Source organism: Colwellia sp. F1 (assembly GCF_056238625.1).
Map to the genome: position 1 here is coordinate 230,686 of NZ_JBWDLI010000004.1, position 57,671 is coordinate 288,356.

Annotated in this window: 45 protein-coding genes (2 of these 45 only partly in view); 17 read left to right on the forward strand and 28 right to left on the reverse strand. The window is 40.1% G+C overall.

Features of this window, described 5'->3' with window-relative positions; all coding sequences use genetic code 11:
• From AC0UA9_RS05450 to tsaE, 13 genes are all read right to left on the reverse strand, one after another.
• Positions 1-166 carry the start of a hypothetical protein gene (locus AC0UA9_RS05450; protein WP_475658046.1) on the reverse strand. Its footprint begins 1,058 nt before the window's first position, so 166 of the gene's 1,224 nt are visible here — the first part of the coding sequence; it begins with the start codon at positions 164-166; the stop codon falls past the left edge of the window.
• On the reverse strand, positions 156-2,114 hold the full coding sequence (locus AC0UA9_RS05455) for a tetratricopeptide repeat-containing diguanylate cyclase (protein WP_475658048.1): 1,959 nt from the start codon (positions 2,112-2,114) through the stop codon (positions 156-158). Before AC0UA9_RS05455 ends, AC0UA9_RS05450 begins: the two co-directional genes overlap by 11 nt.
• Positions 2,115-2,253: 139 nt before the next feature.
• Positions 2,254-2,484 carry a glutaredoxin family protein gene (locus AC0UA9_RS05460; protein ID WP_475658050.1) on the reverse strand — a complete coding sequence of 77 codons (231 nt, stop codon included), beginning with the start codon at positions 2,482-2,484 and terminating at the stop codon, positions 2,254-2,256.
• A 145-nt stretch (positions 2,485-2,629) separates the two neighbouring features.
• Positions 2,630-3,925: an adenylosuccinate synthase gene (locus AC0UA9_RS05465; RefSeq protein ID WP_475658052.1), complete on the reverse strand. Its 1,296-nt coding sequence runs from the start codon at positions 3,923-3,925 to the stop codon at positions 2,630-2,632.
• A 147-nt stretch (positions 3,926-4,072) separates the two neighbouring features.
• Positions 4,073-4,258, reverse strand: a complete 186-nt coding sequence (locus tag AC0UA9_RS05470; RefSeq protein WP_475658053.1) for a DUF2065 domain-containing protein — start codon at positions 4,256-4,258, stop codon at positions 4,073-4,075.
• Between the two features lie 104 nt (positions 4,259-4,362).
• Entirely contained in the window at positions 4,363-5,250 is an 888-nt protein-coding gene (hflC, locus tag AC0UA9_RS05475) for a protease modulator HflC (protein WP_475658056.1), read from the reverse strand.
• Between the two features lie 3 nt (positions 5,251-5,253).
• Entirely contained in the window at positions 5,254-6,414 is a 1,161-nt protein-coding gene (hflK, locus tag AC0UA9_RS05480) for an FtsH protease activity modulator HflK (protein WP_475658058.1), read from the reverse strand.
• Between the two features lie 131 nt (positions 6,415-6,545).
• Positions 6,546-7,835, reverse strand: a complete 1,290-nt coding sequence (gene hflX, locus AC0UA9_RS05485) for a ribosome rescue GTPase HflX (RefSeq protein WP_475658060.1) — start codon at positions 7,833-7,835, stop codon at positions 6,546-6,548.
• Between the two features lie 144 nt (positions 7,836-7,979).
• Entirely contained in the window at positions 7,980-8,225 is a 246-nt protein-coding gene (hfq, locus tag AC0UA9_RS05490) for an RNA chaperone Hfq (protein WP_475658062.1), read from the reverse strand.
• 212 nt (positions 8,226-8,437) lie between these two features.
• Positions 8,438-9,337 (reverse strand): tRNA (adenosine(37)-N6)-dimethylallyltransferase MiaA, encoded by a 900-nt coding sequence (gene miaA / locus AC0UA9_RS05495; RefSeq protein ID WP_475658191.1) that lies wholly within the window; start codon positions 9,335-9,337, stop codon positions 8,438-8,440.
• Positions 9,338-9,420: 83 nt separating this feature from the next.
• Positions 9,421-11,469, reverse strand: coding sequence for a DNA mismatch repair endonuclease MutL (mutL, locus tag AC0UA9_RS05500; RefSeq protein ID WP_475658066.1), 2,049 nt, complete (start codon positions 11,467-11,469; stop codon positions 9,421-9,423).
• Positions 11,470-11,588: 119 nt separating this feature from the next.
• Positions 11,589-12,920 (reverse strand): N-acetylmuramoyl-L-alanine amidase, encoded by a 1,332-nt coding sequence (locus AC0UA9_RS05505; protein ID WP_475658069.1) that lies wholly within the window; start codon positions 12,918-12,920, stop codon positions 11,589-11,591.
• A gap of 190 nt (positions 12,921-13,110) precedes the next feature.
• Positions 13,111-13,608 (reverse strand): tRNA (adenosine(37)-N6)-threonylcarbamoyltransferase complex ATPase subunit type 1 TsaE, encoded by a 498-nt coding sequence (gene tsaE, locus AC0UA9_RS05510; protein WP_475658070.1) that lies wholly within the window; start codon positions 13,606-13,608, stop codon positions 13,111-13,113.
• Between the two features lie 328 nt (positions 13,609-13,936).
• Between tsaE and queG the strand changes: the two genes are divergently transcribed.
• Positions 13,937-15,133 (forward strand): tRNA epoxyqueuosine(34) reductase QueG, encoded by a 1,197-nt coding sequence (gene queG, locus AC0UA9_RS05515; RefSeq protein WP_475658071.1) that lies wholly within the window; start codon positions 13,937-13,939, stop codon positions 15,131-15,133.
• Between the two features lie 116 nt (positions 15,134-15,249).
• On the opposite strand, the gene AC0UA9_RS05520 is transcribed toward queG, so the two are convergent.
• Positions 15,250-18,582, reverse strand: a complete 3,333-nt coding sequence (locus tag AC0UA9_RS05520) for a hypothetical protein (protein WP_475658073.1) — start codon at positions 18,580-18,582, stop codon at positions 15,250-15,252.
• A gap of 223 nt (positions 18,583-18,805) precedes the next feature.
• Between AC0UA9_RS05520 and AC0UA9_RS05525 the strand changes: the two genes are divergently transcribed.
• The gene (locus AC0UA9_RS05525) at positions 18,806-20,434 is read left to right on the forward strand and encodes a methyl-accepting chemotaxis protein (protein WP_475658075.1); all 1,629 of its coding nucleotides are present in this window, start codon (positions 18,806-18,808) and stop codon (positions 20,432-20,434) included.
• Between the two features lie 150 nt (positions 20,435-20,584).
• Here the strand turns inward: AC0UA9_RS05525 and orn are convergent, their stop codons facing one another.
• Positions 20,585-21,130 (reverse strand): oligoribonuclease, encoded by a 546-nt coding sequence (gene orn, locus AC0UA9_RS05530; RefSeq protein ID WP_475658193.1) that lies wholly within the window; start codon positions 21,128-21,130, stop codon positions 20,585-20,587.
• A 98-nt stretch (positions 21,131-21,228) separates the two neighbouring features.
• Between orn and rsgA the strand changes: the two genes are divergently transcribed.
• From rsgA to AC0UA9_RS05550, 4 genes are all read left to right on the forward strand, one after another.
• Positions 21,229-22,281, forward strand: a complete 1,053-nt coding sequence (gene rsgA, locus AC0UA9_RS05535) for a small ribosomal subunit biogenesis GTPase RsgA (protein WP_475658077.1) — start codon at positions 21,229-21,231, stop codon at positions 22,279-22,281.
• Between the two features lie 158 nt (positions 22,282-22,439).
• The gene (gene asd, locus AC0UA9_RS05540; RefSeq protein WP_475658196.1) at positions 22,440-23,276 is read left to right on the forward strand and encodes an archaetidylserine decarboxylase; all 837 of its coding nucleotides are present in this window, start codon (positions 22,440-22,442) and stop codon (positions 23,274-23,276) included.
• A gap of 160 nt (positions 23,277-23,436) precedes the next feature.
• Positions 23,437-23,823 (forward strand): BlaI/MecI/CopY family transcriptional regulator, encoded by a 387-nt coding sequence (locus AC0UA9_RS05545; RefSeq protein WP_475658078.1) that lies wholly within the window; start codon positions 23,437-23,439, stop codon positions 23,821-23,823.
• A 19-nt stretch (positions 23,824-23,842) separates the two neighbouring features.
• Positions 23,843-25,870 (forward strand): M56 family metallopeptidase, encoded by a 2,028-nt coding sequence (locus AC0UA9_RS05550; protein WP_475658080.1) that lies wholly within the window; start codon positions 23,843-23,845, stop codon positions 25,868-25,870.
• A gap of 3 nt (positions 25,871-25,873) precedes the next feature.
• Here the strand turns inward: AC0UA9_RS05550 and AC0UA9_RS05555 are convergent, their stop codons facing one another.
• Positions 25,874-26,401, reverse strand: coding sequence for a Spy/CpxP family protein refolding chaperone (locus AC0UA9_RS05555; protein ID WP_475658081.1), 528 nt, complete (start codon positions 26,399-26,401; stop codon positions 25,874-25,876).
• Positions 26,402-26,662: 261 nt separating this feature from the next.
• On the opposite strand from AC0UA9_RS05555, the gene AC0UA9_RS05560 reads away from it, so the two are divergent.
• The 4 genes from AC0UA9_RS05560 (at position 26,663) to AC0UA9_RS05575 (ending at position 34,482) form a co-directional block, all read left to right on the forward strand.
• Positions 26,663-27,379, forward strand: coding sequence for a response regulator transcription factor (locus tag AC0UA9_RS05560; RefSeq protein ID WP_475658084.1), 717 nt, complete (start codon positions 26,663-26,665; stop codon positions 27,377-27,379).
• Positions 27,380-27,389: 10 nt separating this feature from the next.
• Positions 27,390-28,814 carry an ATP-binding protein gene (locus tag AC0UA9_RS05565; RefSeq protein WP_475658199.1) on the forward strand — a complete coding sequence of 475 codons (1,425 nt, stop codon included), beginning with the start codon at positions 27,390-27,392 and terminating at the stop codon, positions 28,812-28,814.
• 33 nt (positions 28,815-28,847) lie between these two features.
• The gene (locus tag AC0UA9_RS05570) at positions 28,848-31,277 is read left to right on the forward strand and encodes a DUF748 domain-containing protein (protein ID WP_475658086.1); all 2,430 of its coding nucleotides are present in this window, start codon (positions 28,848-28,850) and stop codon (positions 31,275-31,277) included.
• Positions 31,278-31,395: 118 nt separating this feature from the next.
• The gene (locus AC0UA9_RS05575) at positions 31,396-34,482 is read left to right on the forward strand and encodes a diguanylate cyclase (protein WP_475658090.1); all 3,087 of its coding nucleotides are present in this window, start codon (positions 31,396-31,398) and stop codon (positions 34,480-34,482) included.
• Here AC0UA9_RS05575 and AC0UA9_RS05580 read toward each other — a convergent pair.
• From AC0UA9_RS05580 to AC0UA9_RS05590, 3 genes are all read right to left on the reverse strand, one after another.
• Positions 34,479-37,844 carry a DEAD/DEAH box helicase gene (locus AC0UA9_RS05580; protein ID WP_475658093.1) on the reverse strand — a complete coding sequence of 1,122 codons (3,366 nt, stop codon included), beginning with the start codon at positions 37,842-37,844 and terminating at the stop codon, positions 34,479-34,481. The genes AC0UA9_RS05575 and AC0UA9_RS05580 overlap by 4 nt on opposite strands.
• Before the next feature lie 210 nt (positions 37,845-38,054).
• A complete protein-coding gene (locus AC0UA9_RS05585) occupies positions 38,055-38,918 on the reverse strand; it encodes a YicC/YloC family endoribonuclease (protein ID WP_475658095.1) in 864 nt (287 codons plus the stop codon).
• 152 nt (positions 38,919-39,070) lie between these two features.
• The gene (locus AC0UA9_RS05590; RefSeq protein WP_475658098.1) at positions 39,071-40,000 is read right to left on the reverse strand and encodes a LysR family transcriptional regulator; all 930 of its coding nucleotides are present in this window, start codon (positions 39,998-40,000) and stop codon (positions 39,071-39,073) included.
• Positions 40,001-40,139: 139 nt separating this feature from the next.
• On the opposite strand from AC0UA9_RS05590, the gene ppc reads away from it, so the two are divergent.
• Positions 40,140-42,701, forward strand: coding sequence for a phosphoenolpyruvate carboxylase (gene ppc / locus AC0UA9_RS05595; protein ID WP_475658100.1), 2,562 nt, complete (start codon positions 40,140-40,142; stop codon positions 42,699-42,701).
• Positions 42,702-42,849: 148 nt separating this feature from the next.
• Here the strand turns inward: ppc and AC0UA9_RS05600 are convergent, their stop codons facing one another.
• Entirely contained in the window at positions 42,850-43,380 is a 531-nt protein-coding gene (locus AC0UA9_RS05600; protein ID WP_475658105.1) for a DUF6436 domain-containing protein, read from the reverse strand.
• 45 nt (positions 43,381-43,425) lie between these two features.
• On the reverse strand, positions 43,426-44,892 hold the full coding sequence (locus AC0UA9_RS05605) for a methyl-accepting chemotaxis protein (protein WP_475658108.1): 1,467 nt from the start codon (positions 44,890-44,892) through the stop codon (positions 43,426-43,428).
• 225 nt (positions 44,893-45,117) lie between these two features.
• Here AC0UA9_RS05605 and AC0UA9_RS05610 point away from each other — a divergent pair, with 225 nt between their 5' ends.
• A complete protein-coding gene (locus AC0UA9_RS05610; RefSeq protein ID WP_475658111.1) occupies positions 45,118-46,260 on the forward strand; it encodes a cytochrome P450 in 1,143 nt (380 codons plus the stop codon).
• Positions 46,261-46,357: 97 nt separating this feature from the next.
• Here AC0UA9_RS05610 and AC0UA9_RS05615 read toward each other — a convergent pair whose 3' ends face one another.
• From AC0UA9_RS05615 to AC0UA9_RS05625, 3 genes are read right to left on the reverse strand one after another with little or no spacing between them, the layout of a single operon-like run.
• Positions 46,358-48,121, reverse strand: coding sequence for a GMC family oxidoreductase (locus tag AC0UA9_RS05615; RefSeq protein WP_475658113.1), 1,764 nt, complete (start codon positions 48,119-48,121; stop codon positions 46,358-46,360).
• Entirely contained in the window at positions 48,121-48,783 is a 663-nt protein-coding gene (locus AC0UA9_RS05620) for a gluconate 2-dehydrogenase subunit 3 family protein (RefSeq protein WP_475658114.1), read from the reverse strand. Before AC0UA9_RS05620 ends, AC0UA9_RS05615 begins: the two co-directional genes overlap by 1 nt.
• A complete protein-coding gene (locus AC0UA9_RS05625) occupies positions 48,783-49,334 on the reverse strand; it encodes a thioredoxin family protein (RefSeq protein WP_475658117.1) in 552 nt (183 codons plus the stop codon). Before AC0UA9_RS05625 ends, AC0UA9_RS05620 begins: the two co-directional genes overlap by 1 nt.
• Positions 49,335-49,506: 172 nt before the next feature.
• Between AC0UA9_RS05625 and rph the strand changes: the two genes are divergently transcribed.
• Together rph and pyrE are read left to right on the forward strand one after the other, a co-directional pair.
• A complete protein-coding gene (rph, locus tag AC0UA9_RS05630) occupies positions 49,507-50,220 on the forward strand; it encodes a ribonuclease PH (RefSeq protein WP_475658118.1) in 714 nt (237 codons plus the stop codon).
• A gap of 37 nt (positions 50,221-50,257) precedes the next feature.
• Entirely contained in the window at positions 50,258-50,923 is a 666-nt protein-coding gene (gene pyrE, locus AC0UA9_RS05635) for an orotate phosphoribosyltransferase (RefSeq protein WP_475658120.1), read from the forward strand.
• Between the two features lie 27 nt (positions 50,924-50,950).
• Here the strand turns inward: pyrE and AC0UA9_RS05640 are convergent, their stop codons facing one another.
• From AC0UA9_RS05640 to bioH, 3 genes are all read right to left on the reverse strand, one after another.
• Complete coding sequence (locus AC0UA9_RS05640; RefSeq protein ID WP_475658122.1) at positions 50,951-51,886, reverse strand: putative metalloprotease CJM1_0395 family protein; 936 nt, start codon at positions 51,884-51,886, stop codon at positions 50,951-50,953.
• 84 nt (positions 51,887-51,970) lie between these two features.
• The gene (locus AC0UA9_RS05645) at positions 51,971-52,261 is read right to left on the reverse strand and encodes a hypothetical protein (RefSeq protein ID WP_475658124.1); all 291 of its coding nucleotides are present in this window, start codon (positions 52,259-52,261) and stop codon (positions 51,971-51,973) included.
• A gap of 62 nt (positions 52,262-52,323) precedes the next feature.
• Positions 52,324-53,181 (reverse strand): pimeloyl-ACP methyl ester esterase BioH, encoded by an 858-nt coding sequence (bioH, locus tag AC0UA9_RS05650; RefSeq protein WP_475658126.1) that lies wholly within the window; start codon positions 53,179-53,181, stop codon positions 52,324-52,326.
• 56 nt (positions 53,182-53,237) lie between these two features.
• On the opposite strand from bioH, the gene AC0UA9_RS05655 reads away from it, so the two are divergent.
• Positions 53,238-53,993 (forward strand): ComF family protein, encoded by a 756-nt coding sequence (locus tag AC0UA9_RS05655; protein ID WP_475658127.1) that lies wholly within the window; start codon positions 53,238-53,240, stop codon positions 53,991-53,993.
• A 98-nt stretch (positions 53,994-54,091) separates the two neighbouring features.
• Here the strand turns inward: AC0UA9_RS05655 and AC0UA9_RS05660 are convergent, their stop codons facing one another.
• The gene (locus AC0UA9_RS05660; RefSeq protein ID WP_475658129.1) at positions 54,092-56,662 is read right to left on the reverse strand and encodes a M14 family zinc carboxypeptidase; all 2,571 of its coding nucleotides are present in this window, start codon (positions 56,660-56,662) and stop codon (positions 54,092-54,094) included.
• Between the two features lie 184 nt (positions 56,663-56,846).
• Between AC0UA9_RS05660 and nfuA the strand changes: the two genes are divergently transcribed.
• Together nfuA and AC0UA9_RS05670 are read left to right on the forward strand one after the other, a co-directional pair.
• A complete protein-coding gene (nfuA, locus tag AC0UA9_RS05665; RefSeq protein ID WP_475658131.1) occupies positions 56,847-57,425 on the forward strand; it encodes a Fe-S biogenesis protein NfuA in 579 nt (192 codons plus the stop codon).
• Positions 57,426-57,452: 27 nt separating this feature from the next.
• Positions 57,453-57,671: the 5' portion of a hypothetical protein gene (locus AC0UA9_RS05670; RefSeq protein ID WP_475658132.1), read on the forward strand. It continues 30 nt past the right edge of the window; 219 of the gene's 249 nt are visible here — the first part of the coding sequence; it begins with the start codon at positions 57,453-57,455; the stop codon falls past the right edge of the window.

Consider the following 57,671-nt stretch of genomic DNA (forward strand, 5'->3'; position numbering starts at 1 on the left):
TGATGTGATAACACCCTTCTAGCTCAAAGTGAATTTGCGCTTGGTAGCCTAGCTGTTTTAAGTAACACTGCAGCAAGCTAACGGCTTGTTTGTATATACGTAAAGGCGATTGTGAAGAGGGTAAAACTGCAGATGACATGAGTGGAGAAAAGTGACTATGCTTCATTTAGCGTTGACGTTTCATTGCGGTCACTCACTTTATCATGCGGTAAGTACTTCATCGAATTATGGTATTGTATCGCCCGATTCTTACCACTGTATTTTGCCTGATACAGTGCTTTGTCTGCTTGTAGATATAACGCTGCGCTTGTTTGTACCGCTTTGGAAGTGGTTGCTAAACCGATACTAACGGTAACTTTTACTTGTTGTCTGGTTTTATCTACGCTCCCAGCCTCAGTAACAAAGGTAAATTGATTCACGGTATTTACAAAACGCTGTGCAATTTGTAAACTCTGCGCTGCATTTATTCTGGGTAACACGCAAAGAAACTCTTCTCCGCCAACACGGCCGATAACATCTTCTGTTCTTAAGACGTCAGCACCAATACTTGCGACTTTTTTAATCACCTCATCCCCAAACGGATGTCCGTATAAATCATTAACCTGCTTAAAATCATCAATGTCTATCACCATGATCGAAATAGTATTTTTTTCTGCTTGATTAGCGTGCACTAGTTTGTCAAGAAAGTTGAAGACATAGCGCCGATTAAAAGAATTAGACAGTGGGTCACGCACTGCCAGTTGGGTCAACTTTTTGTTATTGTGTCGCTGCAACAAAGTAATGAACAACATAAAAAACACCAGTAATATCACAACAGCAATAATGTATGCTTGAAGCGCGTTCGCTTGTTTTTGTTGTGCAACTTGTAATTGCTGCACTTTGGCACGTTGTTGCAGTAATGATATTTCTACTTTTTGCCGCTCAGCCTCTAAGGCGCCTCTCACGCTTAACAGACGCTCAGACATGTTATGCTTTAGCAAGGCAACTTTCTGCTGATTATAGCGCGCTAGTGCTTTATATGCTGCATTACTATTGCCTTTTGCTTGTAGTATTTCAGCATTAATTTTTATCGTGTCTATTTGCCAACTTGTGCCTTGTAATTCTGGCATGCGTGCAAAGATTTCATTGGCTTTTGCTAAAGCCGTTGTCGCTGCTGCTAATTTATTAGCTTTGATTAAGCACTGGGCTTTGTGTTTGTATAACTCAGCTTTGTAGTCAATTAACCCTGCTAAATTCACTGCCTTATTTATCGATATTAATGCTTGTTCGCAACGACCTTGAGCCGCTTCACTCATGGCTACACCATAGGCAGCAAAAAACTTACCATTAACATTATTAGGGCTAAACTCAATGGTTGCTCGATAACGTTGATAATACTCAATTGCGCGATCATACTTCTGCCAATAACGGTACGTAACAGCTAAACCATACACTGCCTCCGCTATATAATAGGGATAGCCTAATTGCTGGTAAGTAGCGAGCGCTTTCTTGTAGTGTTCAACCGATTGGGCATAATCATCCATGTAACCATATATCGCACCGTAAACTTCATTAATTTTGGCAATTAAAAACTTATCATCCAGTGCAAATGCTTCTTTAAAAGCGGTTTGCAGCTCTATTAATGACAACTCATAAATACCGGTTAAACTTTGCGTGTAAGCTAGCTCTTGGCTAGCTTGTATAGCCAAAAAAGCATAGTTTTCTTTTGCGGCGAGCTTTTTAGCCTTATTTAGCATCGCTTTTGCTGCTTGATACTGCCCTTGACGTTGTAAAATCAGCCCCTGAAAGATATCGAAATTAATGGTGATTTTAGCGGGTGTATTAACAGCGATTATTGCTGTTGCTTGTGTAACCGTGTTTTCAAAACGGTCAAAATAATACAATAGATTTTCTACTTCTGCTTTGCGTAATAGCCACCAAAGCTTGTAGTGTGCTGACATATTATCAAGCTGTTCAGCTTGACCTAGTAATAATTGGTATGTTTGCCATGGATTCTTATGAAGACTGTGATCCATCTTCTGTAATATAGCACTGTCTGTTAAGTGTGCTGCATTAGCAACAAAAAAGTAGCTAAAAATAAAAAACAAAAAACCATGTCGACAAGCTCGCTGCAAGGTAATGTATCCTTAGTCGTATTTCGTATGCTCATCAAAACTGTATACTTTTATCACGAATAAAGCATTAATATTTTAAAAAAGCTGCATGTGAACTAAAGATAGCCTACCTTATGTATTAGCGAATAACTACTGCTGCTTATTCATTTTTAAATAATTGATTAAAACCTTTAATAGAAAAACCATTTAGTAATTGGTCGCCTATCTTTATAACAGGTACAGCTCGCATACCGGTTGAGGCAAATTCTTTTTGGCCTTTAGGCGTTTTTACATTACATAAACGATACGGAATTTTTTGCGCTTCTAAGTAACGCTTTGCCGTTTGGCAATGAGGACATTTGTCCATGGTATAAAGTACAACACGTTTCATTTTTTTCCTTGCAACTGCTCTGGCACAACATCAACTACGCTATATTATTACTCGTCTAGACTTAACATAAAAAGTTGCTAGATTGCGCCCAATAAAAAACCAACCCTGAGGTTGGTTTTTTAGCGACAAAGCGTAAAGTTAACACTTATACGAAAGGGTTCACTTTAATAATTGTTTCATTACGCTCAGGGCCTGTTGAAATAATATCAACGGGGATTCCTGTAATTTCTTCAATACGCTTTATGTAAGCAAGCGCATTTTCTGGTAAGGCGTCAATTGATGTTGCCCCTACTGTGTTTTCTGTCCAACCTGGTAGCTCTTCATAGACAGGAGTCACTTTATCATAACCTTCTGCAGCCGTTGGCGGCACAGTAATGATATCACCTGACTCTGTTTTATAACCAGTGCAGATTTTTAAGGTTGTTAAACCATCAAGAACATCAAGTTTAGTTAAACAAAAACCTGTAATGCTGTTTACTTGAATAGCACGGTGTATTGCTACCGCATCAAACCAACCACAACGGCGTTCACGCCCTGTTGTAGCGCCAAATTCATGGCCAACAGTGCCTAGATGATGACCTACTTCATCGTCTAATTCTGTTGGGAAAGGGCCTGAGCCAACACGTGTTGTATAAGCCTTTGTGATACCTAAAATATAATCTAAGTGTCTTGGCCCTACACCACAACCCGTTGCAACACCACCGGCTGTAGTATTAGAGGAGGTAACATAAGGGTATGTACCATGGTCAATATCAAGCAGTGTACCTTGTGCTCCCTCAAACATGATTGAGTCACCCGCAATACGGGCTTGATCTAAGATTTCAGCCACGTCTGCCGTCATCTTTTTAATGATGTCGGCAACGGCTAATGCATCAGCAAGTATTTCGTCATAATTCACTGGTTCCACTTTGTAGTAGTTAACCAATGAGAAGTTGTGGTATTCAACCACTTCTTTTAATTTTGCTGCAAAGGTTTCTGTGCAGAGTAAATCTCCCACACGTAAACCACGTCGTGCAACCTTATCTTCGTATGCTGGACCAATACCACGACCTGTGGTGCCAATTGGCTTATTGCCACGTGCCGTTTCACGAGCAGCATCTAAGGCATTATGGTAGGGAAGAATAAGTGGACATGCATCACTAATTAGCAAACGCTCTCGTACCGGAACGCCCTTTGCTTCTAACATGGCTATTTCTGTCATTAACGCTTTAGGACATAAAACAACACCGTTACCAATGAGGCATTTTACGTTATCACGCAATACACCAGATGGAATTAAATGAAGTACGGTTTTTTCACCGTCGATCACTAAAGTGTGACCTGCATTGTGCCCGCCTTGATAGCGAACAACATACTTTGCCTTATCAGTTAGTAAGTCAACGATCTTACCTTTACCTTCGTCACCCCATTGGGTGCCGAGAACAACTACATTTTTGCCCATTATCACTATTTCGTAAGAAAATTAGGCGAAGATTCTACCAAATAACAAATTGTAGTCCAAGAGCAAAAGGCTTATTTTTTATCAATATAAAAAATACACTTAGGTGTCAATAGGTTAGTTTTATTTTCTTTTTGCCTACAGGGAGGGTTATTGTGATATCCATACAATAAAAACACCGAGTGCTAACAAAAACAAGCCAATATTTCGAATATCGGCTGTTGTTTGTTCCGTTAACTTAAGCAAATAGCGCTGCCATTTATTTGGAAATAAAGCCGGTGCTAACCCTTCTATTATAAGCACTAGGCCAAAAGCTAAAATGAATGTATCTACCATACTTGTCTCCATTGACTAACGTCATACGCAATATAAATATTAATATAGATATAAAAAAACCAGCAACAATGCTGGCTTTTTAAAGGGCGATCAAAGTACTGATCTTATTTGTTGGTATTTGAGCCGTCTTTTAAATAATGAAAAAAGTCGCTGTCTGGTTTAACAACCATAATATCGCTTTTACTGTTAAAGCTATTTTTATAAGCTTCAAGGCTACGATAAAAACGATAGAACTCTGCATCTTTACCATAAGCATCCGCGTATATTTTCGATGCCAGTGCATCGCCTTCACCGCGCAAAGTAAGTGCATTTTTTTCTGCTTCAGCCAACATAACCGTTACTTTTGAATCAATAGTCGCCCGAATTATTTCCGCTTGCTCTTGACCTTGTGACCTATGCTCTTTAGCTACAGCAGTACGCTCAGCGCGCATACGGTCATAAATCGAGTTACTGACCTCGGTAGGTAAGTTAATGGCTTTAATTCGCACATCAACAACTTCTATACCAAGATCTTCACGGCTGCTTTTCGCACTTTGCAAGGCCTTTTCCATAATGCCGTCGCGATCACCAGAGACGATTTCTTTAATTGTTCTATTACCAAACTCAGTACGTAAGCCGTTATTGACTTTTTGCTTAAGTAAAGCACGCGCGTTATTAACCGAGCCTGAAGTACGTAAATAGTAAGTAGAGAAATCAACAATACGCCATTTAACAAAAGAGTCGACCATTAAGTCCTTTTTCTCAGAGGTTACAAAGCGATCTGCTGCTTCATCAAGGGTTTGTATACGTGCATCTAGTTTGCGTACTGTCTCAATAAATGGAATTTTAAAATGTAAGCCTGGCTCAAATACCATCATAACATCTGTGGCTGAGTCACGTTTAATTTTAGAAAATTGGAAGACAATACCGCGCTGCCCTTCATAAATAACAAAAACAGAAGAGACAACTAAGATAAATAATGCTGCTATAAGCGCAATAATAAAGTTTTTCATAGTCTAGTTACTCCCGTTATCAAATCTATCACTTCGACCTGAAGTCGATGGTGCCGAATTAACACTTTGTTGCTGCGGCTGTGAGTATGACTGAACGGTGCTGCGAGGTGTTGTTGTAGATTGCTGTTGCATTATTTTATCTAGCGGTAAGTAGATCATATTATTACCTCCGTCAACATCAACCATAACCTTACTGGTATTACTATACACTTGTTCCATCGCTGCAATATATAAGCGCTGACGAGTGACTTCAGGCGCTGCTTGGTATTCAGGGAGAATTTTTTCAAAACGAGCAACTTCACCTTGCGCGTCCAAAACAATTTGTCCTTTATAAGCAATGGCTTCTTGTTCCATACGCTTTACACGACCACGGGCACGCGGTTCAATACCACGCGCATACGCTTCGGCTTCACGTAAAAAGCGTACTTCATCTTCTTGCGCGGCAATAGCATCATCAAAGGCGTCTTTCACTTCATTGGGTGGGCGCGCGTCTTTAAAGTTCACATCAACAATGATTAACCCTAAGCTGTAAGGCTCAATAACTTTATCTAGCTCTTCCCATACCGACTGACGTATTTGTTCTCGGCCTCGGGTCAGAATATCATCCATTTTTGCATGCCCCACAACATAGCGCAGTGCACTATCAAGCGCTTGTTTCAAGCTGTCGTCAGCATTGGTAACACTAAAAACATAATCACGGGCATCAATAACACGGTATTGCACTTGCATCTCAACCTGAACCACATTTTCATCTTGCGTTAGCATAAAGCCAGATGATTGCATTTCACGCGTGCTTTGCATGTCAATAGGAATAATACGGTCAATAAAGGTCCACTTCCAGTTGATACCTGGGTTTACCATGCCAGAGAACTGGCCAAAGCGTAAAACTATCCCTTTTTCGGCTTCTTTAATCGTATAAAAACCACTAAACGCATAGACAACTGTCGCAATGATTAACACTAAGATTATGCCAATACTAGACATACTCTTACCTGAAGGAGCAGAGCCCCCAGAAGCGCTTCTTCCGCCTTTACCGCCAAAAATGCCACTCACTTTTTTGCCTAAATCATTGAGCAATTCATCTAGATCTGGTGGTCCTTGGTTTTTACCGCCTTTGTTTTTCCAGGGGTCTTTATCGTTATTCCCCGGTTCATTCCAAGCCATGTTTCTCTCCGCTAGGTTAGTAATTATTAAATACTGTTGAGCATTTAATCAAGTTTATGATAATACGCTCACTTTTATAAGACTTAATCTGAGTATTAACACATTAATCGGCAATATATTAAGCATTAATGCTATAGTTGAACGTATTTTTCAATGTCATTCGTTTCTTCTTGTTTTAGTAATCGGTTCCATTCTCGTTTAGGCAGTTTAATAGCAAGGTGACAATATCCTTGATCGTCATAGTGTTCGCTTTGAATACCATTTAATTGATACAAAGTGCCACGAAGCTTGCCAGCCTTAGGTGGGATAACCAATGTTGATTCAAATACTTGATTACCCAAGCGCTCTGTCAGTGCGCTAAAAAACAACTCAATGCCAATGTTAGCCTGTGCTGATAACCAAACACGTATAGGACGCCCTTGGTCATCTCTGTCTATTCGAGGCTCTACGTCATCTAACATATCAATTTTATTACAAATCATAAGCTGAGGCACGTCATCGGCTTCTATTTCAGATAAGACATAGTCTACTTGTTCAATATTTTCGCTGCGTCTATCATCGTAAATATCAACCACATGTAATAATAACTCTGCTTCACGTGTTTCGGTTAATGTTGCTTTAAAGGCAGCGACTAAATCATGTGGTAGATGACGAATAAACCCTACCGTATCAGCTAAAATAACACCGCCAACTCCCTCAATTTCAATACGTCTTAACGTTGGGTCAAGTGTAGCAAAGAGTTGATCTGCTGCATAAACGCTAGACTGCGTTAACCGATTAAATAAAGTTGATTTTCCTGCGTTGGTATAACCAACTAATGAGAGTGTTGGTAGCTCCGCCCTCGTTCGCGAACGTCGTCCTTGCTGCCTTTGTCGCTCAACTTTTGCTAAACGTTTACGAATATTAACCATACGTTCATGTAATAAACGTCTATCGGTTTCTAGCTGTGTTTCCCCAGGACCACGTAAACCAACCCCACCTTTTTGTCGTTCTAAGTGTGTCCAACCTCGAATAAGGCGGCTACTCATGTGGCGTAGTTGGGCTAACTCTACCTGTAATTTACCTTCATGTGTACGGGCACGTTGCGCGAAAATATCAAGAATGAGTGTGGTACGGTCAACAACGCGGCATTGACATAAAGTTTCAAGGTTTTTTTCTTGAGAGGGTGAAAGGCTATGATTAAATAATACAACGTTAGCGCCAAAAAAACGCACTGCTTCCGCAACTTCTTCTGCTTTACCCGAACCCACAAAAAATTTAGGGTGTGGTGTACCACGTTTACCCGTAATAACAGTTAGCTCATTTACTCCCGCCGAAGAAACTAACATTTTAAATTCAGTTAAGTCTTCTCGGGTGCTTTCATCTGGAAAGTCTAAGTGAACAAGCACCGCTTGCTCACCTGCTTGATAACGATCAAACAACGGCATTAAACCTTAGAAAAAATGACGGTTAAGCTAAGAGAATATACTCTTTCAAAAAAGCCATATTTATGTGACACGAATACCAACTTATCAGTCACGTATAAGTCGCTATACATAAGATTGAGTAAAACATTAACGCAGATTTTATTCTGCTGACTCTGGTTCGTTAGCTACAGGTGCTGTGTTTACCGCACGTGCTGGCACTACCGTTGAGATAGCATGCTTATAAACCATTTGACTCACTGTGTTTTTTAACAAAATCACAAATTGATCGAACGATTCTACTTGCCCTTGTAATTTAATACCATTGACTAAATAAATTGCAACTGGGATGCGATCACGACGTAAAGCATTCAAAAATGGGTCTTGTAAAGATTGACCTTTTGCCATTTTATGGCTCCTTTTTCTTATTATTGAAGAAAGTTATTAATCTAAATTATTTTTTTAGAGTAATGATAGTTTGTTCTTAACTCAACCATATAACTAATTAATTATACATCAATATTTCAATATTGCTTAATCATTCATACGATATTTTATCTTTAGTGAGATATTATTGTAACTATTTATTTGCTAATTATTTATATTAAATACGCATATACTTACTCACTATTACCTACTGCGGCTAAGACGTATGATAAATTATCGCTATCATCTGTTGTTAGCCATTGTAAGTCTGGCCAACTTCTTAGCCAGGTTAGTTGGCGTTTAGCCAACTGCCTTGTTGCACACACACCTCTAAAAATCATTTCTTTGTGGTTATAATCACCATTAAGGTATTGCCACATTTGACGATAGCCAACACAACGAATTGACGGTAAGTTTTCATGCAAGTCTTTGCGCTTTTTTAACGCTTGCACTTCTTGTTCAAACCCTTGGGCTATCATTTGTTGATAACGTAATTCAATGCGTTCGTGTAAAGTACTACGCTCTTTAGGTGTAATAGCAAACTGCAATATATCGCCATCAAGCTTAGCTCCTTTCGTTTGCGTTAGCTCTGTCATACTTTGCCCTGTTAAGCGGTAAACCTCTAACGCGCGTATTAACCGTTGTGGATCATTCGGGTGAATACGTTGTGCTGATATAGGGTCGATAAGTGCTAATTGTTGATGAATTTTTTCCCAACCCTGCTCAGTAGCTTCTTGTTCAATTTGCTTGCGCACTTCGCTATTCGCGGCTGGCAGTGGCGAAATACCTTCAATAAGACTTTTAAAGTACATCATAGTTCCCCCGACAAGTAAGGGAATTCGGTTATTTGCCCTAATTTTTGCTATTTCAGCCAAGGCATCTTGACAAAAATCGGCTGCGGAATAGCTTTGTGCTGCATCTTTAAGGTTTATTAAACGGTGCGGGTATTGGGCCAATTCATCTGCTGTGGGTTTAGCGGTACCGATATCCATATCTCGGTAAATTAAAGCCGAGTCAACACTAATAATATCACAGGGTAAAGCGTCAGACAGTGCCATAGCTAAGGCGGTTTTACCCGAAGCTGTTGGTCCCATTAAACAAATAACAGGGGGTTGTTTGGTTAAACTGTTTATTGACACTAAAGTATAATCTCGTGTTGGTTAACTGGCAGCAAAGCTTAGTGTTTAGCCCCAGTCAGTGCTAGTAATTGCTTAATACTAGATGTGAGGTCTACTGGTACTGATTTCAAGAGTATAGTTGCTATTTCTTGTGCTGATAAAAATTTTTGCGCTTCACACCATAACGTTTCTGCCTGTCCTTCATCATAGTTTTTAGCAACCATAGCCTGGGCAATAGCCGAAATAATAAAGTTTTCATCCTCTTTTTTCGCAGTATTCTTTAATTGCTGACCGGCTAACTGGTCGCTGCGCTCTGGACAGGGTAATGCCTCCACAGTCGCCATAAAGCTTGCATTGACATCTTGCTCGCGTAGCAAGGCAGGAAACTGCCTTATTTGTACACGCCCTTTAGCGCTTTTATGGTCAACATTAACCAAAATACCCGCTAGTGCTAGTGAGTCTTGATAATGTTGCACGCGAATCATTTGTTGCTCTGTTAGCTGTAACATAACAGGCAGCAATAAAGGTTGGCTAATTAACCCTTTATTGGCCTTGGTTTCATTAGGTTGCCAGTGTAACAACAATTTATTTTTGTTTACCGCGTATGCCACTGATAACAAGGACAAGAGCCGTAGACTGCCCTGTTGTTTAAAGACACCATACTTTCCTTGCTCAAGCCCAATAAAGAATGCGCTACTTTCATTCAAGGCTGCGTCATCAGCGCTGGAGTGAACTTTACTTACAACAGCTGTGCCTTCACTGTAATTACTTTGCCTATTAGTGCTTTGCTCTGTGTTAACACTTGTATTTGGGGTCATCAACTGTTGATAGTTTTCCGCAGCAGTTTGGGTAATAGCGGGGTTGGTATAGTCATTATTCGTAGTACCGCTAGACCTATATGCCTGCTCGCTAACCTGAGAGGCAGGTGTTTGTTGCTGCTCTTGAACATTAGCCGTGTGAAATTGGCTTGCTTGGTGCTGGCTTGGCGACAAAGATGTTAAAGGTGTGACATAGTCAGGGCGTTGATATTGTACCGCTTCTTGTACCTTGTCTGTTGCTACTCCCGCTTGCAAAGTTGCTGTGGCTTGTTCGTCTAATGCCAGTGTTTGGTTACTTTCCATGAGTGCTTTGTGACAAACAGAGTAAATAAAGTCATGCACATAGCGACTTTGATGAAAACGCACTTCATGTTTGGCTGGATGCACGTTAACATCAACTTCGCGGTGGTCCAGCGTTAAAAATAACACAAAGGCTGGGTAAGTATCGGTGGGCAGCAAATTAGCATAAGCTTGACGAATAGCATGGTTAATTAATTTATCACGCATCATTCTCCCGTTCACATAGCTATAGCAAAGATCATTTTGATTACGAACAAAACTAGGCTTAGCTAACCACCCGGTAAATAACATATCGTCATGCTGGCAGTGAACTTCTATCGCGTTATCAATAAATTTTTGCCCACAAACCATAGCAACACGTTTCGCGCTTTGTGTGTGTGTGTTTGCAGCGCGATATTGACGAATAGTTTTGCCATTATGGGTTAACAAAAAGCTAACATCAAAACGAGCAAGTGCAATACGTCGTATAACTTCGTCTATATGGTTAAATTCTGTTTTTTCAGTGCGTAAAAATTTACGCCTTGCTGGGGTGTTAAAAAACAAATCTAACACTTCTATTGTTGTACCATCAGGGTGCGCTGCGGGTTTTATGGTAACCGCCATGTCGCGTCCTTCAGCACTTGCATGCCATGCTGTTTCTTGGCTTTGTGGTTTAGAGGTTATAGTTAATCTTGCTACCGAGCTAATACTGGCCAGTGCTTCGCCACGAAAACCTAAACTGCTGATTGCTTCTAAATCGCTTAAGTCCTTTATTTTACTGGTGGCGTGACGACTTAGCGCTAAGGTTAATTCATCTTTGGCAATGCCAATACCATTGTCGCTAATACGAATACGCTTAACCCCTCCCTTATCTACATCAATAGTGATATTAGTTGCACCAGCATCTAAGCTATTTTCAACTAGCTCTTTAATTACCGATGCTGGCCTTTCTACTACTTCACCGGCGGCAATTTGGTTGGCTAATCGCGCTGGCAGTATTGCTATTGTCATAGATATTCTAATTTCTCAAGGTGAGCGTTTAAGGAGCTTGTTTTTAGGTGGTTAGTCACGTATTTGTCCATAGATAGTGTTTCCACTTGGTAACTGACACAAGGTTTCATTAAAAAGTGCTAACCGTTACGAGGGATCTTTAACGTTTGGCCAATTTTCAATACGTTAGATGTTAAGTTATTAGCCGACTTTATGGTCGCTACTGATATTTTATAACGTTGTGCTATCACAGATAATGATTCACCACTGCGCACTTTATGCTTTTGCATACCTGTAGATGCTAACAGTGTACCTGGTAATGTATTGGCTTGAAAATAACTATCAACGGCATTATATATCGCATTTGCCAATTTTTGCTGATGGCGCTTACTATTAAGGTTTTTTTCTTCAACTGGGTTAGAAATAAAACCCGTTTCAATTAAAACAGACGGAATATCAGATGACTTTAAAACCGCTAAGCTTAGGCCTTCTGGTTTTTTTTTGTGAAGCTTGGTCACTTGTTTTAGTTCATCGATGACATGCAAAGCAAATTCATAACTGCTAGCCATAGTGTATTCTTTTTTCATGTCAGCAAGAGTAAAAGCTAAGTTCTTATCTTTGGTTAGCTTAATAGTGTCGCCTGCCCCACCCAATAATTCAGACTCTTCCTGCCGATTAGCAATCCAGCGGGTAAATTCCGAGTTTGCTCGCCTAGAGGACTGTACTAAAACTGAGGCACCATGTGGCCCTGGTGAGACAAACGCATCGGCATGAATAGATATCAGTAAATCCGCCTTATTTTTTCTCGCTAATTCTGTTTTTCGATTATGGGTAACATAATAGTCACCCGTTCTAATCATTACCGCTTTAAAGCCCTTACGCTGATCAATTAACGCGGCCAACTTTTTAGCAATGGCCAACGTAACATGTTTCTCGTAAGTTCCTTTTGCACCAATAGAGCCAGGATCATCACCACCATGCCCTGCAACAATCGCAATAATAATATCACGCTGACCATCTGGGTTAGTTTGTTTAGCAGGGGTTGGCTTATCACTCTTATCATATAAGTCTATCACTAGCCTATCACCGTATTGCCCTGCCGGTGCAAGCGGAAAAACAGACAGAGGGTAATTTTTCGCTAACTCTAGAACTAAACGAGTACTCCCTGTTGACTTTGCAGTGCTGGTGCGAAAAAGCTTAATGCGGGGATCATTATTTGCAAGCGTTGCTAAACTTATATTATTTTGCGTGTTTTGAAAGTCAATCACTAAGCGATTTGGTTTGCTTAAAGAAAAATATTTATAATCGGGTTTAGCCTTAAGGTCAAAAACAATGCGCGTACTTTCAGGAGCAGGCCAAACACGAATGCCATCAATACTATTTGTGCTAGCTGAAACACCACACACAGCAAATACTGCCATTGCTAATGAAAGCCAAAGTACTGTAGCGGCAATGTAAGATAACAGACGCATATAAAACCCTAAAGTTAAACCGAACGAATTAATGTAGGTAGTTAGCTCAAGTAACAAAGGTAAATAATATAAACTTCAAGCACATTTAACAACCGTTAATATCCCCAGCTACCACAACTTCGTTAGGCTATAAAAATACAATTTGCACTAACTCGCTTTATCTCGCTCGGCTAATGAACTTAATACAATGTTAATTCATGGCGCCTGCTAGTTGTAGCAAAACATCTTCGCCACGTGCCGTACAGGCCTGAAGTGCAACTACTCGCTGCTCACCTTGATAGGCCATATTAATATTTATATCGGCATCAGCCAAGAGGCCTATCCCCTTGTCTGGCCATTCAATAAAACAACAGCAATTATCAGAAAAATAATCACGAATACCCATATATTCTAATTCTTCTGGGTCACTTAGGCGGTAAAGGTCAAAGTGATACACTTGCCAAGGTGGCAGTTCATACGGTTCTACTAACGTATATGTTGGGCTTTTTACATTACCTTGATGCCCCATTTCGCGAACAAAGCCTCGTGTTAGAGTCGTTTTTCCTGCGCCTAAATCACCATGTAAATACACAACTAAAGATTGTTGCGTAAGATGTTGCTCACTTTGCTGGTGCAATACTTTTGCTAGACTGGCGCCAAGTGCGACAGTTGCTGCTTCATCGGGTAAGCGGTATTCTTGTTTTTTCATTGATTCTCAAACTGTTAGTTTAGTGCTTAATTGATTGGTTAACTTACCTAGTGAGCCTAGAAATTATCACTACAGTGTAAATTCATCATGGTATAGCATGCCACAAAATCGTTATTACTGGCAATAATATCACCTACTGGCTGGTGAATATATGATATACAAAAGGAGTCATGTTTTTTTGATATTAACCGGTTAATAACACCATTATACCTGCCCATTATATTTTGCTCTAAGCAATTGTGCTAAACTGACGCCTAAATTAACGCTATTTACTGATATCAACTATCTCTGGCAATCTAGGCTGTGCGATAGCAGGTATGCTCTTACAATGACTGACACAACGACGAACAAACATGCTATAGACTATGCCCTTTTGGTGGAAAAAATCAAAGACTGGGGCAATGAGCTGGGGTTTTCTCAACTCGGTATTACCGACATTGATTTGTCGATGCATGAACAAGCACTTGAAAAGTGGTTAGCCAATAATTATCACGGCAGTATGGATTACATGGCTAGGCATGGTTTAATGCGCGCTCGCCCTGCAGAATTAGAACCTGGCACTGTTAGGGCGATTAGTGTTCGGTTAGATTATTTACCTACCGATGCTAAATGTGCTCGTATTCTTAAAGCAAAAGATCACGCTTATATTAGCCGTTACGCGCTAGGCAGAGATTACCATAAACTTATGCGTAAACGCCTACAGCAACTAGGCAAGAAAATTTCTGCCTATTGTGAAGGGTTTAATTTCCGCCCTTTTGTTGACTCTGCCCCTATATTAGAGCGACCGCTTGCTGCAAAAGCGGGGTTAGGCTGGGTTGGTAAACACAGTTTATTGCTTAATAAAGAGGCTGGCTCATGGTTTTTCATTGGTGAATTACTGGTAGACATTCCCTTACCTGTCACCCTAGCGGCGTCTGAAAAGATCGCAAATGACTGTGGTACCTGTGTCGCTTGTATCAAAATATGCCCAACAAAAGCCATAGTAGAGCCTTATGTGGTTGATGCTAGGCGTTGTATTTCTTATTTTACCATTGAATCTCCTGATCCAATCCCTTTAGAATTAAGACCTTTAATGGGGAATAGAATTTATGGCTGTGACGACTGCCAGCTGATTTGCCCTTGGAATAAATACGCCAAGCTAAGTTTAGAGGATGATTTTCAAGCCAGACATCAACTCGACGAAATAACACTCGAAACACTTTTTTCTTGGGATGAAGCCTATTTTTTAGCAACATTTGCAGGCTCACCTATCCGTAGAATAGGCTTTGAAAGCTGGCAACGCAATATTGCTGTTGCACTAGGGAATGCCCCATGGAATGAAGACATTATTCGTTTATTAGAAGATAAACTACCCTTTGCCTCTGATATGGTTGCAGAGCATATTCGCTGGGCAATAGAACAACAAAAACTCAAAAACCCAAAACAAATGACACCGACAAACAAAAGCCCAAATGACACTGCAGTACAAAGGTTAAATGCCCGCTTAATTCGTTCCATTGAAAAAGGCCTTCCTAGGGACGCATAAATTATAATAATGTTTGATTATTCACTCTTGTCCGCATGCTGTAGTTAGAATAGTAAAACCTGCATTTTTAATGATAAAAACGAATAGCACAACAAAAATAGCGCGCCTGACGATATTCATTCAAGTTGAGCAGCAGAGTGTTCAACGGCTAATAACGCCGCTCGGGTGTCCTTTACTAGTGTATTAATGGTGTTGACACTTTGAGGAATTTCAGTACCACTTAATAGTGCTAACCATTGACCACACAGTGATTGTAAATGTTTTGCTGATAGTATTTTAGCATTTAAAGCCAGTGCTTCAATAGCAGCCTTTGCTTGAATAATATCTTTATCTTTTATCGACTCAATTAATGTATCAAGTTGCTGGTGGTTATTTTTAGTGTAATCATCAAGCATATATAGGGCCAGCTCTGCCGTTCCTTGATGCACTACATACTGCGAAAAATCAAAAGCAGCTTCATTATTAGTTGTGGGCTGTGGCTCAGTTTCAATCGTGTTACCCTCAGCCCTCCCCTTTAATAATTGTCTTGGTGTATCACAAAATATTGGTTCATTTAGCAACGAGAGCTTGCCTATTTTGCTCTTGCTATCGCTGTGTAATTCTATAGCCTCTTTTTGCCCTAACCAAGGTGATAAAGTTTCTGATAATATTGCGATGGTATTTTCTTTTGCTAAAACTAGTTTGCCAATATGCCAATGGCTAAAGCCAGCTTTATTACTGGATGGCATAACTTCTGTTAAGCTTAAGACACCAATATTAACTTGGGGCGCACTTGCCATTTCAATGAAAGCAAACTCAGGAAATTCAGTAATAAGTAAACTGTATAACCCTGTAGACCAGCGTGCTTTCTGCATTGCCGCATTCGCGATGACATCTACCTGAAAACCAAACCACTGTAATAGCCGCAGTAAGTTTTGATGTGTTTGCGGCGCGTGAACCGCAAGCAGTATAGGTAAATGACTTGCCACTAGGTTTGTACCAACAAAGGACTCTTTCGGTATTAGCTCATTAGTAGAACCTTTACTCGCTATTAGTTTTTGTATATTTTGCAAGAAGGTATCCTGACAAAACACCTGTTCACTTTGCCCATAAAAACCAAATTCTTCATAGGTAAGGTCACTAGACTGCAGTACCATTAATTTGGGACGCATTGGTTGTGGCAAGCTATTAATGGCTTGTGTCACCCAATGCAGGTGTGTTCTAGCAATATCACTGGTCAGCACCAAAACATCCAACTTACGGTGCGATAAGTATTGTTCTGTCAACTGGTTTTGACAGTTTTTAACGTCGCCTACTTGGGTGACTTGGCCGCCAGCTGACAGCAACACATTGGTTATAACACCCGTTAATACACTAGTATTAGACAACAATAAGATATGGATGCTTTTCAAGATAGTTTGATGCGTGCTACTGGTTGTAGCCGTTATCGCCACGGGTAATTCAAAGCTAAGCTGGTAACCGCTATCAACCAGTTGGGTAGCAATGTTAATCCCGTGAAGTTTACTAAATACCCCCTTGAATGTATCTATTAATGGCGACGTTGACAACAGTGTTTGGCTCTCATTTAGTTGCACCATTAAATGCTGTAAGTTAGCGGATGGTTCGGCATTGACGATACATGTAAACTGAACCAATTGGTGGCCTGGGTTTTTATCTAACAGCGCCATTTTTAATAATACTTGGCTTGAGCGACAATCCACTAACACTATATCTATAAATACATTAAGCAAGTGATGAAATAACGAACTGTCAATTTTAGCATTAGGTAGCAGTTGGTTATCCACGCTTATCAATAACTGGTTACCATAATGCTGTTGTTCAAACTGCTTGTTAAAGACAGTGGCATATACTTCATTAACAAGGTCAATATCGCTAAGGTTAAGGACGAAGCTATCTTGCTTCACTGTTAACGCGATAGAAAGCTGTGCTAATTGTTGGTATAAAAACATGAGCTGCCCAGTTAAGCCAATATCACCCTCTCTGTTTTCTTTATAATCAAGGCAAACCTTTTGATATTGTTGCACTACCATGGTAAGTAGCTTTTCTAGTCGTTGATAGCCTTGCTGTTGCTCAGCCAATTGCGTTATCATTTTTGCTTTAGCGCGCAATGCTAGCTGGTCATTATATTGTTTTAAACCGGCTATTTTTTTGTCTTGCTGCAGCAATATGTGCTGGCTAGCCTGGTGATTATCGTTATCTGGATTTTTACTACTTTGCAGCTGCGTTATTATTTTTTGAATTTCAAGAGACTTAGCTGCAACACTGGCTTCTGGTGTTTCTATTGCCTTGTGTATTAATTCAATATTATGCTGTATCGACACTCTAAGCTTTGCGCGTAATCGCCATAATAAATAAAATAATAACAAGGCCAACATCGCAAGGCCAACAAGTAAAAACAAGACAATATTTTGCGCTGACCACTGACTACTGTATTGCGTTAAAAATGTAAGCTTGTATCGCACTAAAAATTGATTAATCAAGCGGTTAGTGTCTATTTTATATGAGTTAGGTAAGGCTAATAACGCTTTAATTTGTTGTTGCTGACTCTTTAAGACAACTTGGTACTCTTGCGCTAACGCCAGATGTTTTTGCCATTTTTCTATGGCTTCCTGCTCCGTTAACACGATTCGCCTAAAGGCATCAAATTGCTGGTTTAACTGTGCCAATATTTGATTCGGCGTTTTTTCAACCAACTGCGCATGCAAAGCAAACATTTGCACTATTTGACGTTGTAATTGGCCTAGCTTTATTGGCGGTGTTTGCCTCGACAAAGCTTTAAAGGCAGTTAATATATCGGCTAATAAAGCATTTAACTGTTGTAAATCATTTGATATTTGTAGCGCACTCACATAAGCATTGGCGCGGCTAATAATTATTTTGCTTTGCGTTTTTGAAAGTTGCTGATAAAGTTTTTCATGCCTAGCCCGCTGGTCTGCGATAATAGCTTCCAGCGAAAGCTGTAATAATTGTAACTGAATAATACTGCTTTGCTTTAACTGCTGGTGGCGAATTTGGTTGTTTTGCAGCCGTAAAGCAATGTCGGCTGCGAGCTTATTCTCAATCAACCATTGTTTAAAAAGCGCCGTGTTAACAGTGTCTTGCTGCAGTAGTTGACGATTGATAGCAATCAACTCATTATGTAACGTGGCAAGGTTTTGCCTTTGACTTTGCTCTAATAACTCAGCAACTAAGGTATTTGCCTTTTGTAAGTCTTCAACTTGTTTTAACGCCTGTGTTGCTGACAACAGCTGTGCGTTACTTTGCATATAAGCTTGGTAAAATAAAGCTGAAACCACACCAAAAGCAATAATAACAACAAACAACAAAGCTAAAAAAATCGCGTTGAATTGCTGGTACCATGGCACTAATTGGTTTCGTTTTTTTAGTTGTTCTTGTGGTTGCACTTTTGCTATTTCAGCCACATCGTCAACACGGTTTATTTCACTCATTATAATGTTTTTCTTTGCTTTAATTGCCTTAGTTTATAGTACAATATAAAGAAAATAATAGCTTACGCGGTAATAAGCTAAGTTACTAACTACTTGCGACTGTTTATGGAAAAAATATAAAACTATTCTACAATTAATTATAAATTATTAGCTGTGGCGCCAAAAATTATGATTTGCCTCAGTATTCGGCTGTAAATAACCCACGCAAACATGAGCCCACTGTATGTTTAATAATGTAAGTATAAAAATAAAATACTCAATTGCATTAGTGATCGCATTAATTTCATTAATTGTGATTACCGCTGCAAATATCTCACTGACTGACAAGCTAGAAAATAACGCCAACGTTTTTCCAAATAACTTTATGCCTGCTATTAATGCGGTATTAAATGCTGACCGTGATTTATACCAAGCAAGAGTTGCCGAAATTCAAATGATACACGCAACCAACTCAAGCACAGTGTATATTGATGCAATTAACGAAAATGCGCAACAAGCCAAAGACAGGTTTAATCACTACCGGGATTTAATGCAGCAATACCCAGATGTGATCTCTTCATTAAATGCCTTCGACACTCAATATCAAGCATGGTTTGACGAGGTAAAAAAGGTTATTGCACATAAAAGCCAGGGCGATGCCCAAGGCGCAATCGCCATATCTCAAAGCAGTTCAAAAACTGCTTTTGCCAATTTAAGAGCTTTATACAACAAAGCTGGAGAAAGCGCTTTTTTAAAAGCTGAATTATTGCAACAAGCAATTGAAGAGTCGAATAACAATGCTAAGTTAACGACGGCCACTATCGCCATTCTCGTGATAATTTTTACTACCGCAGTTGCAATTTATAGCCAAAGGCTATTACTAAAGCGCTTAGCTGAAGTGAAAACTGGGATTGACGATATCACCTCTGGCGGTGGGGATTTAACCAACAAAATACAAGTAACAAAAAATGATGAAATTGGTGAGCTTGGTATTGCTTTTAACAACTTCATCGATAGCCTTAGAGAGTTAATATTAGACGTAAGAAATGAAGTTAAACAGTTATCAACCAGTAGTGTTGCTTTAAAAGGCTCCGCAGAAAAAGGCCGTGAGGTAGCTGAAAATCAAAACACTGCTTCCGACATGATTGTTAGTGCCGTACATGAAATGAGCATGGCAACCAAAGAATTGTCTAATATCGCGTTAAAAACCGCCGACGAAACAAAGGATACTATGGGTTTTACCCAAGATGGTGTTGTGAAAATTGGCGAGTCTGTTGTACAAGTGGAGCAACTTTATACAACAATACAAGGGGCTTCTGAGGGAACCAAACGACTGTCAGAAAACTCACAAAATATTTCTGGGGTACTTGATGTTATAAGAGGCATTGCTGAACAAACTAATTTATTAGCACTTAATGCGGCAATAGAAGCTGCGCGCGCCGGTGAGCAAGGTAGAGGTTTTGCCGTAGTAGCTGACGAAGTACGAACACTGGCCCAAAAAACTCAAGAGTCGACAAACAGCATACAAACAATGATCGAATCTCTTCAGGCAGGTGTAAATCAAGTAGTATCTCAAATAGATGATGGTTTTGAAAAAGTGTCTAATACTGTAGAGTTTGCTAAAGAAACCGAGGCTTCATTAACAAACATTCTTACCAGTATTACCACCGTAAGTGATATGTCTATTCAAACCGCAACTGCTACAGAAGAGCAAACCGCCGTAACCGATGATATTAACCGCAATTTACATGAGCTAAATGAGCTAATTATTATGTCAAAAACAATTTCAACCGACACTAACCAAGCTTCACACCAGGTACAACTATTAGCACAAAACATTGACAATGGCGTGAGTCGGTTTAAGGTTGTGTAAAGCCAATAACGGCTTAAGAGGTGTTTACCTAGCACCTATTAAGCCCAAATAAGCTTCACCCTAACTGCCCAAACGAGTACTGTTACTGTAATATTTCAGTTATAGCTAACCCGTTTAGGTAGCCGGTGCATTAAAATAGCAAAGCAACTGTTATATTTTGAAAAAATGCTCTTGGTAAACTTTTAATTCGGCGATAGACTCTCGAATATCATCTAATGCTAAATGGGCACCCGTTTTAACAACCTTATCTAAAACCTCCGGTTTCCAGCGGCGGGCTAGCTCTTTTACAGTGCTGACGTCTAAGTTACGATAATGAAAATAGTCTTCAAATTCAGGCATATATTTATTAATAAAGCGCCTATCTTGTCCAATACTATTACCACACATAGGAGAGGCGCCCTTGGGTACATATTGTTTTACAAACTCAATAGTTTGCGCTGTAGCATCAGCCAAGCTCACTTTGCTGTCACGACAACGCTGCGTTAACCCTGACCGCCCATGATGTTCAATACACCACTCGCTCATGTTGTCTAAGGTATCATCTGATTGAGCAATCGCAAAAACAGGACCTTCTGCCAAAATATTCAATTGACTATCGGTCACAATAGTCGCCATCTCTAATACAACATCAACTTCTGGCTCTAAACCGGTCATCTCTAAATCAAGCCAAATTAAATTGGTCTTATTACTCATGATAAATATCCTTTAAAAATTGCGCAAGCAATAGCTAGTAATAGTAATTATCAGTATAATAGCCGACAAGTAACTAGGATTAAACAAAATGATCAACACTTGTGGCTAAGAAAAAATTAACTAAAAGCCAGCAACGGCGCATTAAAGCTAATCACGACAAAAAACTACAGGGCAAAGTCGACTCAACTGCGCACAGTGTTCAGTGGCAAGATGATGATTTAGGCGCCAGCCAACAAGGCGTTGTTATCAGCCGTTTTGGTCAGCATGCTGACGTTGAATGTGATAACGGTAAAGTATACCGCTGTAATTTACGTCGCTCTATTAAAACCTTAGTCTGTGGTGACAGAGTGCTTTGGCGCTTAGGTAAAGAAAATCATGACAGCATTCGCGGCATCATTGAAGCTGTGCATGAGCGCGACTCTGTCTTAAGTAGGCCTGATGTTTATGATGGCATAAAACCTATTGCAGCGAACATTAGCCAAATTTTAATTGTTTCTTCATTATTACCCACATTTAACAGCGATATTATTGACCGCTATTTAGTTGCTGCTGAGCAAACAGGTATCACCCCCGTCATTGTGTTAAACAAAACCGACTTACTGGCCGAGCTTAGTCAAGATGAACAACGTGAAATAGAGCAACAGTTAACAATATACAGAGAAATAGGCTATCAGGTGCTATATGGCAGCAGTAAAGCGAATGAAGGCATTCATGAAATAAAAACGCAACTAAGCCAGCACACCAGTATTTTTGTTGGTCAGTCAGGTGTAGGCAAATCAACCTTGGTCAATGCATTAATGCCAAATTTGGGCGTGGTTACCCAAGAAATTTCACAAAACTCTGGTTTAGGGCAACACACCACCACAGTGGCGCGCTTGTATCACTTTGAAGAAGGAGGCGACTTAATTGATTCTCCTGGTATTAGAGAGTTTGGCCTATGGCATTTAACACCTGAACAAGTGTTTAATGGTTTTAGAGAGTTTGAACCCTTTCAAGGGTTATGCAAGTTTAGAGATTGTAAACATAAAAATGATCCTGGCTGCGCTTTAACCTCTGCGCCTAAAGACAAAATTAACCCTAAACGTCTTGCTAGCTTTACGCGCATTATAGCAAGTTTAGACAGTAATAATTTAACCTCGCGATTTAATGATTAGTGCTGAGTAGCTAATAAATTAAAAGTAAGTAAACTTACGGCAAATAATATTAACCACAAATAAACAAATTGAACATAAAGGAAGAATACGTGTCACCACAGAATAATGCTTCAGAGAATAGTTTTAGCGACAAAGTCAAAATTCGTTTGCAGTATGCTATGCCCAAGCATGCTATTTCTCGTTTAGTAGGTAAGCTGGCTGCCGCCAAAATGGGGTGGTTAACCACCAAACTCATTACTATGTTCATAAAAGCTTATAACATCAATATGAGTGAAGCCAAGCTTAAAAACGCGAGCGATTTTGCCACCTTTAATGATTTTTTTACGCGCGAGTTAGCCGAGGGTGTTAGGACTATTGACCCCGATGCCAACACCTTATGCTACCCTGTTGACGGCGCAATTTCTCAACAAGGCGATATTGTAGAAGGAAAATTAATTCAAGCGAAAGGTTTTAATTATAGTTTAACGTCTTTATTAGGCGGTGATGCCAGAACAGCCGCCCCCTTTCAAAAAGGCAAGTTTTCGTGTATTTATTTAGCGCCTAAAGACTACCACAGAATTCACATGCCAATGGCGGCTACATTGCGCGAAATGATTTACGTGCCTGGTGAGTTATTTTCTGTTAACCCTTTAACTGCAAATAATGTTCCTGATTTGTTTGCCCGTAATGAGCGTGTTGTTACTATTTTTGATACCGACCATGGTGCTTTGGCCATGGTACTTGTCGGTGCAACCATCGTTGCTAGTATTGAGACAAGTTGGGCTGGCACCATTACACCGCCAGCGGGCAAAGATATATTTAGATGGCAATATCCCGCCACAGGCATTGATGTGGTTACCTTTGAAAAAGGTGATGAAATGGGGCGTTTTAAACTGGGCTCTACCGTGGTTTGCGCTTTTGCACCCAACATGGTTGAGTTTAACGCAAGTGCTGGTCCCGAAACCGTAACAAGGTTAGGTGAACACTATGGCGATATTATAAAGAGCGAAAAATAAACAAGAATAAAACAATATTCAAATTAACAGTTGCTCGTTAATTCAACAACAGCTAGGATGAGTCGCTCATCCTAGTGATGACGCATAAATAAAAGTGTAAGCTCATTCTCTTTCAACGTTTGGGTGAAACATACAATATAATAAATATTTGAGGCAAAACATGGCACGTGCTAAATCCACAACAAAGCCAACAGAGGCAGAGTTATCACTACTCAATGTTCTTTGGCAGATGGGTCCTGCGACCGTTAGACAAATACATGAGCAAGTGAGTACAACACAGAAGACGGGTTACACTACGGTACTAAAAATACTACAAATAATGCATGAAAAATCTCTCGTAGTTCGGGATGAAACCAATCGCGCTCATGTTTATAGCGCCGCCAATAGTGAAACACATACGCAATCATCTTTAATTCAAGACTTGATCAGCAAAGCATTTGGGGGCTCGACCTCTAAATTGGTCATGCGTGCTATCAATGAAGAAACGTCGGCCCAAGACATTAATGATATTCGCCAATTACTCAATTCACTTGAAAAAGAAACATAAAGGTAAACCTCTCTAAGCAATGCTAGAAAACTTAATTAATAGCCCACTACTTACCAGTTTAGCTCTCTCTTTATTGCACTTCTTGTGGCAAGGCCTACTTGTAGCTACTGTGTTAAAGTCTGCATTGCTTATTATTAATAGTAATAAACCGCAAATACGCTATGCTTTGGCATCTCTGGCTATGTTGGTTAACCTATTATTACCTATTGTTACCTTCTTTGTTATTTATCAAGCAGAGCCTGCACCTGCGAACTCATCCGCTGATTTGTTGTCATTAACTGCTTTAATACAAGAATTAAAGCAACCCGACACATTATTTAGTTATCAAAATTTTATTGAAATTTTGCCACTACTACTGCCATATTTAGCTTTTTTATGGTTACTCTCTATTGTGTTGTTAGCCAGTAAGCTACTCATAGAAATATCGCTAGTGAATAAGCTCCCTCAACAGAATGTGATAGCAGCCAATGACACGTTACAAGCTAGATTTGTTGAGCTAGCTAAACAAATCAATGTCAAGGCCACACCGCGCTTATTTATTTCATTAAAAATAGAAGTACCGATGGCAATAGGCTGGCTTAAGCCCGTGGTATTGTTACCAATAAACATGGTTAGCGGCTTAAGTAACGCGCAACTTGAAATGCTCATATTGCATGAACTTGCTCATATCCGCCGCCATGATTACTTAGTCAACTTTTTACAAACATTGGTAGAGATTCTCTTGTTTTTCCACCCAAGTGTTGCGTGGGTGTCAAAGCAAATGCGCAACGAGCGTGAATATTGCAGTGACGATATTGCAGTACAACATTGTGGTGATGCTATCGCTTACGCACACACATTAGCCGACACTGCTTCTTTGTGTACTACTTCGCACAACCATACCATTCCAGATATGGCAATGGCTGCTTCTGGTGGAGATTTAAAGCAGCGTGTAGTACGCTTAGTTGGCCATCACTGTGCGCCCAGTAACAACATCAGCAAATGGTTAGCAAGCGCTACTATTATTTTTTCAATCCTATTGCTTTCAAGCAAACAGTTACTGACAATTCCGCAACTCGATATTTGGTATAGTCAAAGCCCATGGAGCGAGCCCGGCAAGACAACAAAAGCCCCTGCTAAAAGTAGCCCAGCCGTTCAACTGGAGCCTACCCCCCTTAATAACACACTTGCCAATACGGTTATTGCCCAGCAGCTATTAACAGCAAAAGAAATAACGCCATTAACGGCTAAAAGTAGCACACAAGGTTTACCGGCAACCCTTTCTGCATTCACTAACCATGCGTTTATGGCACCAGTCACCACTGCGGTTGCGCTCCAAAAGCCGCCGATGACAAAAGATGCACTCAATCATACCTTGGCCTTTAGTACAACCAAAGACAACAGCAAGGGCGTAAAGACAATAACTCAATCAGAACCTTCTACAGGCAATTTGTCAACAAATCGCCCTATATTGCCCAAGGTACAACAAAAAGAGCTTTTAGCGCTTCACTCTTCAAGCACAAAGACAACACACAAGCGAGAAAGTACAAGCAATAAATACCAACAAAAACAAATGCAATTAAGCGCTTCACTTACTAACAATAAGAATAAGCAAATCAACAAGGCTTCACCAAGTACTGCACCAAACAGCGCTATGATAAATAAAGAAAAAGTAAAGACGTCTAGCGCTAGCCGTTTACCAAGTAACCTTATCAACAACCATCAACAAGTTTCCTTGAAAAAATCACCACAACGAAAATCATTAAACGAAGAAAGGGTAGTGGCAAAACCTGTCTGGCACCATGCTGAACAAGTAGAGTCTGCTGATCCTATATACCCCAAAATCGCCAAGCGTCGGGGTATCGAACTAGAAGTTAAGGTAAGTTTTACTATAGACACTAGCGGCCAAGTAAAAGACCTGCGCTTTGCTAACCAGCAACGCGTTAATTACTTTAAAGACGCCATTCGTACCGCAATTAAAAAATGGCGATTTCTACCGGCCATGATGAATGACAAGCCGGTAGAAAGTCAAATGGCTAAAGTATTTGCCTTTAGCTTACATAGCTAATTTTTATTCACTGTCTGTACTTTTATTTCTGTCTTTTCGTTTGCCTTTGCGTTCGCCTTTAGCTTTACGTTGCGCCACTTTACTTAACCACTTTTCTTGTTGTTCAGGCGTTAACACATTGAAAAGTGCACTTTTGTTTTTTGCCTTTGCTAATGCTGCTTGGGCAAATGTTTGCTGATATGAAGCATGTAAGGCAATATAAGCCTGTTCATCAAATTTTTCAGCTTGTAGTAATAACTTTTCAGCTGCCTTAAATTGCTGAATTTCAGTGCGTAATGGTTCGCTTTGCTCTCTAGCTTGCGTTTTTAATGTTTTTATTTGCGCTCTTTGCTCCTCAGACAAACCAAGGTATTTACTCATTTTTCTCATCATATGTTTACTTTTTTTATGATGCTTACCTTGGTGATGTTTAGGTGCATCAACGGCTAAGTTGTCATTAGAAACATTAGCATAAGAGATGCCTGATAAAGCTAATACAGCACACACAGTTGAAACAGAAACAATATTTTTCATGGGTTTAATAATATTCATAATGAACTCCAAAGGTTTGTTAGTTTACGTAAGCAAGTATAAACAACTCAATGCAAAGAAACGCAAAGGCAATGTAAAGATTAGGTAAAGATTAGGTAAAGATTAAATAAATGAGCCTAAATTTATAATGAATAAGGTAATATATAACTATCGATAAACTTGGGTGTACTTGGCCAATCAGTAGAACCCCTCGTTCAGATGAAAGCTTCATAATACGCTAATAACGCTATGAAGTTATCTAAGCATAAGGTGAATGTTTACGTGGATAAAAAGCAGATATTATTAATTGATGATGATCATGAGCTAGCAGAACTTTTAGTGGATTACCTCACCCAGCAAGGCTTTCTTGTTCACTGCTGCTTTGACGGTCAGGCTGGGCTTGAAGAAGCCTATAACAACAGATTTGATCTAATCTTACTTGATGTAATGATGCCTAAACTTAATGGCTTTGAGGTATTAAAGGCGCTTGGTGAAGACTACAAAACCCCTGTGTTAATGCTAACAGCCAAAGGGGACAACAACGATAAAGTACTAGGTTTAGAGCTAGGCGCTGACGACTACCTCGCCAAGCCGTTTCATCATCAAGAATTACTAGCCCGTATTAATGCTATTTTACGTCGCATTCAGTTGGCGAGCCAAGCTGCTGTAGCACCAGAGCCGCAAGACAGCACACAGGTCTTCGTGAATGGTATTGAGTTGAACCATGCCGTGAGAACGGTAACTTGTCATAATAACCCTATTGAATTAACCGGCACTGAATACCAAATACTCACTTTATTGGTAGAGAATCATGGCCAAATTATTTCTAAAGAACATATTTCTGAGCAAGTTTTAAACCGTAAGCTAAGTGCTTTTGACCGAAGTATCGATGTTCATGTTGGTAATATTCGTCGAAAGTTTTCACCTTTTTGTGCTGTTGAAAAAATAAAAACAGTGCGCGGTGCTGGTTATTTATTCTTAACCGGTGAAGGGGGCTAATGTGCCACTGATGCGGATGCCTACAAAAATAAAAGCACTATGCTCGTCATTTACTCTTAAGTTGTTTGTCTGGTTTTGGCTCATTGCTATCACCTCCATAATCAGTACACGTTTTATTTCAGAAAAAATCTCAAACGAATCCCTAAATGACGTGGTAAGCCAAGCAGCAACAAAAAGTGACTTATACCAATTACATAAAGTAGCTAGGCGTATCACGCGAGCTAAAGCGCAAAGCATTGACGAAATACTAACGCAACAAAAGAAAAGATTAATGCTAACCCCTTTTAACGTTTGGTTAAAAAGCACTAATAATACTGCGAACATAGTGAGTGCTGTACACTCACCCAAAAAAATTCAACGCGCATTAACACAGTTCTTAAGCGAGCATTCATTTACCCAGCCACAGGTTAGTTTATTTTCACATACACAGCTGGTAGGCCCTGTGCTAGTCAAAGTAAATAACCAAGATTATCAACTCTTTATTTCTCGTAAACTACAACACCGTAACTTGAGTCAAATTATTCAGTCATTACCTTATTGGGTGCAAATTCTTACACCAACTTTAATCAGCTTTTTGCTATGCTTGCTGCTTGCGCATTCCTTTAGTAAGCCTATCCGGCTTATAAAAAAAGCAACAACAAAACTAGGCCAAGGCGATTTTGACACCCGCGTAGAAGGTGTTGGACAACTCAGTGGTGAACTCGGGCAATTAGCCACTAGCTTTAATGAAATGGCTGAAAAAATTCAACAAACACAAAGCGCGCAACGCCGCTTAATCGGTGACGTTTCTCACGAACTTCGCTCACCAATGACGCGATTACAAATGGCACTAGGTCTGGCACAGCAAGGGTCAACCACGCCACAAGCACGTGAACAATACTTACAACGTTGCCAAAAAGAAATTGGCCGACTAAATCAGATGATTGAAAATGTTTTAGCGCTTTCTCGTTTAGAAAACACCTTACAAAAGCCAACGTATGAGAAAATCAATATTACTGAGTTACTGCACAATATCATCCACGACGAACAGTTTATTGCCAATAAAAAGTCCATTAAAATTGAACTTAACTCCCTTGGTCAGCTCATGATATTAGCTGACCAAACCTTACTGACAAGCGCCATAAGTAATGTATTAAGCAATGCCGTTAAATACAGCCCTACAAACAGTGTTATTAACGTAACTCTGACCCAAGAAAAGAAAACCGTAACGTTAAACATAAGCGACAGTGGCATGGGAGTACCTGAGGAAACCTTAACTGAGCTTTTCACCCCCTTTTATCGTTTAAACCTTGCCAGAGATCGCGCCACAGGCGGTACAGGTTTAGGGCTAGCAATTGCCAAGCAAGCCATTCTCGCTCACCAAGGTGAAATTTTTGCTAAAAACAACGCAACAAAAGGATTATCTGTTATTATTATTCTTCCTTATTTTGCATAACATTCTCTTAACAAAGACGTCACTACTTACGATATGAGCACTTCTACACCAGCTAACAAAAGATCACACCTTGTCAAAAAAATACTCACCATAATGCTGGCAATATTTATCAGTGTTTATTTAATTATTTGGGCTATCTCTTCCCCAGTGAGTAAGTATTTTATTGCGCCACTTTTGCACGAACAAGGGTTAACGTTATCGCCCGAGGCAAGTATTTACTACAACCCTTTTTTGAGTGAGCTTACGGTTCGCAATTTTGCATTATACAAAAACAAAAAAAGTAAAACACAAGCGGTATTGTCAATAAAGCAGTTAACGATTCGTTTAACACTACACCGTTTATTGTTTGACGAAGTGGTAGTCAGTAAATTTGCACTAGATGATGCTTACCTTCAGGTAATAAAAACACCCACCCAGCTTATTATTTCAGGTGTTGATCTAAACCAAAATAATAACGAGCCTAATCAAGTAGCAGAGCAACCAGAGTCGGTAACAGAGCCACTACCCTACCAGTTAATTTTACCTGAGCTCACATTGAACCAAGTTAATATTGACATTAACAACAATGAAATTACGCATCAATTTGCTATAGAAGAATTATTGCTTAGCCAAATAAAAGCAGACCTGCAATCGCAAACTGCCGTGTTGAGCTTACAAAGTACTATCGATAAAACACCGTTAAAAATAACAGCAGACGCACAGTTTACACAAGGGCAAGGCGCGATTAGTAGCCAAATATCGCTATCTCAGTACCCTCTGCAAAAAATACAGGGGTATATCAGTGAATTATCTGCACTTAGCGGCTTGTTGTCTTTCACCAGCAAGCAAAAAATAACCATAACACCTAATACACTCACGCTGGATCTAACTGAGGCTCGGCTGAGTAATACCGACCTAGCCGCTAACTACCAAGCGCAATTTATTGAGTTAGAAAAATTAGAAAATATTAATAATAACTTACACATTACCCTGCACAATGGTGAACTAACCGCCCTTAGTGGCACCAGCCAGCTGACACTCAATAATGCGAATGCTTACCTAGTAAAACCAAGCCAGCAGTTGGCCTTTATTCAACAATTAGCGTTACAAGATATTAGCTTTCACTTAACTGATCAGCCGCAAGTAAAAATAGCCAACATTATTATCGACGATATTTTAGCTTCAAAAAACGAAGAAACACCACATCCTCCTTTAGTGACATTAAAACAGCTGAATATTGATGATATTTTACTTGATGCTACCAAGCTTTCTATTAACCAAATTATGCTAAATGGTTTACAAAGTGAAGTAATTTTAAACCAAGAGAGCACACTTGCTAACGTGATCGAACTACCGATTGCAGCCAAAGAGACTGACGCGAAAGAGCAAACTGAAGCTCCCCCTACGCTAGCGCAAGATAGCGCAGTAAAAATCGCTGAACAACCTGACTTTACACTTTCCTTAAATGAATTTTTAATCACAAACAATAGCCACGTACGCCTATTAGATTACAGTATTGAACCAACTAAGCCTTACACCCTATTTATTGATACGTTACGCTTAGGTGAGGTGAGTAACGCCCTTGACAAACACGACCAACAAACACCGTTTGAACTAATAGGGCGGAGTAATCGATATGCTCATTTCAACTTTACCGGCTTCACTAAGCCATTTTCTAAAACGCCTGTTCATCACTTAGCAGGGTCATTAGAAGAGCTGTCATTGCCTGAAGTTTCGCACTACATGAAAAAAGCCATCAACATGGAGCTGAAAAGCGGCCAACTGAATACCAACCTCAATGTAACGTTAACAGGCGAGGATCTTAACGGCAACCTTGTTATTGTGTTACGCAGCTTAGAAACTGCCGTCGCAGGTAGTGATGAAGCCGGCGCTTTAATTGAGCAAGGGGCACTACCTTTTAATATGGCATTAGGCATGCTAAAAGATAGCCATGGCGACGTAGAGCTTGACGTGCCGCTATCAGGCTCAACGTCTGAGCCAGATTTTGGCATGAACAGTATAGTGGCGTTAATCACTAAAAAAGCCATTTGGATGGCAACTAAAGACTACCTCATGACCACCTTTGTTCCTTATGCCAATGTTGTTTCTGTCGCAATGTCCGTTGGCGAATTTGCCCTGAAGTTACGCTTTGACGACTTAGTCTATGAAACTGAACAAATAACACCAAATGAAGCACAACAAGCCTACTTGAACGGCTTTATTGCACTAATGCAAGACAAAGAAAACACTCGCGTTAATATTTGTGGCATTAGCACCCCCGCTGAAATTAATTTACCTCCCGGTAACAAGGTCACTAATAAGGAAGATATTAACCGGTTAAAAGATATTGCAGAGCAGCGAGCAACCGCATTTAAAGACTATGTTATAGAGCACGGCGCTATAGCTTCATCAAGGCTATTGCTTTGCACACCTAAAATAGATAGCAGTAAAAATGCCAAACCCCGACTAGAGTTGTCGGTTTAATAAGCTAGGTATCACAAGTATAGAAATTGGTGATATAATACACTAGAATGTGTTTTTTATATGCTGTTTAAACGCCTTACTGTAATTAGGCCTTTAACATAGATAGGATATCTGTTAATTGCTGTATCAACGCTGGTGCTATTATTTTATCTTCTTTACCGGTCTGCTTATTTCAGGCCGTGCTTATAGCCACATACAGTCTTCAGAGCTTATGAATGAATACTCTGTTGACATGCTTACCGAAGAAGATGGTTTTGTTGCCTCAGAAATATATTCAATTATTCAAGATAAGCAAGGCTTACTTTGGTTTGGCACTGGTGAAAATGGGGTCATGCGTTACGACGGGCGCAATGTAACACTTTTTGACTTTAACAGCCTTAATACGAATGGCTTATCACATAATGACGCTGGCAATTTAATGCTAGATCACCAAGGCAGAATATGGATTGGCACTTGGGGTGGCGGCGCAAATATCTACGAACCTAAAACAGGCCAATTTCAACACTTTGCCCATGACCCAATGCACCCTGAGTCGCTTTCATCCAACCGCATACAAACATTGTTTCACGACCAAGAAGGCACTATATGGTTAGGCTCGTACGCAGACGGGCTAAATAAATACCTTGGAAACTCTCGTTTTGAACGTATTCAACACATTAACGGCGACAACACTAGTTTGTCGCATAATAGAATTTGGGATATTGAAAACAAAGATAAAAATAAGCTCTGGATCGCCACCAGTTTCGGGCTAAACTTGTACGACAAACAACAACAAACATTTTCTCACTTTTTTCCAGCACCTGACAACCACAGCCCTACAGGCGCTAACGAAATAAGAAACATCCTAAAAACATCGGCCGGTCAACTTTACATTGGCACACAAGTCGGTGCTTACAATTTTAACGCAAACACTGGCGTTTTTACACCGTTACCAACATCAACAGGTGATTACTTAGGCCAAGTAAACTCAATGATTGAAGATCACTCAGGCCATGTTTGGATTGTTTCAAGTAAAGGTCTATTTCGACAAACCAATACTGGTGGCCAACTGGAGCAATTTAAACTTGAGTACAGTCATGGGTTAAGAGTTATTTTTGAAGACAGCGCTAACACACTATGGGTAACTAGCGAAACTCACGGTATATATAAAATAGTGCCGCACCGTAAATTCAAATCTATTAACAGCGCAGTGCTAACTGCGCCCAATGCCATCACTGTAGACAATCAAGGTAACTTATTAATAGCCACTTCCTTATCTAAACTCTATAAATGGCACATTTCCTCAAAAAAACTAGAGCAATTATCTGAGCCTTTATTTACTCCTGAAAATGGTTATAGCCCAGATAGGTTATTAGAAATGCCGATACTGTATCTAGACGATAAAAATAACCTTTGGGTTGCCCAATATGATGGTTTAGCTAAATTCAACTTAGCAACGCAACAAGTAGCGTTACTTAAATACGCACCCTCAGAGAAAAACGATAACACCTTCAACGAGTTTAGAGAGTTACGTGCACTTAATATGGATCAACACGGTATTCTTTGGATTGGCACCTATAAAAGTGGTATCTACCAATATAATCCATTCACGCGCAGCTTTAGCCATTTAAAGGAATCAACTGGGTTATCTCATCCAGAAATATTTGAGATATTCAAAGATAGCGATAATAATATTTGGGTAGGTACTGGCGACGGTTTAAACCTATGGGATGAGAGTAACCAGCACTTTACCGTATTCAAAAGCCTTAAAAACCAAGAGGGTGAATTACTCGGAAAAAACATTCAAGATATTCATCAGTCACGTGACGGAAAACTGTGGATTGCCACCCAAAATGGGCTCTATTTGTACCAACCTACTAGCCGTAGTTTTCAACATTTTGGCAGAAAAAATGGTTTGCCAACGTCGTTAATTCGTGCCATTTCTGATGACGCTGAAGGTTACTTATGGCTAACAACCAACAAGGGGATTTCTAAACTAAACCCTATTTCAGGTGAGGTCACCAACTTTGACCATTACAATGGTTTATTAGGCTTAAACTATTACCCCAACAGCCTAACAAGAGGTAAAAATGAAACCTTTTTTGCAAGCAGCCAACGTGGTATAGAATATTTTAACACCACTGATGCCATAACACATCAAAGGCAATTTAATATTGTGTTAACCGGTTTTAATAAAATGGGCAAGGCTGTAGCACTCCCAACACCTTATTCTTATGTGACCGATATCGAGTTATCATACCTTGATTACTTTTTTTCATTTGAATTTTCAGTCTTAGATTTTATCTCCCCTAATAAAAACTTATATGCCTACAAATTAGAAGGCTACGATGATAACTGGATTAATATCGGTAACCGTAATGTTGCCTCTTTTACCAGCCTAGCCGGTGGCAAATATAAGTTCTTAGTAAAAGCAACCAACAGCAGTGGCGAATGGGGCGATAAAGTCCTGTCAATTAATTTAACGATTTCTCAACCTCCTTGGCAAACATGGTGGGCCTATACTTTATATGCACTGCTTGTCATGCTGATTATTAGTGTAGTAATTTATTTTCGAACGCGTTTTCAGCAGCGACAAATTGATAGACAAGAGCAATTTGTTTTAGCACTAGAAGAGCAAGTCCTTGAAAAGACATCTTCTTTAAATAAAAAAGCACAGGATTTAATTGCTGCCAATAAAAAGCTAGCAGTATTAACCTACCAAGATGGTTTAACTGGCTTATATAATCGTCGTTATTTTGATACTAGGTTGGCAGAAGAAGTTAAGCGTCATTTTCGTCAGAAACAGCCCTTATCACTTATTATTGCGGACATCGACCACTTTAAACACTTTAATGATTTTTATGGTCACCAAGAAGGTGATAACTGCCTTAAAAAAGTGGCGGAGTGCATTAACACCACTATTAGCCGTACTAGCGATGCAAATTGTCGTTATGGTGGTGAAGAGTTCGCCATTATTTTGCCTAACACTTCACAAGCTGATTCAACCATACTGGCTGAGCGCTTATGTGTTGCTGTAGAGCAGATGAGAATCCCTCATAAAAAGTCACAAACAAGCGCTTATGTTACCTTAACGATAGGTGTGGTGACCATTCCGCCCACCCAAGAAGTTACCACTGATGCGATTATATTAAGTGCTGATCAAGCGTTATACATAGGTAAATCTAATGGAAGAAACAGTGTTACACGCACTGGCGCTTCAAACTAACTTAACGGCGCCAGCAGTGAGGTTAAAATATCGTCCGTTAAACTCAGCTTATTATCACTGACTTCTTCCGACAACAATGCTTTTGCTAAGGCTGCCTTGTTTTGCTGAATTTTCTGAATTTTTTCTTCAATTGAGTTTTCAATAATATATTTGTACACAAAAACCGGTTTGTCTTGCCCTATACGGTAAGCTCTGTCTGTCGCCTGGTTTTCTACTGCGGGGTTCCACCAAGGATCAAAGTGTATTACTGTGTCGGCCGCCGTTAAGTTCAAGCCAACACCGCCAGCGCGTAAACTAATTAAAAACACTGGCACTTCACCTGCCTGAAATTTATCAACCATTTCTTGCCTGTTTGTAGTAGCACCTGTTAACTTAACAAAACCAATGTCTGCTTTGCCAAGCTCCTCTTCGATTAACGCCAACATACTGGTAAACTGCGAAAATATAAGTATTTTACGCCCTTCCTCGATTTGCTCTGGTAATGTTTCCATTAAATAATCAAGCTTGGCGGATTGATTAACCTTTTTCGCGCCGGCAAGGGACAACAGTTGCGGGTGATTACACACTTGCCTCAACTTTAATAACGCATCTAACACTTCAATTTGACTACGTTTTAAGCCTTTATCAGCAATAATGTCTTTTAAACGACTGTCCATAGCTAAGCGAACTGACTCATACAGCTCCGCTTGTTTGCCCTCAATACGTAAGGTTTGAATAATTTCAGTTTTCGGCGGTAACTCAGTTGCTATTTTATCTTTGGTTCTACGTAAGATAAAAGGTTTAATACGTTGATTAAGTAACTGCTTCCGCTCTTCTTCTCCGTGTTTCTCTATTGGGGTTCTAAACAATTTTGTAAACTGCTTTTGCCCGCCTAAAAAGCCAGGTAATAGAAAGTTAAATTGCGCCCAAAATTCACCTAAATGGTTCTCCATTGGCGTACCGGTTAAGCATAACTTATGCTGCGCTTTAAGTAACATAAACGCTTGATACAATTTAGTTTTGGTATTTTTTATATAATGGGCTTCGTCAAGAATAAGGTAGTAAAACTGTTGTTCACAATAATGTTCTAAATCTTTAGTGATTAAGGCATAACTGGTAATAATTATATCAACCGGCTTTTCCGCCCTTTCAGCGCCTTCAAGGCAACCAAAATGCTGTTTACGTTTAGTGCCATGTAAAACCTGATAGGATAATTGCGGTGTAAATTTTTCTATTTCATTTGCCCAATTAAAAATAACACTTGTAGGCGCTACAATTAACACGGGTTTTGTCATTCGCCCTTGTTGCTTTTCAATCAGTAAATGCGCCAAGGTTTGAATGGTTTTTCCTAAGCCCATATCGTCAGCCAAAATACCGTTTAACTGGTACTCTCGTAAAAACTGCAACCAATTTAGCCCCTGTTGCTGATAAGCCCTTAAAGTTGCCTTTAAACCTGCTGGCACAGCGACCGTTGTAACTTCTTGAAAATTTTGCAGCTTATCAGCCAGTGCTCTTAACTTGCTCGTACCTGTGGTTACCATGCCTTGGTCATCTAGCATAGATAAGGTTTGATGACCTTGAAAGCGTGATAACTGCATTGTACCGTCTTTATTTAAAGCATTTGGCATAAACAATTCTATAAATTGCTTTAAAATGGGCTCAACGCTTTTATAGCGCAATGCAATAAATTCACCTTTGTCTAAGTCAACATAAATAGGTGCGTCGGGAGGTATTGGTTGCTCTGCTTGGGCAGTACTTTCACTGCCTGCTTCGTTATCGTCAAGCGCATCTTGGGTTATCTTGTCTCTATTAAAAAGTGCTGAACGTGGGAGTTGCTCTATCGCCCCAAGCAAAATAGGAAACGCGGGCATTTTTTTACCATCAATGGTTAAATTCAGCCCCAAGGAAAAGAAATCATGATCGTCCGTTTCAATAATTTCAGCATCAAATACACTGTCAGTACTGAGCGCTTTATAATAAAAGTTGTCAGCAAAGCTAGTATGCCAACCCATTTCTTCTAGTTTTGCTAGCTCCTGATCTAAAAAGCGATGCCAAAAATGACGACCTTGCAGCAACATTAAAAACTCTGCTGGTTTTTCTTTGGGTAAAAAACCTTGGTGTGTATAAGCTCTGCGCTTTGGTTGCACACTAAATTTTAAAGCCGTTAGTGTATCTATCACGCTTTGTTCAAACGCTAAATCTCGATACAGCTTTATTGTGTTATCACTATCGCTAACGGTTAAGTTTTGAGCTGTCACCGTAGCGCCTTCATTGTGAGGGTTAACAAAATTACCCTGATAAGAAAAGCTAACCCTCACATAGCCTGCTTGGGGGTCGTTTCGAATAGGCGTCGAAAAATGTAAATGCACTTCGGGCTTGGTTAAGTCTTGAGAAAACTCTGTTTTGGGCTTAGGCAAGCGCTGTACTGCTTCACCTAACGACATTGACAGTTTATTCAGTACCCAAGGCAGTTTATCTTCTTCAAAAATAGGGGAATTAAGTAAATCTGCTTCAAAATCACACTGGGTATTAGTAATAACTTCCCCAAAACAGTTTTTTTCGTCATCGAAATAACACAAAGGTTGGGCTTTAATAATAGTAACACTGCTAGAGGGCTTTTCTAAAGCCAACTGTAAGGTATGTAAATTATTATCTAGTGCTAACCACTGCCAGTTGGCTTTTAATGGTTCACCTAATGTAAGAGGCTCATCTAAATCATAATTAATGTGCCAAAAGCAGCGGTTTGTCTTAATAATGCGTTCAAATAAATCAAAGTACTTAACGTCATCACTATATTGATTAGTGCGCATCAGCTCAGTAAGCACAGCAACATCTTCATTAGTGGCATAAGCACTATTAATTAACGACGTTGTAGAGTACTCACTCACCAGTGATTTACTCCAACCACCGCTTTTTTTCGGGCGAGTTGACTTAACCTCTAACGTTAAATAATCATCTTCATTATGGCTTTTCGGTTTTAAAAAATAAATTAGTGCCTTTTGTTGGCTATTAGGTTGATATCGGCTTGGTTGCGCTTGAAAACGGTTAACCCATTTTTCAATCACTTTTTCTGAAGAGGCAATACTATTTTTATCAAAGTGTTGCTCTATGAAGCACTGCGCCAAAGCTGAGCCATGTTTACAACCACGCCCTATGTAGCAATCACAATAACTGGTAATAGCGCCCGATTTGCTATTAAAAACTAAGCGCGTTAAGTAACTATTTTGGCGAGAACGCTCACTATAAACAACACCACGAATGGTTTCCCCGTCAAGGGCGCAAGTTTTAACACCTTTATTTTGCAATATCCTTGTACCTTTTTTCCACTCGTTCAGGGTGAAATTTTGTTCAAGTAACTCAGGTGTAAATGTATTGTTGCTCATAAATATGTATTATTAACTCTTTGGCTCAGTCACGCTGCTAGCAGCGTACATTGGAATGCTCTCTAACTATATTCTTTAACAAAGTGCAACTTTGCCTATGAAATATACTAAGAATGTAAACCAGTAATGTTAGCACTAAAGCCTTAAGATCATCTAGTAGAACCATGACCCTATCTGTTGTTTTATTTTCACTACAATAAAAGTGGTATTTTATTCAATGTTCGCTATCTGCTCGCGCATTTGTTCAATTAATACCTTTAATTCAACCGCGCTGGCAGTAATGTCGGTATTAATAGATTTAGAGCCTAGCGTGTTCGCTTCACGGTTAAACTCTTGCATCATAAAGTCTAGCCGACGCCCTTGTGCTCCCCCTTTTTTTAATATTTTTTGGGTTTCACTGACATGGCTTCTTAGGCGGTCGATCTCTTCAGCCACGTCCATTTTTTGCGCCAGCAACACCAACTCTTGCTCAACACGGGTTGAGTCTAAGTCTATGTCAGCGTCGGTGAACTTTTCAATAATGCGATTGCGTTGCCACGCTATAATTTCTGGCATGTAGCTTTGTACTTTATTGGCTTCAGTTGTTATGGCGCTTAAGCGTTGTTCAATCATCGCTTTGAGATTCTCGCCTTCACTGGCACGGGCAGTAATAAAATCTGTTAGAGCTTGGTCAAAGGCGGTAAGTAATTCAGCCTGAATAGCAGACATGTCGGCTTCTGGCGCTTCCATAACACCTGGCCAGCGCATCACTTCAAGTGGGTTTACTTGGCTATTTAATGTCTGGTTGTTAATCCAATTGGCGTGTTCAATGAGTTGCAGCGCTAATTTTTCATTGAGGGCCAGCTCGCTTTTACTGTCGATATTGGCATTAAAACGTAAGTTACACTCTACTTTACCGCGGTTAAGTTGCTTACGAAAGCGGTCACGCAATACCGGCTCTATGCCCCGAAATTGTTCAGGTAAACGAAAATAGGTTTCTAAAAAACGTTGGTTAACTGAACGTATTTCCCACACTGCGCTTCCCCAATCTCCTTTTACCTCTACGCGCGAAAAAGCAGTCATGCTGTAAATCATAGTTAACCCTTGTGTCTAGTCGTATGTTAATAAATAATACTAAATTATGCCTGAGCTTGTTTCATCTAGCTAGCATTGTGCGAACTTTACAGCCTATTTTAATGCCAAAAAAAATAGCACCTACCCCTGTTTAGTAACTTATCACTAGCCACCTAACAACCTTGCTCTTGTGAGTATTTTAACAATACTGCTTTCCCTTCTTCTTGCATAAAGTCATAAAAAAGCTTTGCCAGTGTTGACTGTTTACGTACATTATTTTGCACTAAGTACCAAGTACTTTGAATGGGGAAACCTGTTACATTAAGCGTAACTAATCCTGGTTTAAAAATATAATCTAAAGTATGTTGGCTCAAAATTGCTAAGCCTAAATCAGCTATCACCGCCTGTTTAATGGCTTCGCTACTTTCAATGGTCATCTTTTCTTTAAAGGTTATTTTGTGTTGACGGCAAAATTTATCAATTGACGTGCGCGTACCCGAGCCTAACTCACGCATAATAAAAGGATAGTGCGCCAACCTCGTTAAGCTAATTGAAGTCTTACGGGTAAGTTCATGATTTTCGGGCGCTACCACAACTAACGGGTTGTCTAAAAACGGCTCTGCACTAATATTTTTATCCGCTGGGTAATCACTGAGTACATAAAGGTCATCTTTATTTTCTTTCAGATTAGCAAGTACCTGCGCTCTGTTACCTATGTTGAGCTCTATATCAATTAATGGGTATTTTTTACAAAAAGAACCTAACAGTAGCGGTAAAAAGTATTTAGCGGTAGACACCACATTCAGTTTTAATTTACCTGATTTAACACCTTTAATATCATCTAGCTTTGTTGACAAGGTATTTAACGTGGTAAATATGTCATTCGATGCTGATAATACCGCCTTACCTGCTTCGGTTAACTTCACTTTTTTACCATAAACATGATAAAGCGACACATTAAAAAGCCCACTGAGCTTTTTAAGTTGTATTGACACCGACGGTTGGGAAATAAACAGCTTTTCTGCCACTAACGAAATACTTTTGTACTCTGCAAGTGCCTGCAATATTTGTAATTGTCGTAATGTCGGCGTTCTATTATGCACGATATAGCCTTTTATCTATACTTACTACATTAATTATATCTTTTTAATTGTTTTTTGTCTTGTTTATGATGAGTCTCATGACTGGAACTGGTGAATAATTGATTCACTCACATGCTATTGCAATAATTAAGAGGACTTTATGTTAGAACCTATTCATCAAAATGTACGCGATTTAGGAACTTTATTAGGGAAAACTATTGCCGCGGATCAAGGCGAGCAATGGTTACAAAGAATAGAAGCTGTCCGCTTAGAAGGTAAAGAAATAGCTGCTGGTGATGCCGCTGCTATAACAGCACTACAAGAAAAATTTGCGCGCAGTGATGAAAAGGACTTGCTTATTTACGCTAGAGCTTTTAGCCAATTTTTAAACTTGATCAATGTGGCTGAACAACAATATACAACCAGTGAGGAAGGATTAAACGAGTTAGATTTAGCTCATCCACTGGAAGATTTAAAAACACATATCACGAATGTTAGCCCTGAAGTGATCACTGCGGCGCTAAAAAAACTAAAAATTGAGCTTGTATTAACCGCGCACCCAACAGAAGTTAATCGCCGCGCTTTTATTCATAAATATAACAGCATTGGCCAAGCATTAGACACCCCCAATAGCGCCCTATCTCCCCGTGTAGAAGAACTGATTGAGCAAGCCTGGCACACAGATGAAATTCGCCAGCAACGTCCAACACCGTTAGATGAATCACGATGGGGTTTAAATAGTATTTCAGATAACTTTTGGTATGCCATTCCTCAGTTTATGCGCGAACTAGATGATTTCTCTGCTAATGTTACTGGCAAACCTTTACCTGAAGAATACACTCCAATCACCATGGCAAGTTGGATGGCTGGTGACCGTGACGGTAACCCTTTTGTTACCGCAGAGTTAAGTAGAAAAGCTTTAATCAATGCGCGTTTAACCGCATGTCAATTATATTTACGTGATTTTGAAACACTCTATTTAGAGCTGTCTATGTCTAAGGCAACGACTCAGTTAACCCAGCATAGTAAAAACTTACGTCGCCCTTATCGTCAACATTTAGCCCCTGTCATTGACTTATTGAAGCGCTCTATAGAACAGTTAAAAGAAGGCGCTACAGGCAATATACTTGCAAGCTCTGAACAATTACTTTTACCACTGCAAAATTGTCGTAATAGCCTGCTAGCCGTTGGTTTAACCCATGTTGCTAACTCGTTAGTACTGGATTTAATTCGCAAGGTGAACAGTTTTGGGATTTCACTCGTTAAACTTGATATCAGACAACACAGTGAACGGCACGATAGCGCAATAGCTGAAATAACAACGCGATTAAGTTTAGGCACTTATACCGACTGGAATGAAGATAAAAGACAAGAATTTTTATTAACTGAACTGAATAACCCTCGCCCGTTGTTACCCAAAAATGCTTGGTCAGCAGACACGCAAGAGGTGCTTGACACTTTTGCCCTCATTGCTGAACAGCCAGCTGAATTATTTGGTATTTATATTATTTCAATGGCAAGTAAAGTGAGCGATGTTTTAGCGGTTAAATTATTACTTAAAGAATCTGGAGTGCAATGGAATATGCCCATAGCTCCCTTATTTGAAACACTAGATGATTTAAACAACGCGCCCAAGGTGATGGCTGAACTTCTCAGCATTGAAAGCTACCGCAAAACTTGTGATCAACAACACAATGTTATGATTGGTTATAGTGATTCCTCTAAAGATGCTGGTGTACTTGCAGCGACGTGGGGGCAATATAAAAGCCAAGAACAATTGGTGGAAGTATTTGCTGAAAAAAACATTGAGCTGAAGTTATTTCATGGCCGAGGCGGAACAATTGGCCGTGGCGGTGGCCCAGCACACGCGGCTATTGCGTCACAACCCCCCGGTACATTAGACGGTGGATTACGTGTGACAGAGCAAGGCGAAACAATTCGTCATAAGTTTGGTACGCCCAACTTAGCCAACCGTAGTTTACATTTATACACGGCGGCTATTTTAGAGTGCTTAATAAACCCACCGCCAGTGCCAACACAAACATGGCGCGATATTATGGAAAGCATGTCTGACGAAAGCTGTAACACTTATCGGCAATATGTTGAAGGCAATGAGGAATTTGTAAAATATTTCCGTCAAGCCACACCAGAGCCAGAGCTTTCTTCACTCCCGTTAGGGTCACGCCCGAGTAAGCGTAAATCAGACGGTGGAATTGAATCATTACGTGCTATTCCATGGATTTTTGCTTGGGCGCAAAACCGCTTAGTGGTTCCGGCATGGCTTGGCTTAGGCAGTGCAATTAAAACAGCTTACACAGGTAATGAACCATTAATTAAAGAAATGTTACAACAATGGCCTTATTTTCGATCTCGTATTTCCTTAACTGAAATGGTGTACTTAAAAGCAGATAAAGAAATATCTGCACTGTACGATGAAACGTTGGTGGAAGACTCACTCAAGGTGATGGGTGATGAACTACGTACGCAGCTTGTTCAAGATAAAAAAACTGTTTTAGATATTCTAGAGCAAAAAGAAGCCTTGGAAAATGACCCTTGGAATTTCAATTCTTTTGAGCTGCGTCGTCCTTATTTAGCGCCCTTACATTTACTGCAAATTGAAGCGCTTAAACGTTTACGTGCACAACCTGAACACCCAGATAACGAACAGGTATTAATGGTTACCATGGCTGGCATCGCTACGGGGATGCGTAATACGGGCTAAATTATTCAAAGTGTTGAACAAGTAATAAAGGGCTGCAATGCCCTTTATTATTGCGTGTGAAAACTGTTGTACTGTTTCATACATTAACACTCACGTATAAACTCTTTGTTTCACCAGAGCGGGTTATCTATTGCTTTTTCATCTGAGTTCACAGGTTGCAATAACAGCCTTTGGTGTTATTAATGATTAAATTAGCATTAAATCCTTTACTATAGTTTTGTAACACTATATCAACTACCGAATTCTCTACAGCGCATTCAATTCCTTCGGCATACGGGCCTAAATAAATTAACTCTCCTACTTCATCAAGCACTAAAATTGCTGGCGTTGAAGGAATGATAGTATTATTAGCTTTAGACAGTGTTATATTTTTTATTGCAAAATTATTTTCTCTAGCTTTTTGATTAATAATTTTTTTATGAGGATCACTAGCGCTAGTGCAAGAACAGTTCTCGCTAGTGAAATGTATAATAGTACTGCTAAATTGCTCATTGTCTAATGCTAAACCTGCTTGTATTGCTTTCATAATTACCTGAGGGTCGTGCGCTAGCTTTTGCTGAGGATCAAACGCTACTAAGGCATCATAAAGAAAATATTTAGCCGCAATAACAGTAAAAGCCAACCAAAGCGTAAAGACGATATAATGGTACCGCCCTGCTTTATCGCTTGCTCTAGCCACCGTATTGCTCACACAAAACTATAATGAAAATAACCGAGAACACAATTAAGAAAAACGCCTCACACTATTGCTGAGTACTTTAGTCGACTGGTCAATATGTTCTGATTCTTCTCCTAATTGCGCTATACGCTTAACATCATCAAGGGCAAGCTTGCGCATAGCATCTGTATTTTTCGCAATAGCTGCTGTCACCGAAGACTGCGCCTCAATAGCCGTTGCAACCAGCCTTGCATTGTCTGTTGAGTTGGTGACTAAATCAAGAGAATTTAACACCTTTTTACTCGTTGCCTCAGATACTTCAAGGATTGAGTGCACCGCTTCAATACATAACCCCATCGCCTCTGTTGATGACTTTGAATAACCATTAAGTTTAACTAACGTATCACTTATTTTATCTGTACTTTCTTTGGTTCTCGTTGCTAAAGCCCTAACTTCATCAGCAACCACAGCAAAACCTCGCCCTTGCTCACCTGCTCTAGCGGCTTCAATCGCGGCATTTAAGGCAAGTAAATTGGTTTGATCGGCAATACCAGTAATCTCGCTTAATACTGTGGTGATCATTTGGCTAGATTGCGCTAATGATTCTATTTCAATATTCGTGCTGTTCAGGGTTTTCGCCAGGTTATGGTTTTGTTGGTTGATAGTATTAATGTCTGTATTGGTTTCTTGTGTCAATGCATTTACCTGCGTCATTTGCTCACTGAGTGCTGACGTTTCATTGGCAATTGAATTAACAGTACCAACAAGCTCTTCAATTGATGTGGCTATCATATCCGTTTCTTGTTTGCGTGCATCCGCAGAATGAGTCATCTCACCTTGTGTTTTTAGTAAGTTATTTGCGTTATCCACCAACTCTGCCGTTTGGCTTTTAACCTCAACAATGACACGCTCAAGCCGGGCTAACAAGGTGTTGAAGCGTTTTAATACTCTGCTTTTCTTGTTGTTGACCCGCACTGATAAATCAATAGCACGCTCATCTGCTGTTAGCTTTTCAGTGACTAAGGATAACTCTTTACCTACATAACCATTGTCACGCAAAGACTTGGCAATAAAAGCCGCAAGCAATGCTTCAACTATGGCATAAACGGCATGAATAATAACAGTAGAGAAGGCTAGTCTGTCTTGATCAAAAACATAAATAGCCATGTTATTCGTCTGCATAAAATAAAAAGAAAAATGGTGAATGGCAACAACCGCAATGGCCGAGACAAAAACGCGCCAATCCCTAAAAATAATCAAAAAAGCCATTAAAATAAATATTTCAAAATGAACTTCAATTAAACCGTTCATTTGGTGAATATGCAAAGCCGCATAAACCATAGCACCGATAGCTGCGGTATGCTTAGTTAATGCTGCTGAGGGTGCTGTTTTCATAAGCCACAAAGCAATCACGGTCGTTGGTAAACCGATAACAATCGCTTCTAAAAAGGTATTGTTTACAAACGCCATTGCGATTGATTCTAAAAATAAAATAGAAAAAAGCGCCGTAAATAATTTATGGGTATTCGTCATAGGGGGATTACCTTACTTAGCTTAATAGCGTTAGTATAAATTACACTTTGCAAGCATTTATGCACAATGGTTTACAAAGCCTTTATCAAGAATAGTAGCTTACCCTGAGAATTTTATCTCGTATATTATTCTTGATCAAACTAGTAGAAATTAAACGTTTTTTCGCTATATAGATATAACATAGTGGCTTATCATGGGGAGAGCTATTGAAATTAAGAGGTGAATATGACCGACCACATGCCTGATGACCTGTCAGCTAAAAACCGTGATTTTCGCGCATACACTGACGAATTAAGAGTGAAACACCCGATAGGAAAAAATATCGCCGGTGAATGGGTATTACTTCGCCATGCAGAAGTATGCGCAGCGGCACTGGATGATGCAACTTTTTCAAGTCAAGTTTCTCGTTATTTGCAAATTCCTAATGGTTTAGATGGTGAAGAACACACACAGTATCGAGAAATTATTGAACGTTATCTTAGCTACGAAGCTTTAGTACCCTATGTCGCTACCTTTGAGCAAGTCGCTCAACACTTAATGAGCGAATTACCCCAAAATACATGCCTTGATGCGGTAAGTGATATAGGTGCTCTGTTTGCGGTACGTGCGCAATGTGCTTGGCTTGGTTGGCCAGCAGCATTAGAGCCGAAACTATTAGCGTGGATGGCTGACAACCATGCTGCAACTCGCTCGGGAGACCCAGCTAAACTAGCCGAAGTAGCGGAAAAATTTGATAGTATCATTCGTTCAGTTATTCAACCCCGACGTGCACAAAGCTACGCTGGTGCTGATGATTTAACCGCACGCCTTTGCCGAGAGACTATCAATGGCAGGCCACTTAGTGAAGCTGAATTAATTTCTATTTTGCGTAATTGGACCGGTGGTGATTTAGGCTCTATTGCGTTATGTGTAGGTGTTATTGTCGCCTTTATTGCTGAGCGGCCAGAGTATATCGAGCAACTGCGCTTAGCAAACAACGATGAAGTTGAAGCTTTTATTGACGAAGTATTACGCCTTGACGACCCTTTTGTGTCAAATCGTCGCATGACTAAATGTCCTGTAACTATTGGCGGGCAAAACATTCCCAGTGGGGCAACGGTAAAGTTAAACTGGACTTCAGCTAATCGTGACGAAGCAATATTCAATGACAATAAGTTTGATCCTCAAGGCAATGCAAAATCAAATATTGTTTATGGTATTGGTAAGCACGTGTGCCCAGGTAGGTTATTAGCTACTTGGGAGTTACGCATTGCCTTACAAGCACTGTTAGCCAAAGCTGTAACCATTGAGTTTGCTCCAAATAAAGCCGTTGAACGAGAAGTTGCGCCTGTTGGTGGCTACCACAGCGTCCCTATTATTATTACTTAGTCACGCTATGAAGCACCACAACTCATCATAACGAGCATTTATCATCTGGCGCACATGGCTAAAAAGCACTACCGAAAACGCAACAACTAGTGATGTTTTACCTTGTTTTCGACAATAGCCATTGCGCTTTTATATGCTCAGCAACACGAAAAGCATTGGCGTAAATAGTAAAGGTATACGGCACACTACCCCCTGTAGGCATAAAGGAACCGTCAGTAACATAGAGGTTTTTTACTTCATGGGCTTGGCAGTTTTTATCGAGTACTGACCTTTTAGGATCGTCACCAAAACGACAGCCCCCCGCCATAAGGTTAGTGGCAGGGTAACCGCTAACAGAAGACGAAATATTCTTTGCCCCGAGGGCTTGCAGTAGCTTTTCAGCTTTTTTCGACAAGTATTTAGCCACGGCTAAGTCGTGCTCATGATAACCAATACGCACTTTTGCCACAGGGTCACCCCATTGGTCTGTTACTTTATCATCTAAACTAACAAAACAATCGTCGGTGGGCAGCCAGTCATTAAAAACCTCAAAACGCAGCGTTTTATAACCTGTAAACTCTGCTTTTAACACTTGTTTAAATTGCTCGCCCCAGATTAATTGTTCATTATTGTTTTCATCATATTGCCACTGATGTCCGTTCGCTCTTGCAATTGGGTTTTGATGAAATAAAAAATCAATCGTGCCGCCTTTAGCAACCCCCTCTTTATTAACACCACTATTTTTACCGGTGAAATTTTGGCTAAATTTTTTGTCTTTTATTTGATACCAATCTTGTAAAGCACGATTGATAAAAGGCCCTACTTGCTTAAGCTCATTGGCTTGTGCTTCACTTAAGTCAGAAAAAATAAAGTCACCCTGACCAACGCCGCCACCACTAAATAATAAGTTTTTACCTACTTGGCCACTATTGTTTGCTAATCCACTAGGGAATTTATCGCCGGTTGATGCCAACAATAATCGAGACGTTTCCACCGCCTGACATGCCACCACATAAATTTTAGCCTGAACTTGCCGCTTTCTCCCAACGTGGTCATAATAATGTACGCCAGTAATATCACCCGCATTATCCGTCGCTATTTTATATACTTTGGCGTTGGGTGTAATAGTGCAGTTACCTGTCGCAACAGCAGGGTTTAATAAAGCTGCCCTAGCACTACCTTTTGCGCCAGTAGAGCAGCCATAGCTGCTGCAATAGCCTGAGTATTCACAGCTTTGTCGCCCCATGTTAGGCGATGCTATGTTGGGTTGAGATAAAATAGCCCGAGGCACAGGAATCGCATGGTAGCCAATTTTGGCTGCGGCTTTATCTATCCAAGCTGAAATAGGCAACTCTGCCACTGGCGAGTAAGGAAAGTCTGTTGAACGCGGCTCTTGATGTGGATGGTCAACAACACGGCCTGAAACACCTACAATTTTTTCCACCATCGCGTAATAAGGTTCAAGATCTTGGTAACTAATAGGCCAGTCGGCAACGTTTGCCCCATTTATCTCGCCAAATTCAGATTTTAAACGAAAATCAACCGGCTTAAGTCGATGAAAATAGCCGCTCATAAAGTTGGCAGAACCGCCAACAACGTTGCCATTCCACCAACTCCACCCTGACTCACTAGTCGCTGTGCTGTGCCAATAAGATTCATTGTTATCGTTAATATACTCCTCTTCAATAACGTGCTGTTCTTGTGCTAATTTGGGGTTATAAGCATCGTGTACACTAATAGTCAGCTCGTCTTTATAAAAATCTTGTTCCGTTAGCCAAGGCCCCTTTTCTAGTACCACTACTTTAGCGCCAGCTTCTGCTAACCGATAAGCAATGGGGGAACCACCAGCACCACTACCAATAATACAAATATCAAAGCGCATTAGTTAACCTCGTTTGTATTAATGCGCGTCAGTTTTATAATGCTAGCGCGCGCGGGTAACTCAAAGTATCGTTGTCCTTTTTCTGGCAATGGAAAGCCAGCTTTATGCCCAAGCCATTGCCAACCAACTCCCTCAGTGTTACCACTGTATGACGGTGGCGCTAACATAGCTTGTAAAATATAACCCAGTAGCATATTAAGCCAATTACTGCCCGCGGTTGATTGGCTTATGCTTTTAAGTAACTGCTCTTTTTCGGTAAAGGTAAGTTGCACAAACACCTTATTTTTTTCACTTTCTGCGTAACTATTAAGCCAACCAACGCCTTTAAAAATGAACTCTTTTTCATCTTCTTCAATGGGGTGAATCGTGATGACTTGGTGTAAGTAAGCCAAGGCATGAATATCTTTTGCGCTGGGGCCTGTTGGTGATGCAGGCAGCAAGTGGTTTAACGTGGCATCAAGTGTTAACCAAGGGTCTGATTTAGCGCGCTGTAATAGTGATTGTTGCTGATTCACAGTGAAACTAAAAGCGGGTAAACTCGCCACAGCGCCCATACCAGCGGCCGATTTCAATAAAACACGGCGCGAATGTTGTTGCTCTTTTAAAAAACGAGGCGTTTTATACTTTGTGTCAAAAAAGGACTTAATTGATGATAAGTTCATTATTTCTCTGCCGCGTACTGGCTCATCGAGCTGTCTTGAATGACAACTGTATTTCTGCTTGGTGACCATGTATCAAGGAAGGTTAGCCAATACTCTCTTGAATAGTTATTACCCAATAGTAATTCCGCCGTGTCTTTTGATACCAGCATTTTGCCATTAGCATCTGAAATAAAGATGTGTGGATAACCCAGCACAGGGGGTAAGTCTTTCATAAAGGCGGTATTCTCATTGCTGTCGCTCACATTAACTTTCAGTACAACATAGTTGGTATGTAATGCCTGATAAACGTCGGGGTTGTTATGTAAAAACACATCCATTTTTTGACACCAACTACACCAGTTGCCCCCCACCTCTATCAGCACTTGTCGATCTGTTTCTTTTGCTAATTTAATTGCATTTGTCGCATCGGTAAACGGGTCGCTTTTATCATCGTACACTTTGCTATATTGCGGTAAGTTTTCGTCAGTTTCAGCCTGTGCTGGAAGCATTGTTACTGTAACGGCAACTAGCATACATATAATGTGGGGTAGCCTTGTTAGTAAAGTTATCATTTTATTCTACTTTAAGTGATGCTCAGTGTATTTATGCTGTAATCTAATCACACAATTTTAGCTCTCTAATTGGGTAATTGATCACATAACCTAGTTACTATATTTCAAATTACCCTTGTGTGCATTATAATGGCGCGCATATTTCATCGTTTTTTCATTTAAAGGGTATTACATGCGTCCAAGCGGCAGAACATTAGGACAAATTCGTCCAGTAACTATCACACGCCAGTTCACGAGTCATGCAGAAGGCTCTGTATTAATTGAGTTTGGCGAGACAAAAGTTATTTGTACCGCTTCAGTAGAAGAAGGTGTACCTCGCTTTTTAAAAGGCCAAGGCAAAGGCTGGGTTACAGCAGAATATGGCATGTTACCTCGCTCCACCCACAGCCGTATGCGCCGTGAAGCAGCTACTGGCAAACAAAGTGGTCGTACCCTAGAGATCTCTCGTCTAATTGCGCGAGCTTTACGTGCCGCAGTCGACTTAAAAGCCTTAGGAGAGAATACAATTGCCGTTGACTGTGATGTTATTCAAGCAGATGGTGGCACTCGTACAGCTTCTATTACCGGTGCTTGTGTTGCATTAGTTGACGCGCTTAACTATATGCGCGCTAAAGATATTATTAAAATGAATCCTCTTAAACACATGATAGCAGCAGTCTCTGTGGGTATTTACCAAGGTGAGCCGGTATCTGATTTAGATTACGTTGAGGATTCAAATGCAGCAACCGACATGAACGTGGTGATGACCGATACTGGTAAATTAATTGAAGTGCAAGGTACTGCTGAAGAAGAACCATTCAGCTTTGATGAAATGCAAGCCATGCTAGACCTCGCTAAAAACAGTATTAACGAATTATTTGAGTTACAAAAGTCAGCGTTAATTTAATTGTTAAATAAGTTATATACCGGTAGGAATGAATAAAATGAAAGATTATCAACGTGACTTTATCGAGTTTGCTTTAGAGAAGCAGGTATTACGTTTTGGTGAGTTTACCTTAAAATCTGGCCGCATCAGCCCCTATTTTTTTAATGCCGGTTTATTTAAAACCGGTGGTGATTTAGCACGTTTAGGCCGCTTTTATGCTGCGGCTTTAGTAGATGCCAAGATTGACTTTGATCTAATATTTGGTCCTGCTTATAAAGGTATTCCTATTGCTACAACCACGGCGGTTGCTTTGTTTGACCACCACAAGCAAGACATACCCTATTGTTTTAATCGCAAAGAAGCGAAAACTCATGGCGAAGGCGGCTCATTAGTGGGCGCAGAGCTTAATGGTAAAGTGATGCTTGTTGATGATGTAATCACTGCTGGTACAGCTATTCGTGAATCGATGGAAATTATTAAAAGCCATAATGCCGAGCTTTCTGGGGTATTAATTGCGCTTGACCGCCAAGAAAAAGGACAAGGTGAATTGTCTGCAATTCAAGAGGTTGAACGTGATTTTTCTACTCAGGTTGTGTCAATTGTTACCTTAGGTGATGTCATCACTTTCCTTAAAGAGAAGCTAGCAACAAAACAGGGTGATGAGTCTGAGCTAACCGCTAGCTTAGCGCGCATTACGCAATACCGCCAAGATTACGGTATTTAACCACTAGAATAAGCCAATAGAGAAAAATTAAGCCGTTAGTTCAAAGTGAGACGTCGACGGCTTCTCATAAGCTTGCATAATATGAGCATAAAACCCCTCTATTCTTAAGGCCCGCTTTACTATGACTTCCGATTGGCTAACTGTTGCCCCAGCTTGACTATCTGAAGCGACGTCATTTTTATCACGGGCGCTTGTACTCTTGTCTTCATCTGCTTGTTTAGCAGCTAACTCGTTCAATAATTCTGATTGCGCTTTCAATATTTGCTGTGCTGCTGTCGTTGCCACACTGATATCTTGAGTAGAAGGGTTAACCGGTGCTAAAGCCGCCGCATGCACTTTTTGCATTTTGGCAATAGTGGCACGGGGGTCACCACTAACTGGTGTTAAGTCAACCGAGACCTCGCCTGCAACCGCATACCTTTGCCCATCAGGCCCTTGCTCATAAGTATAGTTTGGTGTACCCGCAACAGAGCCCCCAACAGATGCGTGCGCAGATTCATGGGCGCGAACCTCTTGATCTCTTTGTTTGAGCTCATTAATAATTATCTTTTGCTCTAGTGCTTGCTCACGCGTTTGTTGCTCTTGATTATCCTGTGAGCTTACATTGGGCGATGCATCAGCGTTGGCGTTGTTAGCCTCGTCTTCTGGCGAGTCTTTGGCTGCTGGTGGTTGACTAGCTTCTTGGTTTTGTTGTTCTTGCTGCTTTTCATTGTGCTCGGCAATACTTGAGTTTGCTAATTCTGCTTGCTCGGTAATACTGGCAAAGTCAATATGGGCTCGGTGTTCAGCGGGGGTTCGGCTACGCTCTCGATCTGATGCAACACCTTTCTCTGCTGCCGACTGACCAGTCGCTGCTGGTTGGGTAATAACTTCTCGTTGATTGTTTTCTCGGCGCAAGCTTTCCGTATGCGGATTAACCACCGTTGGAATAGATAAGTTGGGCACTTGCGGGATAATATTCATAATTTAGTTTTTGCTACAGTTAATTAATCGTCAGAGTAAACTATTTATACAAAACCAAAGTTAGTGTTAACAATATTTTAGCTATTATGCCGTAACATCAAGCAGCGTACCTAAGCTATCACCTGCTGTTTGAATAACTTCTGTTGCCGCTTTTGCTTGATGCTCTGCAACTTTTAATTCAACAATTGACTGGTTCAATTCAGGAATTTCTTGCGTACTGGTGATTGCCGCTCTGTTTGCGTTATCCGGCTCATTTGCTTTTATTTCACGCGCAGCACTTGTTTCAGCGGCAATATCTGCTGCTGCTTTAGTTGCCATTTCGGTCGCGTTTTGAAAACCTTGTACACCGGAATTAAATGCTGATTGAATTTCCATAAGCCCCCCTCTTCACTCACTCTTACTGAACAATTATTGTACAAAATAAGCTAAAAGTAAAGCTAATTCGATTGAATAGCATTGTCACCTACTATTTTTAGCACCCAAGATAAAAATATTGACTTAAAATCATTGGCATGCGAAATAAAAGGGGCATGTGATGCCTGCTTAAAAACATGATAGTCACTCATGGGTGCCAGCTGCCCTATTTTCGCTATAGCCGCTTTAGGTACTAAGCTGTCGGCATCGCCATACAAGCGAAGAAATGGTTGGGTGACATTTTTAAGGCTGTGCCTATAATCGCTACTTTCTAATAATGATAATGACAAATCGAGTGTAGACTTATAGGGCATAGCATGTTGAAACACTAATTCGCTTATGAGCTTTATGTCTTGACGAACATGTTCGCTTCCCATTGCTTGTATTTTTAAAAAATTCCCAATCGTTTTTTTGGTGTCAAGTTGGAGCTGTTGGTGGAAGCTTTTGAGCACCTTAGACTTAATTCCCGGCCAAATTACCTGATTGCTTTTTGTGTGCTCTTCAATAAAATAGGGAGAACTAGCGACAGTGGCCAACGCTAATACTTTATTAGGATAAGTTAACGCCATTTCAGTGGCGACCAAGCCACCTAACGACCAGCCTAAATAAATTGCTGGCTCGGTTATTTCAGCATTAATTTTTTGGCAAATATTTGCTAAAGAGTAACAAGATACTGTTTCTTCTACTTTATGACCAAAACCTGGCAAATCAAGTGCTATTACATTAAAAGTGTCTGTAACGTGTGTTGGTAAGCTGTTAATCAATGGCTGCCATATTGCCGAGTTTAGCCCCCAGCCATGAATCAACACTAAAGACGTTTTTTGTGCATTCCTGCTTGATTTTATTTTAGCGAGGTTGGACATATTAAAAGTTTCTGCCATGCTGATAACTTAAAGGAGTAAATTAATAGGTGTATTTTACAAAATGGATGTTAATAATGAAATGGCAAAGTCAAATTCAAACACTACAAAAGCTGTATAAAAGCTTTTTATTTTCATTAGGTCAATGCGCCCTGTGCAACCACCATTTATCTGCAACTAGCAGATATGGACAAACATTGCTTTGCTCAAGTTGCTTTGCTGACCTCCCCCTGTTTAAACTAGTGACTACCCAAGGTGATTTATTAAACTGGCCAGCTATTAACAAAGCACTACCTCACATTAGCTTTGACCATTTAGTCTCGCTGTCACCTTATCTTCCCCCGTTTAATCAATGGTTACCGCAACTTAAATATCAAGGTAGGTTTGAGTTAGCGACAACGCTCGCTAATTTGCTAGCCCAACACTGGAGTCAGTTGAATTGCCTTCACTTAACGTCTTCTGTAGACCTTATACTCAGCGTGCCCCTGCATATTAACAAGTGGAAAATCCGAGGCTATAACCAAGCACATTTACTGGCGAAACCTTTTGCGCAATCTTTACAACTTCCCTACGATGCGACAGCGTTAATTCGTACTCAAAATAACACGAGCCAGGTGGGTAAAACAGGCAAAGAAAGACGTCACACATTGGCTAATGCTTTTGCACTTAACAAAACCTTGCCTAGTCACATTAAACACGTGGTGTTGGTTGATGATGTATTAACAACGGGTAGTACAGCAAGCGCAATTAGCAAGCTATTAAAAGGCGTTGGCATTAGTGAGGTCACCATTGTTACTGTGTGTTTAACGTTGCCAACAACATATAAACCTTAGCAGTCGTCAGCGCAATTTAGATTTCACTTATGCACCAATGCATAGCAACAGATTAAGTGGCGACAATATTTACAAGGGTTAAACTTTTATGCCCCAAATTAGTTAATTGGCGCACTAAACGCTTTAGCAAAAAATACGCTATTTGCTAAAAGTTTAGCGCTGCCTAACCAGTAACCTCGAAACGCTAAAACATCTGAGCTAGCAATAACCCGCCCTTTACCGTAATCATGAGCGACAATCGCTGACTTATGCGCCACAAGATCTACTAATTTTTTATCGGTGTAACCACTAAGCAATGGCGAAGCACTATATTTAGCTAAGGTGACAAATGGTTGCCGCCCAACATCCATAATGAAGGTACTGTTTCTAAATAACGGCACACTTTTGTCTGTATAGCCAAATGATAGCGGGTGTGAAGTGTCAAGCTCTGCCGAGAAAATAGCGCCGGCAATACGCTTTTTAGCACTGAGCTTTTCTTGGTCTTGGTAAGTAAACTCTTCAGTATTAAATAATTGATCAAGCTCTTTTTGACTAAGAAAATTTACCGCCAAAATATTCTGTTTAGCCAACCACTGGCTCGCGCTTTTCTGCGCAAACACAACCCCCCCTGCTTGCAACCACTTTTTCAGTTGACTAACATGGCGTGAAGACAACAAGTTATAATTACCATCAACCAGAATAAGATGGCTATAACTTGATAGCTCTATCTTGGATAAGCGAGAATGCTCAATAATACTGACAGGTATTTTTAGGGTTTCATCGAGATAAAAACGAATTTCACCTGCTTCATATTGAGAAATTCCCTGACCACCTAACAACAATACTTTGGGTGGCTTTAGAGTGTTGAATGAGTTGCTGCCCAAATCAATACCTTGGCTTGTTAATCCGCTATTAATTGTGATGAGTTCTATATTAGAATGACGCGCTAATTCAGCTAACGTTTTCCGCCAACGTTTGCCTTGTTGAATGCTTGCAGGAATAATAATAGTACCGCTCGCAAAAGAGCGTTCCTGACCTTTGACTTGACTAACAAAAGCACGCGTGGCTACTTTCGCTTTGATCTGTTTACTTTGTAATTGGTAAAGCAATTGAGGCGCTAAAAAATGGTGCCATTCGAAGGCGTAAGCATAATCTGTATTGCTGATAACCGCCTTGTTTATATGCGTAATATCTTGCCGCGACCAAGCCTGTTTATTTAACGACAGCCCTCTTGTTTTATGAAGCTTTTTAACGTTAATATTCATCGCTAACGGCAGAGTCCAGCCTGACACATCATAAAACGTATTATCAGGAAAGTCGGTTTCTTGCGTAAACAATGCTTGTATTAATCGGTATTGGCTTTGCGCTATTGGCACATAATAGCTGTTTTCTTTGGCGTGTTTTTTTCCTTTATAGTTGAAATCCTCTGTTAACTGATAAACATTAATTTGATGCTGTGTTAATTTATCTAATAGGGAATGTAAACGATAAACATCCTTTTCTTCATTAAGCAAATAGCCTTTAAACTTCTCTTTCTCTGCTTTTTTTAGTGATTGTTGATAGAAGCTTTTCCGATATTCTTTCAGTGCTACACGGTTTTTCCACGCGCCTTCAAGGGTTGAAAGTGAGGTTAAGACATGGTTTTGAATGCCATACTCAAAAGTGAGCAAACCATTAATGGTATCTTGTTGCATGCCTCGCGCGCTTGCTTGTTCAAATAGAATACCAATAGCCCCATGAATGTCTGGATAAGTTGAGCCTTTACCATAATAAAAGTCGTCAAAGTTTTCTTCGCTATAATATAAGCGCTGGGCTTGGTCCAATGCTTTTGCATGAAAAGCTGCCAACGTTTTGGTTAAGGCAACATTTTCTTTAGGGGTTAAGGGATTAGTTCTACTGGCAATACCGGGCTGAAAAAAGTAACTACTATTAGCACTCATTTCATGATAATCACCTAGCACATGCGGTTGATATTGATGAAAGTACTTAAGCCTGTGTTGGCTCTCTGCTTGTGTTAACAAAAGCCAATCTCGGTTTAAATCAAACCAGAAGTGATTTGTTCGACCACTAACCCAGCCTTGATGATGCTCAATATGGTTAGCATCGCTATTGGGCACCGAACCTCGATAGTTTGTGACCCAATTAACAAACCGGTCCATACCGTCGGGGTTTAAGCTAGGCTCCAATACGATAATGGTATTGGCCAGCATGGTTTCAATGTGCTTTTCTTCGCTAGCAGCTAAATAATAACCCAGCACCATCGCTGCATTAGCGCCACTAATTTCATCACCATGCACGCTATATCCCAACCAAACAACCAAAGGCTCATCAGGCTGTGATGAGGCTGTCGTTTTATATGGTATACGTCGTTTGGCAAGCAGCTTGTCTAACTTAGCCAGGTTTTCAGGACTAGAAACAGTGACAAGAAATTGCTCACGTTGTTGGGGGGTTTTACCAATTGCTGTTATTTTAATACGCTGAGAATGCTGCTCTAATTGTCTAAAGTATTGTTGAAGTTGATCATACCTTAAGTGCCGCTCGCCAATTTCAAAGCCAAGCGATACTTTAGGTGAGGGTATTTTTGAATTAACACTGATATGTTGGGGTAAATAGTCTTCTATTGGCTTAGCCCATAAACACCAACTAGGAGTGAGCAACAGAAGAAAAACAAGCAGGCGGCTGAATAACATAATAATTTCCCGTTTGACGACACTGTTAAAATAGCAAATAAAAACAGAGAAATCATTAGTACAGAGTAAAATGGCTATACTTGAGTAAATCAGTCAAGTATAATCAAGCTATTAGCCCCTCTGAGTCTTGAACTTTGAGGAGTTTTCCTGTTTACAATGAAAAGCACAAGCGAGTTACTGTATTATGATTACTATATCCCCTACCGCCCAAGAGCATTTTATTAAGCTATTATCTCAACAAGCAGAGGGTACACATATTCGTGTATTTGTTGTTAACCCTGGTACAGCAAAAGCAGAGTGCGGTGTATCCTATTGTCCGCCTGATGCAGTAGAGCCCGACGATTTAAAATTATCTTTTGATGGTTTTTCTGCCATGGTTGACGCTGACAGCAAAAGCTTTTTAGAGGAAGCTGAAATTGATTTTGTTACTGACCAAATGGGCTCCCAATTAACGCTTAAAGCGCCTAACGCTAAGTTGCGTAAAGTGGCCGACGATGCCCCCTTATTTGAGCGTGTTCACTATTTCTTACAAGCAGAAGTAAACCCTCAACTAGCAGGGCATGGCGGCGAATGTACTTTAGTGGAAATTACGGATGACGGTTATGTTGTTCTTGAGTTTGGTGGTGGCTGTAACGGTTGTGCCCAAATTGATGTCACTGTCAAAAACGGTATTGAAACGCAATTACTTGAACTGATGGGTGATGAAATAAAAGGCGTTAAAGATGCTACTGAACATGAACGAGGTGAGCATTCATATTACTAATAAACCTATGCTCGGTTTAAGTAACTGATGCGATATTTACTCGCTAAATTAGGTCAAAACCCAGCACGTAGCCTAACAATTTTTTTACGTGGGCTTGGCCTTTTTGCTACTGGGGTGTTTTTCATTGTTATCGGTTATTATTATCATCACTTATGGCAAGTGCTTGGTATAAGTATTACCGCTTTAGCTTGCTGTATTGCTGCTTGGGGTTACCTGGGTATTTTTGCTAACCGTTGGTTTAATATT

Coding starts and splice junctions, on each gene's coding strand:
- nfuA (WP_475658131.1), top strand. CDS start 56,847: ATGATTACTATATCCCCTACCGCCCAAGAGCATTTTATTAAGCTATTA.
- AC0UA9_RS05625 (WP_475658117.1), bottom strand. CDS start 49,334: ATGATAACTTTACTAACAAGGCTACCCCACATTATATGTATGCTAGTT.
- miaA (WP_475658191.1), bottom strand. CDS start 9,337: ATGGGACCAACAGCTTCGGGTAAAACCGCCTTAGCTATGGCACTGTCT.
- AC0UA9_RS05565 (WP_475658199.1), top strand. CDS start 27,390: ATGCGGATGCCTACAAAAATAAAAGCACTATGCTCGTCATTTACTCTT.
- AC0UA9_RS05555 (WP_475658081.1), bottom strand. CDS start 26,401: ATGAATATTATTAAACCCATGAAAAATATTGTTTCTGTTTCAACTGTG.
- AC0UA9_RS05605 (WP_475658108.1), bottom strand. CDS start 44,892: ATGACGAATACCCATAAATTATTTACGGCGCTTTTTTCTATTTTATTT.
- AC0UA9_RS05520 (WP_475658073.1), bottom strand. CDS start 18,582: ATGAGTGAAATAAACCGTGTTGACGATGTGGCTGAAATAGCAAAAGTG.
- AC0UA9_RS05570 (WP_475658086.1), top strand. CDS start 28,848: ATGAGCACTTCTACACCAGCTAACAAAAGATCACACCTTGTCAAAAAA.
- hfq (WP_475658062.1), bottom strand. CDS start 8,225: ATGGCAAAAGGTCAATCTTTACAAGACCCATTTTTGAATGCTTTACGT.
- tsaE (WP_475658070.1), bottom strand. CDS start 13,608: ATGAAAAAACAAGAATACCGCTTACCCGATGAAGCAGCAACTGTCGCA.
- asd (WP_475658196.1), top strand. CDS start 22,440: ATGCCCAAGCATGCTATTTCTCGTTTAGTAGGTAAGCTGGCTGCCGCC.
- AC0UA9_RS05505 (WP_475658069.1), bottom strand. CDS start 12,920: ATGCGTCTGTTATCTTACATTGCCGCTACAGTACTTTGGCTTTCATTA.
- pyrE (WP_475658120.1), top strand. CDS start 50,258: ATGAAAGATTATCAACGTGACTTTATCGAGTTTGCTTTAGAGAAGCAG.
- mutL (WP_475658066.1), bottom strand. CDS start 11,469: ATGACAATAGCAATACTGCCAGCGCGATTAGCCAACCAAATTGCCGCC.
- AC0UA9_RS05470 (WP_475658053.1), bottom strand. CDS start 4,258: ATGGTAGATACATTCATTTTAGCTTTTGGCCTAGTGCTTATAATAGAA.
- AC0UA9_RS05525 (WP_475658075.1), top strand. CDS start 18,806: ATGTTTAATAATGTAAGTATAAAAATAAAATACTCAATTGCATTAGTG.
- AC0UA9_RS05615 (WP_475658113.1), bottom strand. CDS start 48,121: ATGCGCTTTGATATTTGTATTATTGGTAGTGGTGCTGGTGGTTCCCCC.
- hflK (WP_475658058.1), bottom strand. CDS start 6,414: ATGGCTTGGAATGAACCGGGGAATAACGATAAAGACCCCTGGAAAAAC.
- ppc (WP_475658100.1), top strand. CDS start 40,140: ATGTTAGAACCTATTCATCAAAATGTACGCGATTTAGGAACTTTATTA.
- queG (WP_475658071.1), top strand. CDS start 13,937: ATGACTGACACAACGACGAACAAACATGCTATAGACTATGCCCTTTTG.
- AC0UA9_RS05610 (WP_475658111.1), top strand. CDS start 45,118: ATGACCGACCACATGCCTGATGACCTGTCAGCTAAAAACCGTGATTTT.
- AC0UA9_RS05465 (WP_475658052.1), bottom strand. CDS start 3,925: ATGGGCAAAAATGTAGTTGTTCTCGGCACCCAATGGGGTGACGAAGGT.
- AC0UA9_RS05585 (WP_475658095.1), bottom strand. CDS start 38,918: ATGATTTACAGCATGACTGCTTTTTCGCGCGTAGAGGTAAAAGGAGAT.
- hflC (WP_475658056.1), bottom strand. CDS start 5,250: ATGAAAAACTTTATTATTGCGCTTATAGCAGCATTATTTATCTTAGTT.
- AC0UA9_RS05645 (WP_475658124.1), bottom strand. CDS start 52,261: ATGGAAATTCAATCAGCATTTAATTCCGGTGTACAAGGTTTTCAAAAC.
- AC0UA9_RS05460 (WP_475658050.1), bottom strand. CDS start 2,484: ATGAAACGTGTTGTACTTTATACCATGGACAAATGTCCTCATTGCCAA.
- AC0UA9_RS05550 (WP_475658080.1), top strand. CDS start 23,843: ATGCTAGAAAACTTAATTAATAGCCCACTACTTACCAGTTTAGCTCTC.
- AC0UA9_RS05640 (WP_475658122.1), bottom strand. CDS start 51,886: ATGAATATTATCCCGCAAGTGCCCAACTTATCTATTCCAACGGTGGTT.
- AC0UA9_RS05660 (WP_475658129.1), bottom strand. CDS start 56,662: ATGTTATTCAGCCGCCTGCTTGTTTTTCTTCTGTTGCTCACTCCTAGT.
- AC0UA9_RS05545 (WP_475658078.1), top strand. CDS start 23,437: ATGGCACGTGCTAAATCCACAACAAAGCCAACAGAGGCAGAGTTATCA.
- AC0UA9_RS05655 (WP_475658127.1), top strand. CDS start 53,238: ATGAAATGGCAAAGTCAAATTCAAACACTACAAAAGCTGTATAAAAGC.
- rph (WP_475658118.1), top strand. CDS start 49,507: ATGCGTCCAAGCGGCAGAACATTAGGACAAATTCGTCCAGTAACTATC.
- bioH (WP_475658126.1), bottom strand. CDS start 53,181: ATGGCAGAAACTTTTAATATGTCCAACCTCGCTAAAATAAAATCAAGC.
- AC0UA9_RS05620 (WP_475658114.1), bottom strand. CDS start 48,783: ATGAACTTATCATCAATTAAGTCCTTTTTTGACACAAAGTATAAAACG.
- AC0UA9_RS05580 (WP_475658093.1), bottom strand. CDS start 37,844: ATGAGCAACAATACATTTACACCTGAGTTACTTGAACAAAATTTCACC.